Origin of the sequence: Nostoc spongiaeforme FACHB-130, from assembly GCF_014698475.1 — a bacterium.
GTDB lineage: Bacteria > Cyanobacteriota > Cyanobacteriia > Cyanobacteriales > Nostocaceae > Nostoc_B > Nostoc_B spongiaeforme.
In genome coordinates, this window is record NZ_JACJTB010000023.1 from 1 (window position 1) to 57,671 (window position 57,671).

53 protein-coding genes (1 of these 53 running past the window's edge) are annotated in these 57,671 nt (G+C 41.6%); 30 read left to right on the forward strand and 23 right to left on the reverse strand.

Annotated elements, in window-relative coordinates; genetic code table 11:
* Positions 1-165 precede the first annotated feature (165 nt).
* The 8 genes from recG to H6G74_RS17230 form a co-directional block, all read right to left on the reverse strand.
* Complete coding sequence (recG, locus tag H6G74_RS17195) at positions 166-2,640, reverse strand: ATP-dependent DNA helicase RecG (RefSeq protein WP_190968827.1); 2,475 nt, start codon at positions 2,638-2,640, stop codon at positions 166-168.
* A 109-nt stretch (positions 2,641-2,749) separates the two neighbouring features.
* Positions 2,750-3,565: a hypothetical protein gene (locus H6G74_RS17200; RefSeq protein WP_190968828.1), complete on the reverse strand. Its 816-nt coding sequence runs from the start codon at positions 3,563-3,565 to the stop codon at positions 2,750-2,752.
* A 382-nt stretch (positions 3,566-3,947) separates the two neighbouring features.
* Positions 3,948-4,892, reverse strand: coding sequence for a translation elongation factor Ts (gene tsf, locus H6G74_RS17205; protein WP_190968829.1), 945 nt, complete (start codon positions 4,890-4,892; stop codon positions 3,948-3,950).
* 245 nt (positions 4,893-5,137) lie between these two features.
* On the reverse strand, positions 5,138-5,935 hold the full coding sequence (gene rpsB / locus H6G74_RS17210; protein ID WP_190968830.1) for a 30S ribosomal protein S2: 798 nt from the start codon (positions 5,933-5,935) through the stop codon (positions 5,138-5,140).
* Positions 5,936-6,249: 314 nt separating this feature from the next.
* A complete protein-coding gene (locus H6G74_RS17215; protein WP_190968831.1) occupies positions 6,250-7,047 on the reverse strand; it encodes an FkbM family methyltransferase in 798 nt (265 codons plus the stop codon).
* 364 nt (positions 7,048-7,411) lie between these two features.
* Complete coding sequence (locus tag H6G74_RS17220; protein WP_190968832.1) at positions 7,412-8,293, reverse strand: hypothetical protein; 882 nt, start codon at positions 8,291-8,293, stop codon at positions 7,412-7,414.
* A 68-nt stretch (positions 8,294-8,361) separates the two neighbouring features.
* Positions 8,362-8,955 (reverse strand): DUF1517 domain-containing protein, encoded by a 594-nt coding sequence (locus H6G74_RS17225; RefSeq protein WP_190968833.1) that lies wholly within the window; start codon positions 8,953-8,955, stop codon positions 8,362-8,364.
* Between the two features lie 218 nt (positions 8,956-9,173).
* Entirely contained in the window at positions 9,174-10,739 is a 1,566-nt protein-coding gene (locus H6G74_RS17230) for a pentapeptide repeat-containing protein (protein ID WP_190968834.1), read from the reverse strand.
* Between the two features lie 121 nt (positions 10,740-10,860).
* On the opposite strand from H6G74_RS17230, the gene H6G74_RS17235 reads away from it, so the two are divergent.
* From H6G74_RS17235 to H6G74_RS17245, 3 genes are all read left to right on the forward strand, one after another.
* The gene (locus H6G74_RS17235; protein WP_190968835.1) at positions 10,861-11,700 is read left to right on the forward strand and encodes a prephenate/arogenate dehydrogenase; all 840 of its coding nucleotides are present in this window, start codon (positions 10,861-10,863) and stop codon (positions 11,698-11,700) included.
* A gap of 379 nt (positions 11,701-12,079) precedes the next feature.
* The gene (locus tag H6G74_RS17240; protein ID WP_190968836.1) at positions 12,080-12,889 is read left to right on the forward strand and encodes a TPM domain-containing protein; all 810 of its coding nucleotides are present in this window, start codon (positions 12,080-12,082) and stop codon (positions 12,887-12,889) included.
* Between the two features lie 120 nt (positions 12,890-13,009).
* Entirely contained in the window at positions 13,010-13,639 is a 630-nt protein-coding gene (locus tag H6G74_RS17245; protein ID WP_190968837.1) for a precorrin-8X methylmutase, read from the forward strand.
* A gap of 63 nt (positions 13,640-13,702) precedes the next feature.
* On the opposite strand, the gene H6G74_RS17250 is transcribed toward H6G74_RS17245, so the two are convergent.
* Complete coding sequence (locus tag H6G74_RS17250) at positions 13,703-14,389, reverse strand: phosphate ABC transporter permease (RefSeq protein ID WP_190968838.1); 687 nt, start codon at positions 14,387-14,389, stop codon at positions 13,703-13,705.
* 95 nt (positions 14,390-14,484) lie between these two features.
* Complete coding sequence (gene dapB, locus H6G74_RS17255; RefSeq protein WP_190968839.1) at positions 14,485-15,321, reverse strand: 4-hydroxy-tetrahydrodipicolinate reductase; 837 nt, start codon at positions 15,319-15,321, stop codon at positions 14,485-14,487.
* A 334-nt stretch (positions 15,322-15,655) separates the two neighbouring features.
* Between dapB and H6G74_RS17260 the strand changes: the two genes are divergently transcribed.
* Positions 15,656-15,865 (forward strand): capsule biosynthesis protein, encoded by a 210-nt coding sequence (locus H6G74_RS17260; RefSeq protein ID WP_190589614.1) that lies wholly within the window; start codon positions 15,656-15,658, stop codon positions 15,863-15,865.
* Between the two features lie 41 nt (positions 15,866-15,906).
* On the opposite strand, the gene H6G74_RS17265 is transcribed toward H6G74_RS17260, so the two are convergent.
* Together H6G74_RS17265 and argS are read right to left on the reverse strand one after the other, a co-directional pair.
* Complete coding sequence (locus H6G74_RS17265; RefSeq protein ID WP_190968840.1) at positions 15,907-17,553, reverse strand: serine/threonine protein kinase; 1,647 nt, start codon at positions 17,551-17,553, stop codon at positions 15,907-15,909.
* A 245-nt stretch (positions 17,554-17,798) separates the two neighbouring features.
* Entirely contained in the window at positions 17,799-19,565 is a 1,767-nt protein-coding gene (gene argS, locus H6G74_RS17270; RefSeq protein ID WP_190968841.1) for an arginine--tRNA ligase, read from the reverse strand.
* Between the two features lie 248 nt (positions 19,566-19,813).
* Between argS and H6G74_RS17275 the strand changes: the two genes are divergently transcribed.
* Positions 19,814-20,500: a Uma2 family endonuclease gene (locus H6G74_RS17275; RefSeq protein WP_190968842.1), complete on the forward strand. Its 687-nt coding sequence runs from the start codon at positions 19,814-19,816 to the stop codon at positions 20,498-20,500.
* 131 nt (positions 20,501-20,631) lie between these two features.
* Here H6G74_RS17275 and H6G74_RS17280 read toward each other — a convergent pair whose 3' ends face one another.
* Complete coding sequence (locus H6G74_RS17280; RefSeq protein ID WP_190968843.1) at positions 20,632-20,838, reverse strand: glycogen debranching protein; 207 nt, start codon at positions 20,836-20,838, stop codon at positions 20,632-20,634.
* 622 nt (positions 20,839-21,460) lie between these two features.
* Here H6G74_RS17280 and H6G74_RS31550 point away from each other — a divergent pair.
* The 3 genes from H6G74_RS31550 to H6G74_RS17295 all read left to right on the forward strand — a co-directional run bounded on the left by H6G74_RS31550 (position 21,461) and on the right by H6G74_RS17295 (position 25,987).
* On the forward strand, positions 21,461-21,682 hold the full coding sequence (locus tag H6G74_RS31550; RefSeq protein WP_190968844.1) for a peptidoglycan-binding domain-containing protein: 222 nt from the start codon (positions 21,461-21,463) through the stop codon (positions 21,680-21,682).
* A gap of 250 nt (positions 21,683-21,932) precedes the next feature.
* Entirely contained in the window at positions 21,933-24,449 is a 2,517-nt protein-coding gene (locus tag H6G74_RS17290; RefSeq protein WP_190968845.1) for a hypothetical protein, read from the forward strand.
* Positions 24,450-25,525: 1,076 nt separating this feature from the next.
* On the forward strand, positions 25,526-25,987 hold the full coding sequence (locus H6G74_RS17295) for a response regulator (RefSeq protein ID WP_190968846.1): 462 nt from the start codon (positions 25,526-25,528) through the stop codon (positions 25,985-25,987).
* 90 nt (positions 25,988-26,077) lie between these two features.
* On the opposite strand, the gene H6G74_RS17300 is transcribed toward H6G74_RS17295, so the two are convergent.
* From H6G74_RS17300 to H6G74_RS17310, 3 genes are all read right to left on the reverse strand, one after another.
* Positions 26,078-27,208 carry an ATP-binding response regulator gene (locus H6G74_RS17300; protein WP_190968847.1) on the reverse strand — a complete coding sequence of 377 codons (1,131 nt, stop codon included), beginning with the start codon at positions 27,206-27,208 and terminating at the stop codon, positions 26,078-26,080.
* Between the two features lie 26 nt (positions 27,209-27,234).
* Positions 27,235-28,569 (reverse strand): ATP-binding response regulator, encoded by a 1,335-nt coding sequence (locus tag H6G74_RS17305; RefSeq protein WP_190968848.1) that lies wholly within the window; start codon positions 28,567-28,569, stop codon positions 27,235-27,237.
* A 248-nt stretch (positions 28,570-28,817) separates the two neighbouring features.
* Entirely contained in the window at positions 28,818-29,249 is a 432-nt protein-coding gene (locus tag H6G74_RS17310) for a response regulator (RefSeq protein ID WP_190968849.1), read from the reverse strand.
* Positions 29,250-30,321: 1,072 nt separating this feature from the next.
* Here H6G74_RS17310 and H6G74_RS17315 point away from each other — a divergent pair.
* Complete coding sequence (locus tag H6G74_RS17315; protein ID WP_062295850.1) at positions 30,322-31,044, forward strand: response regulator transcription factor; 723 nt, start codon at positions 30,322-30,324, stop codon at positions 31,042-31,044.
* A gap of 138 nt (positions 31,045-31,182) precedes the next feature.
* On the opposite strand, the gene H6G74_RS17320 is transcribed toward H6G74_RS17315, so the two are convergent.
* Positions 31,183-32,523 (reverse strand): lipid-A-disaccharide synthase-related protein, encoded by a 1,341-nt coding sequence (locus H6G74_RS17320; protein WP_190968906.1) that lies wholly within the window; start codon positions 32,521-32,523, stop codon positions 31,183-31,185.
* 208 nt (positions 32,524-32,731) lie between these two features.
* On the opposite strand from H6G74_RS17320, the gene H6G74_RS17325 reads away from it, so the two are divergent.
* From H6G74_RS17325 to H6G74_RS17340, 4 genes are all read left to right on the forward strand, one after another.
* Complete coding sequence (locus H6G74_RS17325; protein WP_190968850.1) at positions 32,732-34,741, forward strand: BamA/OMP85 family outer membrane protein; 2,010 nt, start codon at positions 32,732-32,734, stop codon at positions 34,739-34,741.
* A 71-nt stretch (positions 34,742-34,812) separates the two neighbouring features.
* A complete protein-coding gene (locus tag H6G74_RS17330; RefSeq protein ID WP_190968851.1) occupies positions 34,813-35,232 on the forward strand; it encodes an ester cyclase in 420 nt (139 codons plus the stop codon).
* Positions 35,233-35,394: 162 nt separating this feature from the next.
* A complete protein-coding gene (locus tag H6G74_RS17335; protein WP_190968852.1) occupies positions 35,395-35,610 on the forward strand; it encodes a hypothetical protein in 216 nt (71 codons plus the stop codon).
* A 2-nt stretch (positions 35,611-35,612) separates the two neighbouring features.
* Positions 35,613-36,017, forward strand: a complete 405-nt coding sequence (locus H6G74_RS17340) for a type II toxin-antitoxin system VapC family toxin (protein WP_190968853.1) — start codon at positions 35,613-35,615, stop codon at positions 36,015-36,017.
* A 33-nt stretch (positions 36,018-36,050) separates the two neighbouring features.
* Here H6G74_RS17340 and tftA read toward each other — a convergent pair whose 3' ends face one another.
* Positions 36,051-37,403 (reverse strand): hormogonium tapered terminus morphoprotein TftA, encoded by a 1,353-nt coding sequence (gene tftA / locus H6G74_RS17345; protein WP_190968854.1) that lies wholly within the window; start codon positions 37,401-37,403, stop codon positions 36,051-36,053.
* 285 nt (positions 37,404-37,688) lie between these two features.
* Here tftA and dnaG point away from each other — a divergent pair, with 285 nt between their 5' ends.
* Entirely contained in the window at positions 37,689-39,608 is a 1,920-nt protein-coding gene (dnaG, locus tag H6G74_RS17350) for a DNA primase (protein ID WP_190968855.1), read from the forward strand.
* Positions 39,609-40,019: 411 nt separating this feature from the next.
* Positions 40,020-40,304 carry a hypothetical protein gene (locus tag H6G74_RS17355; protein ID WP_190968856.1) on the forward strand — a complete coding sequence of 95 codons (285 nt, stop codon included), beginning with the start codon at positions 40,020-40,022 and terminating at the stop codon, positions 40,302-40,304.
* A gap of 152 nt (positions 40,305-40,456) precedes the next feature.
* Here the strand turns inward: H6G74_RS17355 and H6G74_RS17360 are convergent, their stop codons facing one another.
* A complete protein-coding gene (locus H6G74_RS17360; protein WP_190968857.1) occupies positions 40,457-40,654 on the reverse strand; it encodes a hypothetical protein in 198 nt (65 codons plus the stop codon).
* A 414-nt stretch (positions 40,655-41,068) separates the two neighbouring features.
* Here H6G74_RS17360 and H6G74_RS17365 point away from each other — a divergent pair, with 414 nt between their 5' ends.
* From H6G74_RS17365 to phnE, 3 genes are all read left to right on the forward strand, one after another.
* Positions 41,069-42,055, forward strand: coding sequence for a phosphate/phosphite/phosphonate ABC transporter substrate-binding protein (locus H6G74_RS17365; protein WP_190968858.1), 987 nt, complete (start codon positions 41,069-41,071; stop codon positions 42,053-42,055).
* A gap of 199 nt (positions 42,056-42,254) precedes the next feature.
* A complete protein-coding gene (locus H6G74_RS17370; RefSeq protein WP_190968859.1) occupies positions 42,255-42,974 on the forward strand; it encodes a phosphonate ABC transporter ATP-binding protein in 720 nt (239 codons plus the stop codon).
* Positions 42,974-43,759, forward strand: coding sequence for a phosphonate ABC transporter, permease protein PhnE (gene phnE, locus H6G74_RS17375; RefSeq protein WP_190968860.1), 786 nt, complete (start codon positions 42,974-42,976; stop codon positions 43,757-43,759). The genes H6G74_RS17370 and phnE overlap by 1 nt, the downstream gene beginning before the upstream one ends.
* A 16-nt stretch (positions 43,760-43,775) precedes the next feature.
* Here phnE and H6G74_RS17380 read toward each other — a convergent pair whose 3' ends face one another.
* Positions 43,776-44,261 (reverse strand): SMI1/KNR4 family protein, encoded by a 486-nt coding sequence (locus tag H6G74_RS17380; protein ID WP_190968861.1) that lies wholly within the window; start codon positions 44,259-44,261, stop codon positions 43,776-43,778.
* 127 nt (positions 44,262-44,388) lie between these two features.
* Here H6G74_RS17380 and H6G74_RS17385 point away from each other — a divergent pair, with 127 nt between their 5' ends.
* The gene (locus H6G74_RS17385) at positions 44,389-44,661 is read left to right on the forward strand and encodes a DUF433 domain-containing protein (protein WP_190968862.1); all 273 of its coding nucleotides are present in this window, start codon (positions 44,389-44,391) and stop codon (positions 44,659-44,661) included.
* Positions 44,662-45,021: 360 nt separating this feature from the next.
* Here the strand turns inward: H6G74_RS17385 and H6G74_RS17390 are convergent, their stop codons facing one another.
* Together H6G74_RS17390 and H6G74_RS17395 are read right to left on the reverse strand one after the other, a co-directional pair.
* On the reverse strand, positions 45,022-45,693 hold the full coding sequence (locus H6G74_RS17390; protein ID WP_190968863.1) for a (2Fe-2S) ferredoxin domain-containing protein: 672 nt from the start codon (positions 45,691-45,693) through the stop codon (positions 45,022-45,024).
* An 81-nt stretch (positions 45,694-45,774) separates the two neighbouring features.
* Positions 45,775-46,029, reverse strand: coding sequence for an Asr1405/Asl0597 family protein (locus H6G74_RS17395; protein WP_190591236.1), 255 nt, complete (start codon positions 46,027-46,029; stop codon positions 45,775-45,777).
* Between the two features lie 252 nt (positions 46,030-46,281).
* Here H6G74_RS17395 and H6G74_RS17400 point away from each other — a divergent pair, with 252 nt between their 5' ends.
* The 11 genes from H6G74_RS17400 (at position 46,282) to H6G74_RS17450 (ending at position 57,192) form a co-directional block, all read left to right on the forward strand.
* On the forward strand, positions 46,282-46,434 hold the full coding sequence (locus H6G74_RS17400) for a hypothetical protein (protein ID WP_190968864.1): 153 nt from the start codon (positions 46,282-46,284) through the stop codon (positions 46,432-46,434).
* Positions 46,435-46,878: 444 nt separating this feature from the next.
* Positions 46,879-47,433, forward strand: a complete 555-nt coding sequence (locus tag H6G74_RS17405) for a DNA starvation/stress protection protein DpsA (protein WP_062294090.1) — start codon at positions 46,879-46,881, stop codon at positions 47,431-47,433.
* 588 nt (positions 47,434-48,021) lie between these two features.
* A complete protein-coding gene (carB, locus tag H6G74_RS17410) occupies positions 48,022-51,288 on the forward strand; it encodes a carbamoyl-phosphate synthase large subunit (protein ID WP_190968865.1) in 3,267 nt (1,088 codons plus the stop codon).
* 748 nt (positions 51,289-52,036) lie between these two features.
* The gene (locus H6G74_RS17415) at positions 52,037-52,993 is read left to right on the forward strand and encodes an RNA polymerase sigma factor, RpoD/SigA family (protein WP_313888491.1); all 957 of its coding nucleotides are present in this window, start codon (positions 52,037-52,039) and stop codon (positions 52,991-52,993) included.
* 323 nt (positions 52,994-53,316) lie between these two features.
* Positions 53,317-53,661, forward strand: coding sequence for a DUF760 domain-containing protein (locus tag H6G74_RS17420; protein ID WP_190591240.1), 345 nt, complete (start codon positions 53,317-53,319; stop codon positions 53,659-53,661).
* A 285-nt stretch (positions 53,662-53,946) separates the two neighbouring features.
* Complete coding sequence (mutT, locus tag H6G74_RS17425) at positions 53,947-54,369, forward strand: 8-oxo-dGTP diphosphatase MutT (RefSeq protein ID WP_190968867.1); 423 nt, start codon at positions 53,947-53,949, stop codon at positions 54,367-54,369.
* A gap of 141 nt (positions 54,370-54,510) precedes the next feature.
* Positions 54,511-55,293 (forward strand): DUF4058 family protein, encoded by a 783-nt coding sequence (locus tag H6G74_RS17430; protein WP_190968868.1) that lies wholly within the window; start codon positions 54,511-54,513, stop codon positions 55,291-55,293.
* Between the two features lie 136 nt (positions 55,294-55,429).
* Entirely contained in the window at positions 55,430-55,888 is a 459-nt protein-coding gene (locus tag H6G74_RS17435) for a CBS domain-containing protein (RefSeq protein WP_190968869.1), read from the forward strand.
* A 127-nt stretch (positions 55,889-56,015) separates the two neighbouring features.
* Complete coding sequence (gene nblB, locus H6G74_RS17440) at positions 56,016-56,681, forward strand: phycobilisome degradation protein NblB (RefSeq protein WP_190968870.1); 666 nt, start codon at positions 56,016-56,018, stop codon at positions 56,679-56,681.
* A 105-nt stretch (positions 56,682-56,786) separates the two neighbouring features.
* Entirely contained in the window at positions 56,787-56,972 is a 186-nt protein-coding gene (locus tag H6G74_RS17445; RefSeq protein ID WP_190672297.1) for a DUF6888 family protein, read from the forward strand.
* On the forward strand, positions 56,962-57,192 hold the full coding sequence (locus H6G74_RS17450; RefSeq protein WP_190968871.1) for a DUF6887 family protein: 231 nt from the start codon (positions 56,962-56,964) through the stop codon (positions 57,190-57,192). The genes H6G74_RS17445 and H6G74_RS17450 overlap by 11 nt, the downstream gene beginning before the upstream one ends.
* Here H6G74_RS17450 and H6G74_RS17455 read toward each other — a convergent pair.
* Positions 57,189-57,671, reverse strand: partial view of a Uma2 family endonuclease gene (locus H6G74_RS17455; RefSeq protein ID WP_190968872.1) — the 3' portion only. 114 nt of this gene lie beyond the right edge of the window; 483 of the gene's 597 nt are visible here — the last part of the coding sequence; its start codon lies off the right edge, out of view; its stop codon occupies positions 57,189-57,191. The two genes, H6G74_RS17450 and H6G74_RS17455, sit on opposite strands and share 4 nt — an antisense overlap.

Below are 57,671 nucleotides of genomic sequence, written 5' to 3' on the forward strand. Positions count from 1 at the left end.
CCCCTGGCGACTGTTCGAGTTCTGTCAAAGAGATTTTTGTAGTGACCCGTGCTACATAGCGGTCTATTGTGACCAAGGTTGGGACGGTCTACTACTTCCCTCAATATACAAGGTTGGGTGGAGGAACGGAACCCAACAAAGTTTTGAGGATGTTGGGGTAGGTAGTTAAGTTAAAATAGCGCCTCCCATTAATCTGTCATACCGATATTTCAACTCTTCTTTCATCAAATACCAGCGTTCTAAGGTAACATCAATCTCGATAACTTTCTCTGCTGCTTGCCGCGCTAGTAGTAATACTTCTTCATCTTCAACTAAACTTGCTAAAGTAAAATCTGGCACACCCGATTGTCTAGTTCCCAACACTTCACCAGGGCCACGAAAACGCATATCCATTTCCGAAATGAAGAAGCCATCCTGTGATTGTTCCAAGACCTTCAATCGTTGTTGAGCATCAGGGCTTCTAGAACTACTCATCAACAAACAATAAGACTGAGCCGCACCCCGTCCTACACGCCCCCGTAGTTGGTGTAGTTGAGATAAACCAAATCGCTCTGCATTTTCTATGAGCATTACAGTAGCATTGGGTACGTCTACACCAACTTCAACTACTGTGGTAGACACCAAAATTTGGGTTTTGTTATCTCTAAATTTGGTAATTGCTTCGTCTTTCTCGGCGGAACTCATACGCCCGTGGAGTAACCCGACTTGAAATTCGGGAAAGACGGTTTCTTGTAACTTTTGATGCTCATCTACTGCCGATCGCAAGTCTAATTTCTCAGATTCTTCCACTAAAGGCAACACCACATAAGTTTGCCGACCTTGGGCAACTTCCCGGCGGATGAGGTCGTAAGCATGAGAACGCTGCTGGCTTGTCAAGGCTGTGGTTTGAATTTTCTGCCGTCCTGGTGGTAATTCATCAATTTGGCTGACATCCAAATCTCCGTGAATTGTCAAGGCTAATGTCCGGGGAATGGGAGTCGCAGTCATTGTTAAGACATGGGGTTGTTCGCCTTTTTGTTGTAGTAACGCCCGTTGTTTGACCCCAAAGCGATGTTGTTCATCAATGACTACCAAACCCAAGCGGTGAAAGTTTACCGGGTCTTGAATTAAGGCGTGAGTTCCCACTAACAAGGGTAATTGCCCTGTGGCTAACAATGAATGAATTTCTCGGCGTTTGGCAGTTTTGGTGGAACCTGTGAGCAGTTCCACAGGCAAATGTAATAAATTAAACCAGCTAACTAATTTACGATAATGCTGTTCTGCCAAAACTTCTGTCGGAGCCATCAAGGCGGCTTGGTAGCCAGATTGAATCGCCGCTAAAATTGCTACCACAGCCACGACGGTTTTACCAGAACCAACATCGCCCTGTACTAGACGATTCATGGGTGTGGTTTTTTGCAAATCATTCAAAATATCATTCAGGACTCGTTGTTGTGCGCCAGTGAGGTGAAAGGGTAAGATTTCGTAGAATTTGGCAATTAATTGCCCTTTAGGCGCAAGTACGGCACTGGTTTGAATGGCTTTGGCTTGTTGCTGACGTTGGAGTAAGCCGAGTTGCAGGTAGAAAAACTCATCAAAAACCAGACGACGACGGGCAGCTTGTAAAGTATCACTATCAGAGGGAAAGTGAATATTAGCGATCGCATCTTTCAATTCCATCAAATTATACTTTTCTCGCAAACCCTTGGGCAGTGGGTCTTTGAGAGCAGCCGCAGCAGGTAAAGCCGCAATCACGGCTTGGCGCATCATATTCGCCATTATCCCTTCAGTTAAGGCATAAATTGGCACTACCCGCCCAATAGTCAAGGACTCGATGGTGTCTCCTGGATTTGCCAAAACTTCTAGTTCTGGGTTATCCAACGTCAAGCCGTATTTACTTTCTTTTACCAATCCACAAGCCGCCACCACACTACCAACTGGGTAACGGCGTTTCATACTTTCTTGCCAACCACGGCTAGTAAACCGCGCCCCCGCCGAAAAGCGACCGACTTTAATTTGTCCGGTATTATCTTTGAGTACCAGTTCTAAAATTGATAATTTTTGATTTTTCGGGCTAGTGAAACAATTGCAACGCTTCACACTAGCCACAATAGTGACTGTTTCACCCGCCTGTAACTCGCGGATATTGACTTGACGCGCATAGTCAATGTGGTCACGGGGATAGTAAAACAGCAAGTCTCGCACCGTATACAAACGCAAAGCCTCTAATTTATCAGCTTTGCGAATACCTATTTCTGGCAAGTCGCTGAGTTTTTGGTCAATTCTGGGTGCTAGTCTGCGACTAACTTCATTCACCACAGGCGTAGAATTAGGAATTTTCGCTTTATAATTTCTTCCCTGCTTCTCTAATTCTTCTGGGTCTTCTAGTTGTTTTTGCAGTTGGTCAAGATACCTGCGAGTGGTAGCAATTAAGTTTTGTCTGTCTTTGACTGCCAAATTAGGATAGTCGGCAAATTTTGTTGCTAATTCTTGCCAACGGCGACGCTCAATAGCAGGCAAAGCCGCCGGAAATTTCCCAAAAGTCAAGCTGAGAAATTCACTAAAGCGGTATTGTCTGCCCATCAAGTCTGTAAAGTTATGTTCTGCTTCTACAGCCAAGGCTTTATGTAAGCGTATCCAATCTGGTGTGTCATTAGTCATTGGTTATTTGTCATTAGTCATTGGTCATTGGTCATTGGTCATTGGTTATTTGTCATTGGTCATTAATATTTATACAAATGACAAATGACGAAGAACACATGACAAATCACTAATCCTCATACCAACTTGAGCGCCAAGCGGCTTCGGCTTCAGCAATTGAACGTTCCCGTTGCTTCTTTTGATATTCTCGGCCGAGTTTTTGGAGTTGTACTAAGATATTCCGAATTTGTTTGCGGCTGGATGCTAGGGTTGCGTCGGCAAATTCAATTTCTCCGAGTCGCAGATTAATTGTCATAATCTGTGTCAAACTCGATTCTTCCTCATCTTGCTCGTTGTCAATTTCAATGACCAAGTTGAGAAGATTTGGCGGCCCTGGCATAACTTCGGCGGCGGCTTCTGAGGCGGCGGCTGCTGCTTCTAAAATTGGTTCTGGGACTTTTTTGGGCAGAATATCAGCTTGTTGCAACAATACATTTGTATCATGAGAAACTTTTTTGAGCGTCTGTTGTGTTAATTCTTCCAAGCGATTTTGCCATTTGGCTATTTCTAAAGGGTTAGAAGAATCAGGAGGATTGAGTTTTGGGTTCTCAGTCACCACCTCTTTTTCTGCCTCGTTTCCCTCATTTTCATCTTCTGTAACTATTTCACCATTCATATAGGTGATTAATTCTTCAGATAACTGTTTTCCGAGTTTGCGGATGGCTTGTTGCAATTTCTGACGTTGATTCAACGACAACTTTAAAAAGTTTTCGGGATACCCCTGAGTACACAGATGGTAACTTGCCAGAATCAACTGCTTCCGCACAGCTTCACCTAAGAGGGTGAGATAAACAGTATAAGCACTTTGGAGTTCTGCTGCGATCGCACGTATCGCTTCTTCCAGCATTGCCAAATCCCGTTCAATTCGCTCAATTGCTCTCGCCATATCTTTTCTTAATTGCCCATCATCCAATTTTAGATTTGAGATTTGAGATTTTGGATTGAGAATTGCTCTATGTATCTAGCTTCTATCAATCATTTTCTAAATTGGTAAGCTAAACCACATCTAGTTTGCCTAACGAAAATGCCAATAACTCTTGTGGGGTGGGCATACTTCGACAAGCTCAGTACAAGTCTTGCCGCCCTAAATTATGCAATTTAAATGTGTAACAGCTTATTAGCATTATCATGGTACAAATGTACGCAGTTATCTTCTAATAATAAAATACAGGTCAGCTTAGTGTAAAACTGACCTGTCTTAAAAAAGTTATTGGTCATTGGTTATGAACAAATGACCAATGACCAATAACTAATGACTAAAAATCAAATTACTTCGCCCCGATTTGAGCAGCAACTTCATCCGCAAAGTTAGTTTCTTGTTTTTCAATACCTTCGCCGAGGATGTAGCGCACAAAACGGCTAACTTGAACTTCTGCGCCGACTTTAGCCTTAACTTGCTTGACCAATTCTTCTACAGAAATACTTTGGTCGCGGATATAAGGCTGATCGAGCAAAGTCATTTCTTTTAGACGTTTTTCAATTCGTCCTTGAACAATCTTTTCTCGAATGTTCTCTGGTTTGTTTGCCAAATCATCCTTGCCCATTTCGATGTCTTTTTCTTTTTGGACAACATCAGCAGGGATTTGGTCTACGCTGACATACTCAACGTTGGGACAAGCTGCAACTTGCATAGCAGCATTCCGTGCCAAGGCTTGGAACTCTTCGTTAGCTGCTGCTGACTCAGAGGCAGATTCTAGCTCAACTAATACACCAACACGACCGCCAGTGTGAATATAGCTATCTACTAGCCCGGTTTTACCATCTGCTACTGCAAAGTTGACAAAACGACGTACTTGGATATTTTCACCTAGTGTAGCAATGCTTTGCTTGATGAATTCATCTACAGTAACGCTGTTATTTTCAATGTAAGGTTGAGCCAGTAAAGACTCAACACTCTCAGCAGTGGCGGCTTGCTGTGCTAGGCTCTTAACCAAAGATTTAAAAGCTTCATTGCGAGCAACGAAATCTGTTTGGCAGTTAACTTCTATTAGTACACCTACTTTGCCATCAGCCTGAATGTAGGTGTCTACTAGACCTTCAGCTGCAATGCGATCGCTTTTTTTGCCTGCAGAAGTGATTCCTTTTTTACGTAGCCAATCTATCGCTTGTTCGATGTCGCCGTCAGTTTCTTTCAGCGCCTTCTTACAGTCCATCATGCCGGCACCAGTTTTTTGGCGTAGCTCTTGGACGAGTTTTGCAGATATTTCCGCCATGTTGCCTCAATTCCTAACTTGACCTAGAGTTTTTATCGCTTACGGGCGTTGAGTATTTCTATCTTACTCAGAAAGTGAAGACACTCTGAAGTCTGAAAATTTATTCAATAGAATTCAGGAGTCAGTACTCAGAATTCAGAATAAATGCTGTGAACAGTAGGATATGAATAACTCGAACTGAATTCCAGCCTTTGTTATTCTGGCTCCTGAATTCTGACTTCTGAAGTCTATTCCATTTTCATACTTTATTCGTCTTCGTCTTCGTCATCAGGAATCAACGAGTCTGAGTAATCACTTTCGTCGTAATCGTAATCTTCCTCAGCGCCTTCGTAATCGTCGTATTCTTCTTCTACATCCAGTTGGCCATGACGACCTTCATAAATTGCATCTGCCAACTTGCCAACTATTAGCTTAATGGATCTAATAGCATCATCATTTGCAGGGATAGGAATATCAACTACATCTGGGTCGCAGTTGGTATCCAACATAGACACAATGGGAATTGACAGTTTTTGACATTCTTGAACTGCGTTATATTCCCGGCGTTGGTCTACAATTATCACCACATCAGGGACTTTCCGCATGGTTTTAATCCCACCCAGGTATTTTTGTAGCTTCGCCATTTCCCGACGCAGCATCGAAGCTTCTTTTTTTGGCAACAAATCTAAAGCACCGTTTTCTTCCCGGCGTTCTAAATCCTTCAGCCTTTCTACCCGTGTTTTAATAGTTGACCAGTTGGTGAGCATTCCACCCAACCAACGCTGGTTAATATAGTGAGCGCCACAACGAGATGCTTCTTGAGCAATGATTCCTGCTGCTTGACGCTTAGTACCAACAAACAAGAATTTCTTACCTTGCTCCGCTTGGGTTCTCATGTAGCTATAAGCATCTTCCATCAACTGGGCTGTTTGCACCAAGTCGATGATATGTACACCATTGCGGGCAGTATAAATGTACGGAGACATTTTTGGGTTCCAGCGACGGGTTTGATGCCCAAAGTGAACCCCTGACTCCATCATTTGAGCCAATGAAACGACTGGCATATATTCTTAACTCCTATTCGGGTTAAACCTCCACCCAGGTGTATTTTCCCAAGAGAAAACACCCGAACTCCTGGATGTGCGGAATTTAGACAACTCTACTAGGGTAACACATCTTTTGATGCGATCGTGCAACATCAAAAAGCTCTGATAACCCAGATTCTCAATTGCCTCAACCATGAACCCAGCCTAATTCCAAAATTCAGCCAAAAGATGGCAGAAACGTAACCACCAAAGGACTAGTGGGCTAACGTAGGGTTCAGCAGTTTGCGAAGTATAGCTCCTTGGTAGTCCCGCAAATCCACTGGAATAATTTGTTAGGGCTTGCTTTTAGCAATACTAAGCCTTTGACAATATTTACTAGCAACAACAATACCATCAGGTTGCTCCTTAGTATCAGAGTTACTATATTCGATAACGTAATTTTCTTGTGTCAATATATTTACACATTCATCATGAAGTTTTGCCCCATGAGTGCCAATCAAGAAAGTTTTGATATTTCCTGTTTTTAAGCTATGTCGCGCACCGTGCAAGACATCTACTTCTAAGCCTTGAACGTCCATTTGACAAAAGTCAACAGGCCTTCTAATCTCCTTGCATAAACCATCTAAAGTTTTTGTCTTTATTGTCTGTGTGGTATTAGATGTTTCCCTATCAACTTGAGCTACAAAAGCTTTTAAAAAGCCCCTTACCAGAGAATACAAATTTTGTGGTTGTTTGTTCGTGCAAATCATGCTTCCATATCCACTGTCGAGAAATTCAGCCTTACCCTTTGATGAAGCTATGCCTTCTGTATGGATTATGAAATCACTTTGTTTTAGTCCGTTAAGGACTATGTTCTCATTAAAAAACAATCTATGCCGTTCTAAGGGTTCTATTGCATGAATAGTGAGGTCTGGAGCTAATTTTTTAGCCAAAAGTGAATAGTATCCTATTGCACATCCAATGTTGACAAAACAGCCATCTGCGGGAATGGATTTAATAATTTCGATAAAAATATCTTCTTCTTCAGCCTCATGGACGTTACGTTTCTTGTAACGTTCTCGCTGAACTGAAATCAGATGGTCGTCGTACACTTTAATTTTATTGTCAAATGTATGGATATTTCTGGTCATATTGTTGTAACTCTTCTACTCTCTCTAAAGGCTGCTCGCAGCAATTAAGATAATTTCTTCTGTCGCTAACCCGATTGGGACACGACCACTTATCTCATACAATGCAAGCATAGATAATCGTGATTAAATACGTTGGTACACAAAAATTGTCATCGTAGCAACATCATGATTTAGAAAAACTCACCCTTCTTGGGCTGCCCATGTTAAAACGGTTAGTCATAGACTTCATCTGGTTTTTACTTTATAGAGTGGCAAAAGCCTTGCGATCGCCTAGTTTTAAATGCAAAAGTGTATTATGAGTAATATTAAGCCTTAAAAATATAGGGGCATGTAATTGCCCCCAAGCTACTGAACTTAAAATTAATTAACGCCGTCTACTACCAAAACCACCACTACGGCTGGGAGTCCGACTGCGGCCACCACTACCAAAACTACTACCGGAATTACGTCTAGTAGTACTCGATTTACCTGATGGTTGCAGTTCACTAGCGCCATAACCAGAACCACTAGGACGATTTGTGGTTCTTGTTGGGGTGGTAGTGCGGACGTTAGAACCACTAGGATAGGTGTTTCTAATATTGCCAGTGGTACGGAAGGCTGTACGGTTTCTTACTGCTGCGGGTGGTGCATTATAGCGGCTGCGGTAACTACTAACTGCTTGGTCATAGCTAGAACCATAACCACCAAAACCAGTTAATCCGCCTGGTTGATAAACAGGAGGTACATAATATTGGGGTCTAAATAACAGACTACCAATTGCTTGACCTGCTATACTCCCAGCCAGAGAACCAGCAAAGGGCGACCAAAAACTGTTTTCCTGTCGAACGACAACTGTTTCTTGTCGTCCCGTTTGGGGGTTAGTTTGGGTTTGAGTTACGTTGTGGACGTACTCAATTTTGAAGTCTTCTGTAAGGTATAAAGCTGGCTGGCCTTTTTCTACTTTCAGGTAAGATTTTTTACCTGCTTTAATTTCGTCATCGGTCAACCTGGCCATTTGCAAGTTTTCGGTTGTAAAGGTGGGAGGTGTGCTGTTTAGTAAAAACAGTGTATATTCTCCCGTTCCATCGTCATAAGTAGCCTGTTGTACTTGATACTGTCCATCACTTAATTTGGTGGCAGTAGAAGTTTGGCTAACATTCCGGCCCGTAGGAGTAGTTTGCTCTCCACCGCCGCAGGCAACAGTTGTTATACACAAACTCAAGGCTAAAACAACAACTGTAAATTTACGTAATATGGTCATGATCATTGCAGTATTGTCTTATCTCCGAGCTTAACAACTTCTTAAAATGGTTGGTGTGTGGACAACCCAACAACTTACAAAGGTATCAATTCTGGGTAATATTGCAACAATTCATCGTTGTTCAATTCATCACCTAACTGCGCTGGCGAAAAATGTACTTGAATGGCTCTGAATTTGTGTTTGTAGTGCAGATTGATGAGGGCTTTTAACCCTTCTTTGAGGGCGTGAATATTCGATAGGTCGGCTTCTAACTCTGGAACTTCGCCTTCAAAGGCTACGGTAATCATCACCACAACATTGCGTGTCACTGGAATAGATAAAGGTTCATCAAAGCCAGAAGGAGAATCCCAATCAATATCAGCACCGTATCTTTCGGCCGAGTCAGTAAATAACTCGTTGATATAATCACCTGCTTCGCCTTCACTCCAAAATACATCGCCTTCGTTGGCAGCAGACATCCAATCTTGATCGTAGCGCAGAAGCGTTTCGCTCAGTTCGACTAATGATTCGCCTAAAACCTGCATATCGCCTTCAGAATCGATCGCATCTCTCGCACCACGATTTAACACGCCTAAAATTGGCGCAACATCTGACCCACCCAAGTGAATAAATAACCGACAGACTACATATCTAGTCCGACCAACCATTTTGTTAAAGGTATCACGCATTTGCTACCTCCAAAAATTCGTTTCTGGTAAAACCTGAGATTTTCTGATCAAAACAGAATTCAGGAGCCAGGAGTCAGAAGTCAGTATAAGTTCAGCAGTACCGTCTTGATGATGTCCTTGATGAGTGGCTGCATCCAGCCGCAGAACAGATGAATAAATAAATTTAAACCACCCACTTTCTGATTCTGACTTCTAAATTCTGATTCCTGAATTTTCCTTTAATCATTGATATAGTGAAAGCTTTTGAGGAAATCTACAACTATATTTAACGAAAGTGATGCAATTGTGGCAGTATCAGAGGATTTATCTGCTAAAAATGCGGCATCGAGTTGCGAGGTATGAATAAATTTTTTCCCAAAGTAGGGGTTATCATATACTGTCAGGGTTTGGGCGCTGGTATTGGTTAAGATTGTTTGCGTAGGCGCTCGAAAGAAATTTAATTTTGCTGCTAGTTCCAGATTTTTTTTCATTTGCCGAATTGTCTGCGCCTGACTAATAGCTTCTTCGATGAGTGTGGTCAGTGGCTTCACCCGATGGGATATTTTGATGTCTAATTCAGGTACATCTTTTTTATGCAAAATCTCTACCACTTGATAAATGCTTTTGTGCGTATTAGTAGCATCTCTAAAGGGGAGAATTGCCAAACAGGCTGTAGGTAATAAAGCTTCATCGCTATCTACTCGGAAGGTGAATACAGTCCGGCGACGGCCAATTTCCATACTGGGGGGTTGTTTGATGATGCGATATTCTTGAGCAATGTGGAAATAAGCACCCGCAAGGGCAAAGTTAGCTTCTGGTTCTAAGGCTGCATCGACGATAATTCTAATGGTTGGGGGGGTTTCGTTAAAAAATTCCCGTGGGTCGTCGGCTTCAAATTTTTGGATGATCGAGCGATCGCCTTTTGGACTAAGATCAACCCATTCACAAATCATTCCTTCTGTTTTTAACCCAAACCGAGAGGCAGAATGCAGTTTTGCCCCGGTTAAGGTTGCGCCTGTTAAATCAGCACCAACCCATTCGGCTTTAATTAATGTCGCCTCTGTTAAGTTGGCATGGACAAAACTTGTATTGGTTAAATTAGCATTGCTCAAGTTTGCCCCCATCAAAGTCGCCCCACTCAATTTTGCACCACTTAAATCAGCCCAACTGAGGTTTGCGCCACTCAAATCAGCCCAACGCAGGTTTGCGCCACTTAAATCAGCCCCACTGAGGTTAGCATGGGTGAGATTTGCCTGTTTAAATTCTGCATCACGTAAGTTAGCACCACTGAGGTCGCTACGGTGTAAGTCGGCGGCGTTTAAGTTCGCCATTTCTAAGTTCGCCCCAGCTAAGGTACAACCTTTTAAAATTGTTTCATGCAAGTTAGCACGACGAAGGTTGGCTTTACGCAGGGTGGCTTCACGTAAGTCAGCATTACTGAGATTAGCTTCAAATAAGTCAGCGCGACTCAGGTCTGCCCGAATTAACTCCGCACGTACTAAAGAAGCACCACGCAATTGAGCGCGGCTGAGGTCAGAACGAATCAAGTTTGCCACATTCAAACTAGCGTGATTCATGATTGTACCCACGAAATTCACGCCACTCAGTCGGGCGACATTCAACTTAGCATGGCTCAAATTAGCCTCGCTGAGATTTGCCCCACTGAGATTAACGACACTCAAATTAGCATGACTCAGGTTGATACCATTGAGTTTGACACCACTCAGGTTCGCTTCGCCAAGTTCGACTCCGCTAAAATCTGTAACCCCTGCTGCGTATTGTTCGAGTAATTCCTCTACAGTCATTGATGCTACCCATAAATATTAAGTAAAAAGTTAAAAGTCAAAAGGCAAAAGAATTAAAGTTATTTCCTTAGTTGGTAAAGTATGCAGAATATACGTAAAAAATACGCAGTCTAAATCAAGTATGAATATTGGTATTTTGGGTTTGGGATTGATAGGCGGTTCTTTGGGTTATGATTTGCGATCGCAAGGTCATCATCTCTTGGGGGTCAGTCGCCGGGAATCTACCTGTCAAACAGCTGTAGCCCTTGGCAGTGTGGATGAGGCATCTGTGGAAATGAGTTTGTTAACAGCCGCAGACGTAATTTTTATTTGTACGCCTATCGCCCTTATTGTTCCCCAAGTTGAACAGTTAATTACACATCTTTCTCCCGCTACGATTATTACTGATGTGGGTTCGGTGAAAGCACCTATAGTCGAGGCAATTTCACCGATGTGGGAACGGTTTGTGGGCGGTCATCCAATGGCGGGAACGGCAGATAGTGGTATAGAAGCGGCGCAAAAAAATTTATTTGTTGATAGACCTTACGTACTCACACCAGATACCCATACACCCCAAGATGCGATCGCTATTTTAGAGGAGATTGTGCGATCGCTGGGCGCAAAAATTTACCACTGTCAACCAGCCCAACATGACCACGCTGTTAGTTGGATTTCCCATTTACCTGTAATGGTGAGTGCTGCTTTAATTACTGCTTGTATGGGTGAAACTGACCCCGCAGTTTTACAATTAGCGCAAAATTTAGCTAGTTCTGGGTTCCGCGATACCAGCAGAGTCGGTGGTGGAAACCCTGAGTTGGGAGTGATGATGGCAAAATATAATCGCCAAGCCTTGTTGAGTTCATTACAACAATATCGCCACAACATTGATGAAGTTATTAACTTGATTGAACAAGAAGATTGGAACACCTTAGAAGCAAAGTTGCAGTCAACCCAACAAGCAAGACCTTTGTTTACCGAGTAAGCAGGAACTTGAATTTTCGCATTCCAAAGCACTGAACCAACAAACAGCGATCGCTATCATGGTCTATGAGGAGAAGGACTAAATTAAACCTAACTGAAGATTACCGGGTTTCGACACCTCGGCAAGCTCAGTGCATCGCTTCGCTCAACCCTCGTCTAGTCGAGTATTTTTCTTTTTCCCCCCGCCCCCTGCACCCTGCACCCCTGCCTCATTTCCTACTCCCCACTCCCCACTCCCTACTCCCCACCCCTGACTTCCCACTTTTCCTCGACCCTAATATTAGAGTAAAGTAAACAAGTGTAAAGAAGTATCACTTTTCTCTCCTACTTTTTAAAACAACTTGTTCACTTTTAGTGTTGATATTTGTATAAGAGCATCCATGCAGTCTTGTTTTTGGCGACGAATTCTAGTATCTATTGGCATATTTTTAGTGGCTGGGTCAATTTGGTTAACAAATCCTTCCGCAGCACTGGCTTATGACAATCCTGATTTATTACCGAACTTCCAAACTCCGGTTATTGACTTAGCGAAAACGCTTACTGATATTCAAGAAGACAAGCTAGTTTCAGATATCAAGCAATTTGAAACCGATACTGGCTGGAAACTGCGAGTATTAACTCAGTACGATCGCACCCCTGGTCGAGCAGTGATCAATTATTGGGGTTTAGATGATAAAAGTATCCTGCTAGTTGCTGATTCGCGTGGCGGTAACATTCTCAGCTTTAGTGTGGGCGATGCCGTTTATGAGCTTTTACCCCGGACATTTTGGATAGAATTACAAACTCGTTTTGGTAACTTGTACTTTGTGCGGGAACAAGGCGAAGACCAAGCAATTTTACAAGCCCTAGACTCAGTTAAAGGCTGCTTACTCAAAGGCGGTTGTAACGTTGTACCTGGACTACCTAGAGAACAGTGGATTCTCACCCTAGTGACCTCAGTCATTGGTGGGATAATTTGTGGATTTGCCGCCCAACCCCGCAATGACAAACAAATTGTTGCTTGGCAATGGGCGTTAATTTTCTCGCCATTATGGGGAATTTTGTTTATCGCCTTCGGTATTGGGCCAGTAGTAACGCGCACTAGTGATTGGCTACCCCTAGTCCGAAATATTTCTGGCTTTTTCATTGGTGCTTTAGTGGCTTACCTGTCCCCTGTGTTCAGTCGTCCTTCTTCGAGTGCGGAGTTGTGATTGCTGAATGAGTGCTGAGTATTGAATTCAGACTTTAAACTTCAGACTTCAAACTTCAAATGACTCAGCACTCACTCTTAGCTGATAAGCTGAAAGCTGGTATATCGGCGCTGAATAGTGATGGAATGGCACGTAACTGATGCTCAAAGTTTAGCAATCATCGATAGTGAAATTGGCGATCATGTCTTTTCACCCGCAGAGTATGAAATTGTGCGGCGGGTGATATACGCCACTGCTGACTTTGAATATAAATCTTTAATTCGGTTTTCGGAACATGCTTTACAAGCTGGTGCAGCAGCATTAGCAGCACGCACCACAATTGTAGTAGATGTCCCAATGGTACAGGTAGGTATTGCTTCCGACATCCAAAGCACGTTCGCTAACCCAGTCTATTGCAGCATGGAAACTGTCACACGTCCGCAAAAGGAAAAAACACTGGCAGCATGGGGAATTGAAACTCTTGCCAAGCGTTATCCAGAGGGCATTTTTGTAGTTGGTCAGGCGCAAACAGCACTAACAGCACTAATAGATTTGATTGAAGCGGAAGAAATTCGCCCAGCTTTAATCATTGCGACTCCAGTCGGATTTATTGATGTAGATACTGATAAAAGCCGCCTGCAAGATTCTTTAGTTCCTTATATTACTATTGAAAGTCGCAAAGGAAATGCCGTTGTTGCTGCTGCTGTTGTTGATGGACTGGTGGATTTGGCTTGGCAAGCTTACGGACAGAATGCGAGTCGGGGAAATTAGGTAAGTTAAAAGTAAAAATGCAAAAGGAAAAAAACAGTTTTTGACTTTTAATTTTTAACTTTTTTAATCTTCATACTTCCGCCGCCGTCGCCGTGGTCTATCTTGTTGGTCTTCGCGGATGCGGCGGCTGGTTTCTGAAAAGAAGTCTCGGCGGAGATAGGGATAATCGTTAACCCAGATGTCGCGGTTGGGAATGTAAACATCGCTGAAATCTTCAATGGTGCCTAAATCGGCACGATTGGACATAACAATCATTTCTGCTATTTGACCACGGGCGATCGCTTTATGATAAGGCCGCAGAGGTGCATCTAACTCAACACTAAACCCTGTATCATCACCAACCTCTAGATTTATGCGTTTCTCGCGGTTTTCAACAATTACCAATTCGCCTTTGCTGTTGACAGTTTCTTGTTTACCAATCAATCTATCTGTAATCCACCAATCTAATATTCGTCCCCGGAAAAAGCCACTGTACTTATAACGACGACATTTGGCATTTCGCACACTGGCTTGAAACACTGGGTACCACAGCCAAAACATCGCCCCAAGAACCCCCAAGAAAAATAGGATGGGGCCAAAATCCAGCCCAAACAGGGCTTTTACTAGTAAAATCACAACTACAGAAACTACCGAAACTAATAGTCGCTGTAAAAAATTAGAAAATTTCCCCCAGTAGTACTTGTACTGCTGACCAGTAGCAATGAGGGGGATAATTTGTTCAAATTTCTGGCGAGTCAGTGGAACAAGCATGGGTGCTGGGTGTTGAGTGCTAGTTTTTAACAAGGAGTCAGAATTCAGGAGTCAGAATATTCTGCATTCTGAATTCTGCATTCTGAATTCTTCTTTTAAAGTATCTTTTCTAAACCATACACTAACGACTTTAACTGTGAGACTTTGCGAATTGCCAGTAATACACCGGGCATATAGCAGGCGCGATCGCTTGTATCATGGCGTAAGGTATAAATTTGACCAGCCGCACCAAAAATTACTTCTTGATGAGCGATTAATCCTGGCAAGCGTACACTATGAATTCTAATCCCTTCATCAGCGAGGCTACCTCTAGCTCCTGGTATTTTCTCGGTTTCATGGACAATTGCCGGGTTAAAAGTTTTACCCATCTCTGCTAGTAACTGAGCAGTTTGAATTGCTGTACCACTGGGTGCATCAGCTTTTTGGTTGTGGTGCAACTCGATAATTTCTACATGGTCAAAATATTGCGATGCGGTGACGGCGGCTTGTTGGAGTAACACCATCCCAATTGAGAAATTAGGAATAATCAAGCAACCAGTACTAGCTTTTTCGGCAAAGTCGGCTAAATCTTGAATTTGTTCGGGGCTTAAGCCTGTAGTTCCGACAACCGGACGAATCCCATAGGCGATCGCACTCCGTACATTGTCATACACTGAATCAGGGTGGGTAAAGTCTACTATGACTCCTGGTGGTAGCTGTCGCTCACCCGCCACGTACCCCAACATCGGTTCTAATTGGTCAGTAATTGGTACTTCTAAAGGTTCACTTAAACCAGCAAGTTCCCCAGCATCTTTACCTTGAAGTTCGGGGTTACGGTCAATTGCACCCATCAGAGTTAAATCAGGTGCTTGGGCGACTGCTTTGACTACCTCACGACCCATTTTGCCAGCAGCACCGTTAATAATCACCGGAATCGGAGTTTGATTTGTCATAAGTCAATGGTCAATGGTCAATTATTCATTGTCCATAGTGACATGAAAGCAGTACTCATATAGCAGTACTCATATAGCAGAAGGCAGGAGGTAAAAGTTTTATTATTTCTGCTATTCAAGCTTTCAAGGACTTATGCACAAAGGTTATCTGTGAAGAATGGGTGTAGGGTTTTGAGGGTTTTGAACACCTGCACCCCTATGGGGAAGTCAAAATTCAATAGTCAGAGAATTTTTGACTTTGAACTTTTTACTTTTGACTTGATTTTGCCCTTACACTCTTGCCAAGTTTCGGTTTTGTTGCAGTAAACTAATACCATCTTTTGAGGAGTGCATTATGGCAAACCAAAAATTGATGCAATTACTTTCTTTTGGTTTTATTAGTTTTTGCTTTTGTTTTGGCTTGGGAATTGGTGTTTTCATTCGTTTTGGACAGTTGCAACCATCTAACGCTGCGACTACATCTGAACCCCCCCAGATATTACCCTTTGTTATCCCTGCCCCTACACCGTCACCAGATGATAGCGTTTTTACCTTAAACCCTTAAGTAGAGTGCTGAGTCAAAATCCTTGTGTTCACAACTGGTACTTAGTTACTAGTGTTACTTTCTGTTGTTGACTTTTCATCTTTTGGGGATGGGCTGTCAGGAGCAGAATTTTGCTTATTTTCTACAGTTGGGACAACTACAGCCGAAGAATCTGGGCTTTTTGATTCTGTGGTAGGTGGTGGTACTGGTATCACCACAGGATTCGATCGCTTGCCTGATGGATTGGGTGTAGTTGGATTGGTGGTGGCAGGTGGGGTATTATTTGGCGATCGCTTGCCTGCACTTTCCCGATTAACTTCTCGATTAGAACGATAAGCTCTCAGTTTATCTACTAATGATGGTGTCGGTGAAGTATTTGGTGTAACAGATGCTTGTTCGGGATTTTGCTGAGACGAAGTTTCGGAGTTGGTGGCAGCAGTATTTTCGGCGCTGGGGTTGCTGTTGGTTGTGGTTTGTGGTTTAGGTTCTGTGCGGTTTTGTCGGCGACGTTTGGGAATATAGGCTGATTCGGTTGCCGTGGTTGTTTGAGTATTTTTGTTAGTGTTATTTGCTTCCGCCGTTGACTGTGAACCCTCGGTATTAGAATTATTGTCTCTTGATTGTGTGACTGGGTTAGTAAACAGTGGTGTGGCAGATGAATTTGGCTTGGTATGGGAGGACAATAAATTAGTGATGCCAAACCCCGCACTTGCGGCAAATAAAGCCACAGTTACACCAACTAAGGCTTTAGAATCTGCGAGTGTTTTGGTCAAGGCGGCGATTGGATTTTTGAAGCGATATTCCTTGTGTTTCTTACCAAAAACCCCCCGTCCTGGCTGCATTGATAAATCAACGGTAGCAACTGTATTAGTTGCCACACTTTGCAGAACACCATTGCTCACACTACTTGGTAATAGTTGTAACCATTCTGCCACGGTTGACGGACGAAAACGGGAATCAACCGCCATACCGCGCATCACAGCTTGATTGACGGCTGCACTCAGATGGGGTTGTAATTCTTTGGGAGATGCCATTTTTTCGCGATCGCGCAATAATGCTGGCATGGGAACCTGTGCTGTTAACAAAGCATACAAGGTTGCTGCCAAACCATAAACATCTGTAGCCGGGGTGCGCGGCGCTTGTGTCAAGTATTGTTCAATGGGTGCGTAGCCTTCGGAAACTATGCCGGTGTGAGTTTGTTTCACACCGCTATTAAATTCTCGTGAAATCCCAAAATCAATTAATATGACTTCTTGAGTGCCTTGGCGGAGAATGATATTATCTGGTTTGATGTCGCGGTGTAGCAAACCATTATTGTGGACTACTTGTAAAGCTGCCCCAATTTGGCGGATGTAGTGAATGGCTGTGGCTTCCGGTAAGGGTATCCCTGGTAGGACAAAAGCATTGCCCAAAGTTTCCCCAGGAATGTATTCCATCACCATGTAGGGTAGACCATCTTCAATAAAAAAGTCACTTACCCGCACAATATTGGGATGGATACAAGTAGCTAGTCTTCTAGCTTCATCTTGGAATTGGCGCTCGAACTTGGCAAAATCTGGATGTTGCCGCAAGCGTTCGTTAATAGTTTTCACCACTACATCTTGACCTAAGTAGTGATGTGTAGCTTTAAAGGTAATACCAAAGCCACCATGTCCGATTTCTTGGGTGAGGGTATATTTTCCACCCTGCAAAATTTTGCCTGCTAACATAGATGTTCTGCGTTTTGAGTCCTAAATCCTGAATGAGCAGATATATGCCACCCGAAATTGAACAGCCTCCACCTCATTGCCACCGCTTAATCTTTTTCATGATACAGTAGGCTCACACATTGCATCTTGAAAATTAGGTGAAGGAAAGCAAGTTGGTAAGAAAAACACTGACTTGTCAAGGTAGTTATTTGTCACTTGTCCTTAGTCATTCGTTGTTCTTTCCTACTCAACACTTCCTTTTTAACTTACATTCTTTCTAAGACTTGAATTCCCAACAGAGATAATCCGAGTTTTAAGGTTCTGGCGGTTAAATCGCACAATACTAAACGGGATGTACGCTGTGGTTCTTCCGCATCTAATACCCTAACTCCATGATTGCGATCGTAGAACACATTAAACTTTTTACTCAACTCGTACAGATATTCACATAAACGATTTGGTAACAAGTCTTGTTCCACAGTACTAATCACTTCGCCCAATTGCAGTAAATACTTGGCAAGGGCAAATTCCGTTTCATGCTCTAATACAAGTTTTGCTTGATATCCTAATTCTTCAAAGTTAATTCCACCCTTACGACTAATACCTTGAATCCGAGCGTAGGCGTAAAGCATATAAGGCGCGGTATTACCTTTGAGATCCAGCATTTTGTCATAGCTGAAGATGTAGTTACTGGTGCGGTTTTGGCTTAAGTCGGCATACTTAACGGCGCTAATACCAATAATTTGGGCAACATGAGCAATAAATTCTGTTGTTTCTGTACGCTCATCTGCTTGTAATCTCTTTTCTAAGTCAGCACGAGCGCGGATGATTGCTTCATCCAGTAAATCTCGTAACCGGACAGTATCTCCAGAACGGGTTTTGAATTTTTTGCCATCTTCCCCTAACACTAAACCAAAGGGAACATGCACTAGTTCAACATCATCAGGAATCCAGCCGGCTTTGCGTGCGACTTGGAAAAATTGAGCAAAGTGGTTGCTTTGTCCCGCATCGGTTACATAAATGATGCGTTTGGCTGCATCTTGTTGAATGCGGTAGCGCAATGCAGCTAAATCTGTGGTGGCGTAGTTATAACCACCATCAGTTTTCTGCACAATTAAAGGTAACGGTTCACCTTCTCTGTTGGTATAGCCTTCTAAGAAAACAACTTTTGCGCCTTGGTCTTCTACAAGTAAGCCAGAGTCGGCTAAATCTTCCACAATTTTGGGTAATAAGGGGTTGTAAAAAGATTCGCCGCGTTCATTTAAATGGATATCCAGCAAGTCATAAATAACTTGAAATTCTTTGCGGGATTGTTCACACAGCAGTTTCCACGCATGAATTGTATCTTCTGCGCCTGCTTGTAATCTCACGACTTCTTGGCGTGCTGTTTCTTGGAAGGTTTCATCAGCATCAAAACGCTGTTTTGCTTGGCGGTAAAAGCTGACTAAATCGCCGATATCTAAGGCGTTGGCGGTGGTTAACGCTTGGGGGTAAACTTCTCGCAGGTAAGTGATGAGCATTCCGAATTGCGTACCCCAATCACCCACATGATTTAACCGCAAAACATCATGTCCGCGAAATTCCAAAATCCGGGCGATAGAATCACCAATAATGGTGGAACGCAAATGTCCGACGTGCATTTCTTTAGCAATATTCGGACTGGAAAAATCAACAATTTCTCGCTGTGGCGTTTTCGCTGGGGGAACACCTAACCGGGAGTCGGCGTGAATTGCTTTGAGTTGTGCTTCTAGGTAAGCTGTTTTAAGTCTGAGATTGATAAAACCGGGGCCAGCAATTTCTGGTGGTTCGCAGATTTGGGCAACATCTAACTTGTCAACTATAGCAGCAGCGATCGCTCTTGGTTGCTGTCCTAATTTTTTACTCAGGGATAAAGCCACATTCGCTTGATAATCACCAAATTTCGGATTACCCGCAGGTACTAAAATTGGGTCTACTGTGGCGTATTCATCGCCAAAAGCAGCTACCATTGCCTGCTCAAATTTGATTTTTAATTGTTCTTGTGTAGCATTCATATATAAATGTTATCTGTGACAGGCAAGACGCGACTGCGGAGACCTGGATTTCTCTCTTGTGAGAAATCCAGGGGTGTGGGAAGGGTGGGAGGATAGTGAAGAAATCTTTCCCCCCACACTCCCCACACTCCCCTCTCTCCCCACACCCGCTACCCATACGTGAGAAATTCGGGTGAGAGTGAGGTATTCTCAAAGGCTTGATTATTTTAACCTTAAAATATAATCACCTAATTTAACTGAGGATTTTCATGGTACAGTACAACCCCCTCAGCTGCCTTCCGTCCTCGGCAGAATTACCCGACTCTGATGATACGCCAGTGGATAACGAACTACAAAACCTGATTCCCAATTTACTAGAAGCTATTTTAGCTTTAGTCTGGAGTCAACGCACCGATTGGTTTTTCGGCGTTGATATGGGGATTTATTATGCACCCGACACTCCGCAATTAGTACCTGATGGGTTTCTCAGCATAGGTGTAGAACGTTTTATTGGTGAAGAGGGACGTTTAAGCTATGTTCTCTGGGAAGAAGATGGTATTGTTCCTATTTTTGCCTTAGAAGTTGTTTCACAAACCTACGGCGGCGAATACGAAAAGAAAAAAATCGACTACGCGAAGTTAGGCATTTTATATTATGCAATTTACGTCCCCAACCGGAGATATCGGCGTAAACGAGAACCTTTAGAAGTTTATCGTTTAGAAAATAGTGAATACATCTTACAACCAGGTTCACGGGTGTGGATGCCAGAAATTAATTTAGCACTTGGCAGAGAACGCGGTACTTATCTGGGAAGGACGCGCGAGTGGTTATATTGGTATGACGAAGTTGGACAGAGATTACCTACACCAGAGGAGTTATTGCAGCAAGAAAAGGAACGTGCTGAGAGACTAGCACAAAGGTTGCGGGAGTTGGGCATTAATCCAGATGAGATTTAAAGATGGTTCAGGGATGTAGGGGTATAAGTGTATAAATGAGCAAAACCCTTACCCCCTGTCTCAACAAGCAGACTTTCTGCGTCAGCCGTGATTCTCACTAGCCTCTAGCTCCTAACCTCTAACCTCTCGCCTCAATTGAGTTTCAAAGCATTAACTGGTACTTCATCCCAAGAATCAACTATCCGTAATCTAGCTATCCAACCATCTGCTTTTTGTTGCTCTGTCAAATTTTTTTCAAACGAATCATGACAATCTTTGGCTTGAGACTCATTACAACAAGCAATGCAGGCATATATCATACCCGATGGATCAATTTGCTCATTTACCCAAATAGTCATGGCGTATCCTCTCGAAAGCTATACATCAACAAGGCATTTGGTCATTTTAGAATACTAGCAAAGCTAAAAACTCATTCATTATGGGGCTGATGCCAAAAATTTATCCATCTTAAGTTTTTTAACCTAGTTTTTTATTCTGATCGCTGAGTTAGCTTTAAAGTCTGCTACTAGTGGTTCGTCTAATTAGTTGTAAGAAGTCGGGGATCTAGCAACACATCAAAAATTAAGCATAAATAAACAGACTATCTGGAATTGCTAAAAGGCTTGTGGTATCAATATTTTTTCTTTTTACTTTTGACTTTTGACTTTTGCCTTGTTGTATTAGCTTCATCAATTGCAATATGTTACACCATACATTTCTTGCGTAATTTAACTGATGACATTCGCTGATTAGCGAACAAAAATATACTTAATTTCTTGAGATGAAATTCCAAATCAATTCACAATATCAAATCTATATCGAGTAATTTTGATGAGATTTGATGGGTGGATTTGGAATTGGACATCAGTCAAAATTTGTGATTAATAAATTATTTTTTCAATTTCTGGAATAGGGAGATAAAAAATATCATTAGTCATAAATATTTGACAAAAACTTCAGATTTGAAACTTAGGAGAGAAAATGTCTTATCCAGGTTATTTTTTGCAACAAGGCTGTGAAACCGCAGATGTATATATGGTGCAACAAACTTTGCAAGCATTAGGTTATTCGATAGCGGCTGATGGTTCATTTGGCCCGATGACAGAAAATGCTGTCCGACACTTTCAAATGTCTAATGGTCTGGTGGCTGATGGTGTTGTTGGCCCTAATACTTGGTATGCGTTAATGAACCAAGGCTGCTAAATAACTAGGATTTTTTCACAAAGAACTAGAGAGGTGATGTACCTTTATTCTGATTTTGGCAGCACAATAAAAAATAAAAGGTAAAGCATTTACTGTGGCAAATATAGATATTAGTGTCATCGTTGCGGTGGCACTAATATTTGTGATGTTTTGAAGACGGATGCTTGTGATGAAGTAGAAGAAATGCAGAGTATATAAAAACATAAAAATCGCTCATACAAATATAGCTTAGTCAAGGAATATCCAAATAATGGTTCATACAAATGGACAACCTTCAGTATCAGCAAAATCGCAATTAGATATAGCACTTGATGTTTATGAGGAAGCTTTAATTGCATTAGAAGAAGCGCCTTTACAAGCAACATTTGACCAAAAAGTGACTGTATTAGTAGCGCGTGATGGGGTAGAGAAGAAGAGGCAAATTGATCAAAACCCTACTGGTAGTAGTTACGCAAGATTATTAAGTTTAGATGAGCGCCTGAAAGCACAAGCCAAAGTGCTGAGTGAAGATGATGAATTAGCACAATGGAAAGATAGCTTAAATGCACCGCCGAATATGTGGTGGTGGCATTTAAAATATCCGTTAGCGATGTCACCAATCCAAGTGGCAAAACGCTATCAACAAGCTATCTCTGCATTGTCAGCGTCGCTTCCCCATCCGACTCAAGAACAAATTTTAGAAGTATTACTAGCACGGGACGCAATTGAAACTTCCCGTGATAATCAACCTTTACCAGAGCATATCGCTAAAATTGTCATTGATTTAGATGAGAGTTTGCGATCGCTCGCCGATGTAATTACTAAAGATGGTAAATTAGAGTACTGGAAAAAAAGCTTAAGTAAAACTACACCTAATACTTGGTGGTGGGAACTTAGCGACACTGAACCACTACCAGCACAAGCAATTCAACGTTACGAAGCTGCTTTGCAAGTGATGGAATCTCCCCCACATGCGAATTCGGAAGAACTCTTAGAAGTACTACTAGCAAGAGACGCAGTGGAAAAAGCTTGGAATAAGCAACAACAACCACCACGTCATTTAACCGAAAAAATCATTGAATTAGACAAGCGGTTAAAAGCGCAATCTTGGTCTTTTGCTAACGATGATATTGTTGATGAATGGAAAAATAACCTGAAACCACCCGAAATGAGTTGGTGGTGGTCTTTTACCCGTTCTGTTCCGTTACCGAATGAAGCGATCGCACGTTACGAGAAAACAGTTGAGATCGTTGAAACTAGTAAACCGCCTTCTTCTGATCAACTTTTAGAAACGCTCTTGGCGCGTGATGGAGTAGAAGAAGCTCTAGAACAAGCATATCGAAATAAACCCGTTCCTGAAAAACTAGCAAGACAACTCATTGCTTTAGACAACAAATTAAAACAATATCGCCTTGATTTCAACAAAGATAACCAAATCAGGCAATGGAAAGATAGCTTAAAACGCCAAAATCGCTGGTGGTGGGAACTCAAACCTGCGATCGTCGGTTCGGAAGAAGAACCAGGGACACGCCGTGACTGGTTACTCAATACTTTGGCTGTACTTTGTCTAGGTGTTGGCGCGGCGTTTACAGCCTATAGCAGCCAAGTATTTTTCCAGAAAGTCGAAGGACAAGAAACTCAACAAGCCGACTTATCACAAAATATGGCGGCGGTATTGCAAGTTATTGGTTTAGGCGCAGGTGGCGCAGCAGCTTTGACTAGTGGTGGTCGAAAAACCCTCGAAAAACTCTTTACTAACTTACAGTTACCTCCCACCAAACAAGCACCTACAGCCTTAGCGATCGCGGCTGGTATGACAGCTATTACAGGTTCTGTGGCTGCATCATTACCCGCCTGGGGAAAAATTTATATCGCTCAAGGACAAGGATACTTACAAAATACTAATTGGCTGAAAGCTCAAGATAGTTTTCTTCAGGCCAAAAAATTCATCAATAGTGACGAAGACAAAGCAAAAGTAGAAATTGGTTTAGGAGATTCTGCGGAACATTTAGGAGATATAGTAAAAGCGAAAGAATATTACAAAAAAGCAGCAGCTCTGGACAATATTGAAGGTATGACTCGTTATGCGCGACTCAGTATGGTTGATTTCTTTCTCAAAAATCCACCTGATTCCAGGATTCAACCTTCAATCACGGATGAAAACCTCAGACAAGCTCATCTGTTTAACCAACGTGCTTCGCTAAAAATCTTCAAATTGTTGGCTAAAAATGAGCAAACCCCCGAAAAAATCAACAAAGAGTTATTGAATTTGACGCAACTAGCTCGCACAAATGGCGCAATCATCGCCGCAGTTAAAGATTTAATGGTATCACCAAAAGACAACGCTGTTTTTCAAGATGAAGAATATCGTCAGCGTTATTGGACTGAAGGTGTAGCAGGTTTATTCAAGTCCAATTTAGATGAGTTAAACTATCTGAAAATTTCTGACAAGGATGCTCTGAAGATTCGAGCTTTGTGTTTTGCACACATCACAACCGAGCAGATGAAATATACAGAAAATATTCAGAATGTTCCCGAAGCACTCACAAGTCTAGTACCGGAGATGATGACTACATCTCCCGATGCTCCTAATTGCTATGATGATAAAGCTTTGAGTGTCTATGATTTTTCGTTGATTGAAGCTTTGGCAAAAATATATAAGATGCCGAAATTCAAAGTTGCTGTGACAAATAATAATCAGCCACCGCAGACAAATACTGCGCCAACCCCAGAAGCAGAAGCTTATAATCAAAATCCGCCAACTCCTGAGACTCAGCCGCAATATTAAATGTAGGGGTGTAAGGGTTTTGAAGAAATAGACCTTTGCACCCTTTAAACTTTAAGGGACAAGGCGGACAAGGGAGACAAGGAAGATAGAGCTAAAGAATGACGAACTATAGGACTCATATTTGATTTATGAAAAAAACCAGTACACCCAGGTCAGGCTTTTTTCCTACTCCCTACTCCCCATTCCCTACTCCCAGCCTACACAACTAGATTCGGAAATCAAATCGGATTCCTATATGAATCCAACATAGTGTCAAAGTTTCATGATAGCCACGGTTAGATGTACTCTGGATATTCACCACTGTGTTGTAGTTCTCAATACCTTGGTGAATTAGATTGATGGCTGAGTGTTATTCATACTGAGTGAGATAACATATTGCTACTGTTAAGTGTGCTGAATGATTCCATTGTGAATTTATTGAACTACATTGATAGAATCTGGGAATTAAGTTTTCAATTGCTTTCATGGGTTGTTATATCTGATTTATCCGGTTCATTATGTATTAATAGTCAAATTTTTCTTTTATCAATGAAATTAAATTGTGAGATGCAGGTATGAGTGAACTTATGCGAACTCACAAATCGAGATTTTGAGTTTTTCTACTGTGAATATTGAATAAACAATATTTGATAATTTCTGGAGATCAGGTACAAAATATTCTTTGACTAACTCGGATAGCCGTAAGAGTATGATTGATGTTTTGTAGCGAATTAATAGCGATCGCTCCCAACATTACCGAGTAACTATACTTATGAGTTTGTATCTTTAACTGTGATAGCGATCGCCTCAAGATAGACCATAATCTAAATTAGATTTTTTTATATCAAATTATGATAAGCTTTTCCCAAAAAATTATGTAATTTTGCGTATAATCGAGAAGTGTCTGCTCAACCTATAAAAGTCTGTCAATTTGAGATTTTAGATTTGAGATTGTAGATAGACTGTACTCATAACTCAACTTGCAAAAAATCATCTAAACACTAATTCTCAATTCCCTCCATCCTATCCCTTGTGGGATGGCTCGTCTGCAAAATCACAAGAGACGATAAATCCCCATTGATTTTTCTGGAGAAAAGATGTATCTAGCACATTCATTAATCAGTGATAGCAAGCAGCAGCACTCTCAGCAGCCTTTAATTTTGGCAGTGGAAGATAATGATGATAATCTTTTGCTGATTAGTTATGCTCTTGAGTCACTTGGCTGTCAATTCATCTGTCAATCAGACAGTTCCTCAACATTTTTGGTAGCTAAAGAGTATCAGCCAGACTTGATCATGTTAGATATTTTGTTACCTAGCCTCAGTGGAATTGAAGTTATACATTATCTCAAGGAAGATCCCCTAACTTGTAAAATTCCCGTACTCGCAGTGACGGCTTTAGCCACTAGAGAAGACAAAGAACGCATTCTCAAGGCTGGATTTGATGACTACATTAGCAAGCCATTTTTGATTGAAGATTTAGAAACTGTAGTTCGCCGTCTTTTGAGGGGAAAACTAGAGCCTTGTTCCAATGATGAGCGACTAGAGGCGAGGGAATAGGAAAACAAGGCTGAAGGAAGGCTAAATCATAACTCAGCACTTACACTTCGACTCCGCTCAGTGTAAGCCACTCAGCACTCAGCACTTAACTTAGATACTTTTTGGTAGTCGCACTGTAAACACGCTGCCTTTACTTAGTTCGGAAGCAACGGTAATATTACCACCGTGGGCTTCAGCAATTCTGTAGGAAAGATGCAACCCTAAACCGCTACCAGAGCGTTTATTTCTCCCTTGACGAAATCGCTCGAATATACCTGCTTGGTCTTCGGGGGCGATACCATAGCCTGTATCTTCCACGGCGATGATTACCCAGGTTTTGCCTGTGGCGCTGTCTGCATTTTCTGACATCCGAATTGTAATTCCGCCTGTATCAGTAAATTTGATGGCGTTACCCAGGAGGTTGTTGAACACACGGCGCAGTTCTAAAGGATCACCCATCACCACACCGGGATTTGTGGGATTGTTGGCTAAACCACTGGTGTCTACTGTGACATTTAAATTTTTCTCACTCGTCAGGGGTGCTAATTCGCTGACTACTTCTTGAATGATTTCGGGTAAATTGCAAACGTCATCGTTAAAGGTCTTTTTCCCTGCATCCATACGAGACACTTCTAGCAAGGTATTGACCATTTGCATTAGATTTTTGTTGCTGCGAATCATGACGGAGATGGCTTGTTTCATTTCCGGCGAAATTTTGCAGAATGTTTCTTCCAGAAACAAACCCAGCATCCGATCTGCTGCTACTAAGGGGGTACGCAAATCATGGGTAAGACGTGATACAAAGTCTTCCCGTTGGCGAGCCATTTTATCTTGTTCGTCTAAACTGCGCTTGAGTCGCAAAAGCGATCGCACTCTTGCCAGTAGTTCATCTGTATCAAAAGGTTTGCGAATAAAATCATCTGCACCTGCATCTAGTCCCTCCACTACACTAGATTCATGAAAGGCTGTAATCAGCAGAATGGGAATATAAATTTTAATCGCCGGATTCTTACGAATGCGATCTGTCACTTCATAACCATCCATCCCTGGCATCATCACATCCAGCAGAATCAAGTCTGGTGGAGACTTTTCTACATATTCTAAAGCTGATTTCCCGTCGGTTGCTAAATCGATTTGATAGCCTTCACTTTCTAAAATTGTTTGCACTAAGATTAGGTTATCTTTAGTGTCATCAACGGCAAGAATGCGATCAACTTTTTGAGACTTTTCCACAACAGACATGATTAATTTACTTTTGTGCTAGGGATTTATAGTTTTAAATTGGGATACCTCATCGATGAACGACGAGATGGGGGAGAAGATTTATGGGGATTATGAGCCGAGAAAAAAATATGCTCACCATCAACATTTAAAGCCGGGATTTTTCCGGTTATATCTTTGGCTAATATTTGTCTGGGTAGCTCGACTTTAAACATCGAACCGACTCCTAATTGGCTATCGATCAAGATTTTGCCATTCATCATTCGCACTAAGGAATCGACAATTGCCAAACCCAAGCCTGTGCCAGGATATTTGCGTGTGAGGCTTTGATCAACTTGGCGAAAGGCTTCAAAAATGTGTTGAAAATCTTTGGGAGCGATACCAATACCTGTATCACGAACTGCGATCGCTATGCGATTTTCTGGCAGTTCTTCAACTTCTAACCAGATAGAACCTGCTTCGGTAAATTTGATGGCATTCGACAGCAAATTTACTAAAATTTGCCGCACACGTACTGAGTCATTAAATACCCAAGGGTTTTCTAAATCTATCTGGACTTGCAAAGCTAATTTTTTAGCTTCTGCTAGAGATTGCATTTCTTTGACAGTGCCATTTATGACTGTCGTTACATCAAATAATTCGGCTTTTAGTTCCAGTCTACCTGCTTCTAATTTAGAAAAATCTAGAACTTCATTTAATAACATTAATAAATGCTTGCCATTATTGAGAATGCGCTCGACCATATCGGTTTGTTGAGGCGATAATTGCCCGAATTTTGGTCGCAATAAAATTTGTGAAAACCCAATAATTGCATTCATCGGTGTTCGCAATTCATGGGACATTGTAGCTAAAAATTGTGTTTTTAGCCTTGATGCTTCGATTAATTTTAAATTTTGGATTTGAATTTGTTGTCTTTGTCTTTCGAGTTCTTGATTTTTGCGGATCAGTTGTTCGTGACTTTCTTTTAACTGTTGCAGTGCTAAATTTGCTTGCATTTCAGCACGGTATACCCGCATAGCATTGCGTAAAATTTGCGCTAATGTATCGGAAGATACTCTTGATTTAGCCAAGTAATCTGTCGCGCCAGCTTTCATCAATTCAACAGCAATTTGTTCATCACCTTGTGCAGTCAAAACCACTAAAGGAACTTTGATTTCTGATGCTTGTACCCGGCGAATCAGTGTTAAACCATCTTGATCTGGCAAGCGATAATCCAGGAAAACACAATCAAAGGTGATACTTGCCAACGCTAATAGTGCTTCATGGCCATTACCAGCCTCTGACAGTTCCATTTTGACACCTGCTTGCATCAAAGCACGGCGTACTGCCATCCGGTCTACTTCATCATCATCTACAACCAAAATTCTCAGCGTTTCTTCCATTTGTTTTTATTTTCGCTGTCCAATGCGGTTTAATGTCTATCATTTTTATTTTGTGTCTATCCAAATAAAAATTTTGAGATGTGAGTTACAAGTTTGGATATACGAATTCAAGTAGCATTTTTTAAATGGACATTATTATATTGATTAACAAAATAATATCTCAATTCGGTAATTATCTTGACTCTGATTATTAGTCTTTGTTTAAAGAAAATATAGTTTATACATATTTCCTATCAATTTTTAGTTATTTAAGGTATTTCGCACAATATCCAGTATTTATTCAATGTGGTCATTGTCTCGACGAATTTATTGAATGTAAGTGGTTTGAGGATATAGCCAGCAACGTTTAAGTTGTAGGCTTGTACCCTATCTTGATCCTGATTTGAGGTAGTCATTACTACTACAGGCGTGGTACATAATTTTGGATCAGAACGTAATTCTTGCAGAAATTCGATGCCGCTCATTTTTGGCATATTTAAATCTAATAAAATCAAGCGCCGCTCTGTTGGTACACTTGGGTTTTGACCATACTCGTTCCGCAACATTTCGAGAGCTTCTAAACCATTACTGGCTAGATACAATGGATTAGTAATATTAACTTTTTTAAAGGCACGCTTGACATTCATCACATCAACTTCATCATCCTCCACTAGTAATATATTAATCACTCTTTCCAGCATGTTTTTTGGCAACCACTCAACTTTTTGTGATTATGAGTTAAATCACTTATGAAAATAAACTTGATTATTAATAATTAATTAATTACAATATTTTTATTATTAGTAATTAATAACTTAATAATCATAAGCGAAAAAGCCTGATTTAAGCTCACTATCATTGTAAATGAGCCTGTTAATGCCTGTCCTCAGCCATTAGTGAGAGTTGTAAACAAATGTTTTGCACCATCAGCTTGAACTGTTTGACTCTCTTACGTCTATCTTGGTTAATCAACAATCCTGGCAAATGACCTGCTAATTCACACTATTATTCATTCAGAGGCTATTTATAAAGGGAATATTAAGTAGGGTGTGTTACGGCTATATCAGGATTGTGGTGCTTAAGAACTTGAGAACTAGCCTTAACGCACCATCTTTCTCGGTGCATTCAGTGTTGCTACAACGCAGCCTAAAATTTAAGGTTTACTATAGCAATCCTATTTGATATGTGAATAACAGAGGCAAGGGCGACAAGGTAGAGAAGGGAGAGATGTTTGTAATTCATTTAGGATTGCGATATTGTTCATTCAGAATCAAGGTCGTGAGTGGAAGAGTAAAATTTAATCAGCCGCTTGTTTCTCAATATTTCCACTTGATGATCTACAGATTTACTGGTGGTAGCAAGGGTGAGCTAGCAGTCCTATTTGATATGTGAACAAAAGAGACAAGAGAGAGATGTTTGTAAATCATTGAGGATAGCTATACCAATTCTAGAATAAACTGCACTCTGTAGATGATGTAGAAATGTTGTATACAACCTCTCTACAAGAACTATCAATGATTATGCTAAATATTACAAAAGGTTATTAAAGGCGAGAAATTGAGATAAATATTTCATATTTGGTTGTAAAATATCCATACATCTCTGGCTAGATATTTGTATCTATCCATTTTAAAAACTGGGAAAATCATACTTCTATCGGTGGATGCAAAGGCATTGGCATATCATCTATCTTTGGTTTGGAAAAACATAGATTAATTTATTGACAAAAGCGTACTTCAAAAGACGCGAATCATAGGAAGAGTGAGTTTAGTGATGAACGAAATCAGCATTATTTTAATTGAGGATCACGATTTAACCAGAATGGGGCTAAAGGCTGCATTACAGTCGCAAAGCGGGTTAAAAGTAATTGGAGAAGCTGCTAACGCCACCCAAGGAATGAAACTGTTAGAAACGGCAAAGCCAGATGTCGCAGTGGTAGATATTGGCTTACCTGATATGGATGGGATTGAACTTACCCGTAAATATAGACGTTATCAAGCTGAAACTGGACAAACAGCTACCAAAATCCTGATTTTGACAATGGATCATACAGAGGATGCGGTATTGGCGGCGTTTGCGGCTGGTGCAGACTCTTACTATATGAAAGAAACTAGTATTAGCAAGTTAACAGAAGCCATCCAAGCAACTTACAGTGGTAACTCTTGGATTGATCCGGCGATCGCTAATGTAGTCTTACGTAAAATGCGCCAAGGTATTCCCGGTGAAGCCCAAAATGGTGACAAACCCAAGACCGTGAAAATTGAAGCCTTAGCCACAGAATACGAACAAGTTCTTGAAACCTATCCCCTAACTCAGCGAGAATTAGAAATTTTAGAATTAATTGTTGCAGGTTGCAGTAACGGTCAAATTGCCGAAAAACTCTACATTACAGTTGGTACAGTTAAAACCCACGTCCGCAACATCTTAAACAAACTCTGCGCTGATGACCGTACTCAAGCCGCCGTGCGGGCGTTACGTTCTGGGTTAGTTGCTTAGAGAAATTAAAAGTTAAAAGGCAAAAGGCAAAAGTTATAGCGTTTCTTATTCTAGTGAAGTACAAGCAAGAATAATTAACCGCAGATGGACGCAGATAAATTTGTACCTCAGCAGACTAGGAAAGGCTATATACTACCGCTATAAAACTAATCTTTCGGCTAAACAATCAGCGATTCGCCTAGCTGCGCCTGGTTGACCCATTCGCCGCAAACCATTTTCGGCGATGATTTGTAACCTGTCAGGATGTTGTAGCAGCGATCGCAACACCTTCGCTGCTTGGGATGGTTTGTCAATTAAAATCAAAGAAGATCCTAAAAGACGGCTTTGGGCTTCGGCAAAGGCATAATTATATTGTGGCCCCTGTCCGGGAATTGCGATCGCAGGCTTGCCTAGACCAACAAATTGTTCTGTAGCAGTCCCCGCCATTGCGATCGCCACATCTCCCAAATGTATACAATCGTTATAAGCTTGTTGAGAGATGAGCAAATAAGCATTGCGTTGCTGATAAATTAAAGTATTGGTATCCGGTAGAGAAATTGGTGATGTTGTGTGGGGTCGCCAACCTTGGACTTGTAAGTTAGAGGTGAGTTGGCTAGTATCTAGACTGGGTGCGATCGCTGCTAAAAACACCACATTACCAGAAGTATGTCCTGCTGCATCTCGTTCTTGAAAACTAGCCAGCAGTGCAGATACCGCTTCCATAATTAATTGCCAATTTTGATAAGCTTCTGGTGGACGAGAACCGGGAAGCAGCGTCACAACCAATGGTCTGGCTAATTCTTGTTGTTGGATATCAGCAGTGTAAAATCGTTGCAAGGGAAAACTCGGTTCTAAATTATCCATCATCGGATTCCCCACATCAACAGCCGGAATCGGCCATTGTTTTAAAATTTCCGTAGTCAAACTATCTCTGGGAAACACCGCCCGACAACGGCGACGACTCATTAACCAACGTTCCCACGGATGGTAAATTGAACCAGAAAAATTTTCCCAACGTGCAGACTTAGATTGGCGTGGTAACAATCCTGTTTCATCCTGCACATAATACTCAGATTTCGCTGTGCCGACAAAAGCATAATTCGCGCCACTAAAATAAGCAAACAATAACGGGACAATATCTCCCACCGCTAAAATTGCTGTTTGTTTACCTGATTTTGGTTGCGAACTCACCCACCGCCGCATTGCTTGGATTTGGCTGAGTGTCAACTGTACTAAACCGCCGCGCACATCCCGCATCAGTTGGCGGTTATCCATATATATAAAACCACCAGAAGGCATTGTTTGTACTGCACCAATCAAAGGAATGCCCAAATTTTGATAAGCATGTCCTTCACCCACCAAAGGTAAAGCAAACATCTCTGGTGGGTTTGATAGTTGCTGGAATGCTTGCACAATGCGGACTGCGATGATATCTTCGCCATGACCGTTACTTAAAAATAGTAAGCGTAACCGAGAACTTGCAGATGGTGAATGACTCATAAGAAACAAAACATCAAGATTAACTGTCAAAATAACTTGTAATTGATAATTCGTAATTAACCCATAGAAGTTAGCTAGGGGTTTGAAGCTTATAACTTCCGTCAATAAATTGAGGGAACTGCTGTGGTTTTGGGTAAACCCAATCAACACAGTGGTGGCTTAAGCTTGCATACTTCAATTACGAATTACGAATTAGTAATTATTTGTTATGCAAATTTCTAAAACCGCAATTTTAACTTTAGCTACTTTAGCGGCTAGTAATGTCACTCAACAAGCACTAGCTGTACCAACTACCCCAGCCAACGAAACTAAAAAAGATGTCATAGTTCCGGTAATTGAAGAAACTCCCATCCGCACCGAAGCTGTTTCAGCACCAGAAACTGTGGTTACGCCGCAATTTACCCAAAAATCCACAGTTATTAACAAAAAATCTCCTGTAGTACTCACTCCCATTAATCAAAGCAAGACTACTTTACCAACAGATAATAACTTAGTTGTTACAGCAATAGATGTCCAGGTAGTAGGCGCAACTCCCGAATTGCAAGAAATTGTCCGCCGCGTGATTAAAACCCAGCCTGGGGGAGACACCAGCCAAAACCAGCTACAAAAAGATGTCGCCGCAATTTTAGAGACTGGTTTATTTACCACCGCCAATGTTAATAGCCGCACCACAGCCGCAGGGTTGAGTGTAACTTATCAAGTGCAACCAGTAATAGTGCGATCGCTGCAACTTTCTGGTGCAAAAGTACTAACTTATCAAGTAGCCCTGGAACAATTTCAACCCCAATTCAATAGCGCCATCAGTCCCGCCGGATTGCAAAAAGCTGTGGAACAGGTCAATCAATGGTACGCCGATAACGGTTATAACTTGGCGCGAGTCCTATCAATTAAACCCAGTCGGGAGGGAATACTTAACATCAACGTCGCCGAAGGTGTAGTAGGTGATATTAAATTCCGCTTTGTCAACGATGAAGGTCAAACTGTTGATAGTAAAGGAAATCCTGTTACAGGACGCACTAAGCCAGAGTTTTTACGGCAGCAAATTAAACTGCAAACTGGGCAAGTATTTCAAGAAAAATTAGTACAGCAAGATATTCAACAACTATATCGCACAGGCTTATTTTCCAGTGTGAATGTGGCTTTAGAAGGCGATGCTAATAAATTAGATTTAGTTTATGAAATCAAGGAAAATGGCGCACGAGCAATTAATTTGGGCGGAAGTTATAACGCTAATCAAGGCATCATAGGTACTGTTAATTATCAAGACCAAAACGTTGCCGGGAAGAACAATATTTTAAATTTAAATGTAGGTGTTAGTAGTCGTGACTTGCAATTTGATGGGAAATTAATTAATCCTTATCGTCCCAACAATCCTGATAGCTTGGGTTACACTATTAACGGCTTCCGTCGCCAAGAACTTTCTGAAACCTTTGATGACACCATTAAATTAGCCAACGGTGATAAAGTGCGAGAAGGGCAAATTGGCGGGAGTGTCAGCTTGCAAAGACCGATTGATGGTTGGGATGCTTCTTTAGGATTGAATTATACTCGGACAACAATCCGCGATCGCCAAGGTAATATTAATTCAACCGATGCCCAAGGTAATCCCTTATCTGCCAGTGGTACAGGTATTGATGACTTAACCACCGTATCTTTCACCGCCGCTAAAGACAAACGCGATAACCCACTCAACCCAACTCAAGGTTCCTTACTCAAATTAAGTACAGAACAATCTATACCCATCGGTCAAGGTAATATTTCCCTCAACCGCGTCACCGCCAATTTCAGCCAATATGTACCAGTCAAAGTATTCGACAGTAAACAACCGCAAGTATTCGCTTTAAATGTTCAAGCCGGGACAGTCATTGGTGATTTACCACCTTACGAAGCCTTTAATTTGGGCGGTTCCAACTCTGTGCGCGGTTATGATGCAGGTAAAGTCGGCAGTGGCCGCAGTTACGTTTTAGCTTCCGCAGAATACCGCTTCCCCATCTTACCCATCGTTGGCGGCGTGTTATTTGCTGACTTTGGCTCAGATTTAGGTTCTGGTAGCACCGTGTTAGGAGACCCTGCGGGTGCGCGTGATAAACCCGGTTACGGTTTTGGTTATGGTGCAGGTGTGCGCTTAGATTCCCCACTGGGGTTAATTCGGGCTGACTACGGCATTAACGACCAAGGTGAAAGTAAAGTGCATTTGGGCATAGGTCAGCGATTTTAACACTGTTTACTCTTGACGCTGGTTGGATATGAGGGTATTTAAATGCTTAATACCCTGTAATAACTCCAACCATGTCTACCGCACAAAACAAAGCCATTGCCCTGGAATTTTACCAAGCCTTTGACAATGGCAGTGTTGAACAAGCCAAAAAAATTATCGCTGCAAACTTTATCGCTCATACAACAGGCGCATCGGAACCTCTCGATTTAAATGGTTTTATCGAGTATGGGTTGATGATGCGTAATGCTTTTCCTGATGGGAAGCATACATTTGCAGATGTGATTGTTGAGAATGATAAAGTCGTGACCCGTGGAACATTTAGCGGTACTCATGAGGGAGAATTACTAGGTTTTCCGCCCACAGGTCAGCCAGTGGAATTTGCCGTGATGCACATAGACCAAATTGTTGACGGCAAAGTGGTAGAACATTGGGGACAGGCAGATATTATGGCTTTGATGCAGCAACTTGGTATTCTTCCCCCATTAATGTAAGTCATAGGACTTAAGCACAGTCCACGGAAAATCGTAGACGCGCAAGCAGTTTCCCGTTTGCCCATCCTGACTGTTTTTCATAAAGTTACAGGGATATCTTGAAGCTCATACCCATTAGGGGGTAAAGCTTTCAGGCTAAAATTTATGTAGGAGGTAATTTATATGTTAAAAACCATTCAAGGAACTTATAAAGACGGCAAAATCGAATTAGATGAAATACCATTGGGCATCACTGAAAGCAAAGTTTTCGTTACTTTCTTAGAAAGCGAACCCACAAATTGGCCAGAAATAATTATGGAATATCAAGGTTTAGAAGAAAGTATCATCTTTGAATCATATCGGGAGGAACTGTTACCGCCGAAGGAAATAGAAATTTAATTATGGGTTATCTACTAGACACTTGCGTAATTAGTGACTTTGTTAAAGGAGAAGCAAACACCCTCAAACAATTAAAATCAACATCTCGTGCTGATATTTTTGTGTCATCGATAACAATTATGGAAGTGAAATATGGATTAGCTATTAATCTACAACGCGCTGTTAAAATTCACTCTATTATTGAAACTTTATTAAGCTCAATTACAATTTTACCTTTTGACTCTAAAGAAGCCGAACAAGCTGCTCAAATTAGAAGCTTGCTCAAATTAGCAGGTTTACCTATAGGTGCTTATGATGTACTGATTGCAGCCACCGCAGTCATCAATAATCACGTTTTAGTAACATCTAATGTCCGAGAGTTTCAAAGAGTGCCTAATTTACAGATTGAAAATTGGCGTTCTAATTAAATAGCGATCGCCTCCTCAAAAGAGATAAATTAATTACATAAATCCGGCTGACTCGTATAATCTTTGCACCATTGCCGTAATTTTAGCCCCATAATCTAAATCTGCTGACCAACGCCCAGAAAGTTGAGTAACTAAAGGGGCGATTCCTCTTGTGACAAAGCGAAATCTAGGGTCAACCACTTCATTTACCAACGGTTCTAAACTGGCGTAAGCTTTTAAATGTTGAATATGCGCCCTGACTCCAATTCTGGCACTTTCAAACGCCGCCGCATCAGAACCACCGCCAATACTGCCAAGTCCAGCAAAGTTGTTTTGTTCTGGTCGAATATCACCTCCAAACCGTAAAAATCCCGTTTCAACACACATTTGGCAAAAGGCAATATCGTAATTCACACCTTCAATTGTGGCTTCTTCTCGATAGAGTTTGGGAATATCAGGAAACTTGGCTAAAGCAGTTTCATTATTATTTCGCAGAAAGAGTTGTAGCTGCACTTCGGAAGTATTACCACGGGAGATAATTTGATCAATTTGACCAGGGCAAATTACTAAAATTGAACGTAGTTTAACAGTACGTGTGGCGCTATCCCAACCAACAGAAATATTAAAATCTCGAAGTTCTACAGCTTTGACATATACAACTCGGCGGTAGGTAATTCGGTTGACATTTTGGGCTGTTGTTAAATCAATTCGCAAGCGGTCTACTAAATCAATGGGAATATAAGCATTACCATTAACTAATATTCCTTGTTCTGGGTAGTTCTGACCGTTGATGTTGATATTAATAGATGGATAGGTTTGTTCCGTGGGAGTTCCGGGGGTGGGGTCAATAACACGACTCCAAGAAGCCAAACCATCAGCAATACCCAAAGCAAAATCACGGCGGCGGTTTTGCAGCAAGGCGCGGTCATCGGGGCTGCTGAGAAATCCCACTTGCATTAATAATGAAGGCAATGTTGTTTGACGACAAAATGCTAAACGTCCCAAGCCGCTATCGGTATCTGGTTTGACTCCTCGATTCGGTAATTGGGGAACACGGCGTAACAAACCGACTAACAGCAGTTCACCATTACTTTTACGCTCATTATTACTGGCAATATAAAATACACTAGCTCCACGCACCGTTGGACTACTGGCGGAATCAGCATGAATTTCCAGGGCGACATCTCCGCGACGACCACGAGAATTAATCCAAGTGATGGTGTCGGCGGCGCTTAAATCATCAGGAACAGCCAAAACTTCAAATGTCCGCGCCCGCAGTTCGGTAACAATTAAATCCCGCAGCAGAATCATTTCTCTGGCTTCTGTAGTTCCCCCAGCAATTGAACCGGGATCGATTCCTCCTGCTTCTTTGCCTCCGTGCGCCGCCGAAATAAAAATACGCCCCATCTTCAGTATTTCCTCTTAAAAAATTAAGCGTAAGCAATTCTATACATAATTCTTCGTCTAGCAACAAGAATATAATAGCTATCAGAAGTATTTTGTCATTAGTCATTTGTCCTTAGTCCTTGGTAATGACCAATGACTAATCCTGGATTTCTCTCAAGAGAGAAATCCAGGGGTGTGGGAGGTTTGGGAGGTGTGGGAAGATGGTGAAGAAATCTTTCTCCCCACACTCCCCTCTCTCCCCACACTTCCCACACCCACTACCCATACGTGAGAAATTCGGGTAATATGTACATTCCCCGCTTGCATCCAGACACAATTGAGGAAATTAAACAACGTGCTGATATTGTGGATGTGGTATCAGAACACGTAGTTTTACGCAAGCGTGGTAAAGATTTTATCGGTTTGTGTCCCTTCCATAGTGAGAAGAGTCCTAGCTTTACAGTCAGTCAAAGTAAGCAAATGTATTATTGCTTTGGCTGTAATGCTGGCGGAAATGCAATTAAGTTTTTGATGGATTTGGGTAAGCAGTCGTTTACGGAAGTGGTGCTGGATTTGGCGCGGCGCTATCAAGTGAATGTCCAAACCCTGGAACCTGAACAAAGACAAGAATTACAGCGTCAATTATCGTTGCGGGAACAATTATATGAAGTTCTCGCAACCACAGCCAATTTTTATCAACACGCTCTCCGCCAAACCCAGGCGCAAAAGGCGTTGCAGTATTTACTAGTAAACCGCAAATTAAAAGAAGCAACTATTCAGCAGTTTGGCTTGGGTTACGCCCCTGCTGGTTGGGAAACGCTGTATAGGTATTTGGTGGAGAATAAACATTATCCTGTGCAGTTGCTAGAAAAAGCGGGATTGATTAAGCCGCGCAAAGAAGGGGGCGGTTATTATGATGTGTTCCGCGATCGCCTAATGATTCCCATCCGCGATATTCAAGGGCGAGTGATTGCGTTTGGGGGGCGCACATTGACTGACGAACAACCAAAATATCTCAATTCCCCGGAAACCGAACTATTTAACAAAGGTAAAACGTTATTCGCCATTGACTTAGCCAAAACCGGAATTGCTCAAGTTGACCAAGCTGTGGTAGTAGAAGGGTATTTTGATGCGATCGCCCTTCATGCGGCGGGGATTAACAATGCTGTCGCTTCTTTGGGTACAGCCCTGAGTTTAGAACAAGTCCGGTTAATATTACGTTACACCGACTCAAAACAGTTAGTTCTCAACTTTGATGCTGATAAAGCCGGGACTAACGCCGCAGAAAGAGCGATCGGTGAAATTGCAGATTTAGCCTACAAAGGTGAAGTCCAACTCAAGATTCTCAATATTCCCGATGGTAAAGATGCTGATGAATACTTACATACTCATACCACAGAAGATTATCAAAGCTTGTTGCAAAATGCGCCACTGTGGTTAGATTGGCAGATTCAACAAATTACTAAAGGTCGGGACTTGCGACAGGCATTTGATTATCAGCAAGTAACTCAGAATATGGTCAAGTTGTTGGAACGAATTGGGAGTAGTGAAACACGTAAATACTATGTCGCCCACTGCGCTCAAATACTGAGCTTAGGAGATGCTGGACTTGTAAGATTGCGAGAAGAAAATCTAGAAACTTTACTAGGTGGCATTGCACCCGCTAGTAGACAGCAAAAACCAGTCACAGCTACTGTAAAAAAATATCTCTCTCGTCAATCTCCCGCGCCGCTTCCTGATCGGAGTCTTTTAGAACAAGCCGAGGCTTTATTGCTGCGAATTTATTTACATTGTCCCGAACAGCGACAAGCAATTATTAGCGAACTGGAAGAAAGAAATTTAGATTTTAGCTTGTCTCATCATCGGTTTTTGTGGGGGCAAATTTTAGAATTAACCAATGAGCAAATTAATTTAATCTCTAGTTTGCAAGATATATATTTAGAATTAGGTGAAGAAATAGAATTAATTTCACATTTGTTTCATTTAAATGAAAAGAGTAAAAAAGAGATACTCCGCACTCCGCAAGTTGTCCAAGCGGCAACTGCTTGTATGGAAAGAGTATTGCGCGAAAAACGTTATCGTCACTTTTTAGAACTTTGGCAAGAAACAGATGCAGAAACAGAACCAGAACGAGAGAAATTGTATTATCAAGCATTCTACGCCGATAAAATCAAACTGCAAGAACTCGATCGCCAGCGCCAATTTTCCATCACTGATTTGTTATAAAGCCATCCTCAATTATTCACCAATATACCTCTCCCTTGTCTTTTTTACTCATATCAAATAAAACTGCGATCGCACGAGGTTTAATTCTAGTTTCTCACGATTTTGATTTGCAGCGAATACAAGGATTAAAACTAGAAAACTGGCTAGTACAGGTCGGCGGAAATAAACAGACCATAATACCAATTCACAATTCGCAAGTCGCAATTCGCAATTAAAAAACTTAGATACAGTAAACCTTTCAGGGTTTACATCTGTATCAGATTTTTCGTGAAATGGTATAAGGAATTGCTAAAAGGCTTGTGTTATCGTTATTATTTCTTTTTCCTTTTGCCTTTTTCCTTTTGCCTTGTTGTACTAGTAAGTTTTACTGTTTAAGTATAAAATAGTGATGTATTCAATTGCTATAAACTCATGACACCGGTATCAGTTAAACCCTCATCTTGGCTAGAAAAAGGGATTAAAATTGAAAAAGTCAATAGTCTGAATCTGTTTAAATTGACAGATGAATTACAAGACCGAATGCAAGAACTTGTCGATAAAAAATTAGCTGATTCTCTGACACCAAAGGAAGCCTCTGAACTAGAAGCAATTGGAGATTTAATTTTTATTGTTACTTATATTAACGGGCAGATTGTTTCTGCGGCACAACAATCTCAAGATACTGAAACTTGGGAACAAAAACTAGACAAAAACTAGGCATTTTCAAAGCATTGTTTCTGAGGTAAATGCTATCAAGTTAACTTTATGCAATATCCTGCAAATATTGATTAAATCAACCCCTCAGACTGGAAGTCTGGGGCTATACAAACAAAGCCTGCCTCCGCAGGCTAGTTATATGCCAATACGGTTCAGTTAAGAGAATAGTAAGGTTGGATGTAGCGATAGCGCAACCCAACAAAGTATGCGTGAATGTTGGGTTCCGTTCCTCCACCCAACCTACACCAGTCTGGGGGTTGAGTTGGTTGGCTGCGGATGGTTTGATTTAAGTTTTCGTCACGCAGATATTGTTCTAGTGTTGACTGGGCAGACTGTTGTAATTGTGTCATGATGAATTTGTAATCGTAGTAGGGTTACATAAAGGCGATCGCAAACTCTGGCCGGAGAAAGATCGCCTTTATTCTTTAGTAGGCTTTAGATAAGAGCGATCGCAAACTCTGTTTGGAGGGCGATCGCTTTTATCATGTTTTTATGTTAGAGCATAATTTTATACTTATTAGATATAAGTGAAAAAATTTTTAGCTAATCAAATACCAATATAAAACCGCTTCTTTCTGACTGCTGAATTTCTTTTGAAGAGTAAATTAAAAACCTGTTGGTTGCTATATTTATGATTCATCTTTATAAGTAGTCACACATAGTTCATATTGACTTTTATTCCTAAAAGTCTTAGATTCTTTTCTTGGAGTATTTGAAACTTTTTATCAAAAATACTGCTAATAGTTCCTAACGGAGAGTTAGAAATGAGTGTGAGTAAAAAGGGTGTGTTGGGTGCTGGTGTTGCCTTTGCGGCGCTAACAGGTTTGGTTGTTGGCAGTTTTGGGGCGATGCGGACGAGTGATGCTAATGCTAATGTTATGCCTCATCAACAAACGCCTCACTTACTTGCCCAAGCTAAAAGATTAAATAATTTAACAATAATTTTTCCTAGTCGTTCTGACTCTACAGATTTACAAAACAGAGCCAATGCTGTAGCCAGATTTCTCTCGAACGAGTTAAAAATTCCCGTGAAAGCCCAAATTGGTGATGATACGGCTGCGGTGGAAGCTTTGAGAGCAAATCGCGCTGATGTGGCGTTTCTGAGCAGTCGTCCGGCGTTGAAAGCGGAACAGTTAGCAAATGCAAAGTTGTACCTCGCAGAAGTCCGCGACAATTACTCTGGAAGATACACCTATAATTCAATATTTGTTGTTCCCAACAATAGCTCTTTAAAAACTAGAAATACGGCTCAAGCAACTCTGGGACAATTGCGGGGTAAGCGCATCGCCTTTACTTCCCCAACTTCTGGTTCAGGGTTTGTTTTCCCGGTGAGTGAATTAGTGAAACAGGGATTTGTCCCCAACCGCGATCGCCTGGATGGTTTCTTCGGTCAAGTAGCTTATGGTGGTAATTACAGCAAAGCCTTACAAGCCGTTGTGCGTGGTCAAGCTGATGTAGCGGTTGTTTCTGAGTATGCCATGTTCCCTCCGTACATCACCGCCCAAGAAAGAAGTCAGTTGCGCGTACTGTATAAAATCTCCGGCGTTCCCGCCCACGGTATCGCCATTGATGATGATGTCCCAGTTCAAGACAGAGAAAGATTAATCAACGCCTTACTGAAGTTGAATCAATCACAAAATAACCAACTTCTGCGTAACTTATACAATTCCACCGAATTGGTGAGAGTTGATCATAACCGTCACTTGTCCCCAGTCCGCACCGCCCTTTCTCGCATTGGAATTGCACCTTAAGAGTGCTGAGTATTGAGTGCTGAGTGCTGAGTTAAGAAAAGTACTTAGGGACTTTTGAAAAATACATCCAGAAGGAGGACAAGGAAGACAAGGAAGACAAGGGAGATAGACATATATATTGCATCTAGCCCCTACGAACTCTATTCTTTGGGGCTAGATGAGAACATCCCTTAAATCCTTACAGCCCTTAAAAAAATCGATGAATGATTTTGTAATTGAATGTCATAACTTAGAAACAGCCTACACTGCGTCTTTGAATCGTCCTATTTTGAATGGCATTAATTGTCAGATAAAACAGGGGGAGTTTGTGGTTTTACTGGGACTGAATGGTGCAGGTAAATCAACATTATTGCGATCGCTAATTGGGTTAATTCCTTACAGCAAGGGAGAAATTAAAATCAATGGTGTAACAATGACACCCCGCACACTGGTGCAGATTCGCCGTCATGTTGGGATGATATTTCAGGGCGGTGGGTTAATTCGGCAGTTGTCCGCCATTGATAATGTATTGTGTGGCAGACTGGGTGTGAGGACAACTTGGCAGACATTGTTTGGTTTCCCCCAACGCGATCGCAACTTAGCAATGGATTTACTTGCTCAGTTGGGTTTAAAAGAACAAGCCTATCAAAAAACCAGTCAACTCAGTGGGGGACAACAACAACGAGTTGCGATCGCCCGTGCATTAATTCAATCACCGCAGATACTCTTAGCTGATGAACCAATTACAGGTTTGGATGTTGTTGCCTGTCAACAGGTGATGGAAACTTTATCAGAATTACACCAGCAAGGGATGACGATTGTCACAGTTTTACATGATTTAGGTATAGCTGCAAAATACGGACAACGTGCGATCGTCTTAGATGCTGGACGTATTGTTTACGACGGAATTTGTGAAAACCTGCAAGCCCAATTTGCCTAATGTTAAATTTCAAGACTCTTCGCCGTTATCCTTGGATTAGTCCCTTACTCATCCTGTTAATTATAGTCGTAGTTTATACATGGGCTTTGCAAGGCATCAAAGTTGATTTTGAATTGCTAACCTCTAGCTGGCCGTATATCACAGACTTTATATCTCGCCTATTTCCCCCAGATACCACGGTTATAGATATAGCAATTAAAGCACTCATAGAAACAGTACAGATGTCTTTGTGGGGAACTACCGTTGGTGCAATTTTATCTTTACCCATTGCGGTAGCGAGTGCTAGTAACGTTGCGCCTCGTTGGTTGCAATGGTTAGCTAACTTACTCCAAAATGCTGTACGTTCCGTTCCTTCCATCATTTTAGGTTTGATTTTCGTCGCCGCCACTGGCTTAGGCGCACCCGCCGGAACTTTAGCCTTAGCTATTTACACCATTGGCTATTTAGCAAAGTTCTATCAACAAGCCATTGAAGCCGTCAACGCCAAATCTTTAGAATCATTGGAAGTCATGGGTGCATCAAGATTTCAGATTGTGCAGTATGGCATTTTACCCCAAGTGTTACCCTTGGGTTTAGGCTACACCTTATGGATGTTTGAATATAATATCCGCGCCGCTTCAGTATTAGGTGTGGTTGGTGCTGGGGGAATTGGCTTTCAATTAAAGAGTTATATTGATGGTTTTGAATACAACAAAGCCACAACTATGATGTTAGTGCTGTTGGTAGTTGTAACGGTAATTGATACCTTTAGTAGTAAATTACGTCAGCATCTAGATTCGATGTAGCAGTAATTACTAAGGATTATTCTTGCAATCTTTTACGGACTCCAACTTCTTCTTCTAATAATTCAGCCAGAAATTTGCTAAAGCTAGAGGAGAGCTTTTTGAAAGGAACTGACGTATATGGAATTGGTGCTGCCCCTTCCTCGTAACCATAAACTGGCGGGTCATCTCCTTCAGAAGTTCTAAAAAACCAAAATATATAGCCTTGATGTATTAAAAATACGAATGCGTCTTCTGGGAGCAGTTCAGGGAACTCATCTCTATTTAATAGTTCTTCTGCGCCTTGTCGCAGTTCTGGAAGAGACTTATAAAAACAGTTAGAACCTTCAAAAAGTCCACCAGCACAAATACCACCCCATAAGAGAAATTCTTGATAAGCCACTGGAAAAGTTAATCCAAATCGTTGTTCAAGGCAACAGACTTGCTCTTGTGTACAAGGCAACAGTTTTTTGGTAAACAAATGGCTGCATTCTGTAAAACGTGATTTTACTGTTTCAAGATACATATTTCTCTTCAGATTTCTATCAATATCAAATATTGTAGTTAATGCCTTTGTAGAAACTTCGTTCTACTTTTAGCGATCGCACTAACTGTTGATTTATGATCAAGGTTAAAATAGAGGACTTGAGTGAATGCAAACTTTTACAGACATTGGTACATTGATTGTTCGCACACCAGGAACACTTGGTGGTCGTCCTCACATCGCAGGAACCAGAGTATCTGTACAAAGAGTTGCAGCTTGGTACAAAATGGGGCTAAATGCTGAGGAAATAGTTGAAAGAATGGGAAACTTGACTTTAGCACAAGTATATGCTGCATTGACTTATTATCATGCTAATCGAGAAGAAATTGAAGCTTACCTCACGACTGAAAAGCTCGTCTTTTTAAAGTCATCTAACAACTAACCAATAAAATATTAAAAATTGGCGTTGTTAATTAGTGGGATGATGGTTAACTCACGCAGAGACGCAGAGGCGCGGAGCATAAGAGTTTGAGAGATTGGGCATTGCTGAATGAGGGGATGAATTTGATGTATTGGAAATTTTTAACTCCTTATTCTCTCTGCGTCTTTGCGCCTCTGCGTGAAATAAATCATCCTGCAATTATGCAACGCCAGTTTGAGAGATTGAATTTTTAATTTTCATCCTCATATTCAGCAACGCCAAAAATTAAATAACCCAGCTATAACTCTTGCATCTTCTTTGTCAAAGTTATAGCCAAGTTTAAAGGAAACACACTAATCTGCCAACTTTATGATTTTCTCATTAAATGGCAGAAAATTTTGCAGAAACTTTATTGAAATTAGATATATTTATTGGTAATAATTCTGAACTTTCGCTTTGCTTATCTTCTGGCTGTGGTGCAAAGTGCTTATCCATCACAGAAGCAACTTCAGATGGTTGAATCCGGTTATAGCGGGTTTTATCAGGCATCACTACATTGGGGCCTGCTTTGCAGTTTTTCATACAGCCTGTACCTTTGATGGTAACTTGGTCTTCTAGTCCGCGATCGCTCAATGCAGCCTCAAATGCTTGACAAACTGCTTTACCGCCACGTTTCCAACAGTCTGACTTTTGACACATTAAAATTGTCTGCTTTGTCTTTGCAGATTTAACCTGAGCAGCAGTATTCGTTGGCGGTTCCTGTAACGCAACTCTACCTAAATCAGAACGCGCCGCCATTACCCGTTCAGCTTTGAGTGTAAACTCACTTTTTTTATCATCATATTTCTTGGTACCGACGACTTGCAGCCAAGTACCTTTGGGCAAGCGCCAATCAAAAGCAGCCCTCAAAGGTTTCGCCAGCTTGACATAGCATTCACCCTCAGAAGTCTCTAATTTTAAACCTTTGAGCTTATAACCATCTTTAATAACAAAATCTATAAATCTGCCTTCTAAGCAAAATTCCTTAATTGATTGACTGTAGATTATACCCATATTTTTCACCCTAATTTTTTACCGACTAAGTTTGTTCTAACCACGTAACAGCTTTCAGAAATCTGTCTTTAGCTATGAATTTCAATAGTGACTTTGCCAGCTATTCTCAAGAATCTGAATTAGTTCTGGGCGACAAGCGAAAAACCGTTGCATCACACACCAAAACTGCACCATTGCCAAAGGATGAGCAATTTCCACTTGCAATGGCTGGTTAGCCTCACAAAAACAGGGAATATCTAGCTCATTTAGACGTTGATAGACTTGCCAACGGTCTGCCCAATTAATCTCTACTACGTACTTTTGGTCTATTTCTGAACCGGAACTAAACGATTTCAAGAGACGAACCCTCAAAGCGCGACGAATTTGCAGTAACTAGCCTGCCTTGGCTCCCCGATTTTGCAAATCTTGGGATCACAGCTTCTTTAAATAAGAATAACCTAAGTGCGAACAATTCTCAGTTATTTTCAGTTAAAAATATGAAAATTTCTCATTAACAGAAGGTTAAAAAGTAGCTCAAACGCTTATGTCATCAAGCTTTGACCTGATTGTAAATTTGTAAAAATTTAATAATCTTTTAGGAATTACGTAGTGGGAGGTGTGGGGAGTGTGAGGAGTGTGGGAAGTGTGGGAGGTGTGGGGAGTGTGGGGGGAAAGATTTCTTCAGCATCCTTACACCGTTCGGCTGACGCTCACGGCGAAGCCTTAAACCCTTTCACCCTTACACCCAATCTCTACAGATAATCTTTGTGCGTGAAGCTTATTTATTGATACCCAGTCATAATCAACTGGGTATTAAGTAAGAGCAATAGTAAATAGTCTGCTTTAACTCAGTGTTGCTACTGGGAAAGACTGAACAATGTGCAGGGAAATTAGGCTCAAACCCTCTTCAGTTCTGCTTCTGGGCTTTTGAGTTCTACCTTTTCCTGAATGTCTTTCTTGTTTCCTTTACTGCATGAATTTCTTAATTGGTAATTAATCCTATTAGTAAATATTTCTACAATCGCTAGATATACGCCTTAAGAAATAGTTCAAGATTGATAGACCAAAAAGCAAAAATTTGCAATTATCGCCACAAAAAATTTTAGAAATTTATGATATTCTTTGGGCTTGCTTTTATTTTCAGAATGTTAATATGTAAAAACTAAGCGGTTAAAAACTATAACTGCAAAAATAGCGAGGAGAACCATGTCTGATACACAAACTTTGTTACAAAATTTCGGTCAAGTTTACGACAATCCTGTATTGTTAGACCGCAGTGTTACGGCTCCAGTTACAGAAGGACTAAACGTTGTCTTAGCTAGTTTTCAGGCACTCTACTTGCAGTACCAAAAACATCATTTTGTTGTAGAAGGTGCAGAGTTTTACTCTTTGCATGAGTTTTTTAACGATAGTTACAACGAAGTCCAAGACCATGTTCATGAAATTGGCGAAAGACTTAACGGTTTGGGTGGTGTACCGGCTGCATCTTTCAGCAAATTAGCAGAATTAACTTGTTTTGAGCAAGAATCTGATGGCGTATATTCTTCCCGCAAAATGGTAGAAAATGACCTAGCTGCCGAACAAGCTATTATTAATGTGATTCGCCGCCAAGCCGCACAAGCAGAGAGTTTGGGCGACCGTGGTACACGCTATATGTACGAAAAGATTCTGTTGAAGACCGAAGAAAGAGCTTATCATTTAGCTCATTTCTTGGCAAAAGACAGCTTAACTTTAGGTTTTGTTCAACCTGCTCAAAACTAGAAATATCATTATCTAGCTCAGTCTTTATACGGTTGCAGCAAAATCTGATAGTTCAGAATATTAAGAGAAAGTAAAAAATGACAGAGAGGCATTCAGTATCTCTGTCATTTTTTAGTTAAATACACAAAAAATCACAAGATAAAATAATTCTTTATTTAGATATTAAAAATTATTGGCAATTGAGTAAATGATAAATATTTTTGTTTAAGAAATATTTTGTGTCTTGTAAAATATTTATATCAGATGGAAACTCATACTTAAATAATTAGAGTATGTAGCAGCTTAGATAAAAATTATTTGCGGGTAATTGCGAATTTGTGCTTTGAGAATTACTTCAAACTGTCAACACAGAAAAACGGGATACCGCGTTAGTCAAGACAAGTAAGATACATAAGATAGTAAAAGAGATATATTCTTCAATAGTCATTCGTCGATAGTCATTTGTTCTCTGTATATCCTGGTTTTCTTACTTTCTTTTCTCTAGCGGCAAAGATTTAACCCGGAAAACTTGATAATAAACAAGATGACTGAGGGCAAAGACCCTTAAAATAATCAGGATTTGTATTTTCTTACTCCAACCCCAAGACTATGCCCCGCCGTCAAGACCTGAAAAAAATACTACTGTTAGGATCTGGCCCAATTGTGATTGGGCAAGCCTGTGAGTTTGACTACTCTGGAACCCAAGCCTGTAAAGCATTACGAGAAGAAGGCTATGAGGTGGTGTTGGTCAACTCCAATCCTGCCACAATTATGACTGACCCGGAAACGGCCGATCGCACTTATATTGAGCCGTTAACACCAGAATTAGTCGCTAAAGTCATCGCTAAAGAACGCCCAGATGCTTTACTCCCGACAATGGGGGGACAAACTGCCCTCAATCTCGCCGTTGCCTTAGCTAAAAACGGTGTCTTAGATCAATATAATGTGGAATTGATCGGCGCAAAGTTAGACGCGATCGAAAAAGCGGAAGACCGCAAGCTATTTAATGAGGCGATGGCGAAAATCGGTGTGCAAGTATGTCCCAGTGGTACAGCCTCATCCTTAGACGAAGCCAAAGCGATCGCTCGTAAAATTGGTTCATATCCTCTAATTATCCGCCCCGCCTTTACAATGGGGGGGACTGGTGGCGGTATTTCCTACAACCAAGAAGAATTTGAAGAAATGGCACAGGTGGGAATTGATGCGAGTCCGGTATCGCAAATTCTCATTGATCAATCCCTCCTCGGCTGGAAAGAATATGAATTAGAAGTAATGCGCGATTTGGCAGATAACGTGGTGATTATCTGTTCTATCGAAAACCTCGACCCGATGGGGATTCATACAGGCGACTCCATCACCGTTGCACCCGCCCAAACCCTCACCGATAAAGAATATCAACGGTTGCGGGATATGTCGATTAAAATTATCCGCGAGATTGGGGTAGAAACTGGCGGTTCTAATATTCAGTTCGCCGTTAACCCGGTGACTGGGGATGTTGTAGTAATTGAAATGAACCCCCGCGTGTCTCGCAGTTCGGCCTTGGCTTCTAAAGCTACAGGTTTCCCGATTGCTAAGATGGCGGCGAAGTTAGCCGTCGGTTACACCTTAGATGAAATTAACAACGACATCACCAAAAAAACCCCCGCCTCTTTTGAACCGACAATAGATTATGTAGTTACCAAAATTCCCCGCTTCGCCTTTGAAAAATTCCCCGGTTCGGAACCAGTGCTAACTACACAGATGAAATCAGTCGGGGAAGCAATGGCGATAGGACGCACTTTTAATGAATCTTTCCAAAAGGCGCTGCGTTCTTTAGAAACCGGACGCGCGGGTTGGGGTTGTGACAAAGCCGAAAAATTACCCAGTGGCGAACAAATCCGCGCTTTGTTGCGGACACCGAATCCCGATCGCATTTTTGCTGTGCGTCACGCTATGCAAGTCGGGCTAACTATTGAAGAAATCTATGAACTTACAGGGATTGACCCTTGGTTTTTAGATAAAATGCAGCAGTTGTTGGAGACAGAAAAATTTATCAAGCGCACCCCGTTAAAGCAATTGACAAAAGAACAAATGTATGCTGTCAAACGGGAAGGTTATAGCGATCGCCAAATTGCTTTCGCCACCAAAACCACAGAAGATGAAGTTAGGGCATACCGTCAAGAGTTGGGAGTCATACCAGTTTATAAAACTGTTGACACCTGCGCGGCTGAGTTTGAAGCGTTTACTCCATACTATTATTCCACCTACGAAGAAGAAACCGAAGTTTTACCTTCCGAGAAACCCAAGGTGATGATTTTGGGTGGCGGGCCGAACCGTATCGGTCAAGGAATTGAGTTTGATTATTGTTGCTGTCACGCTGCTTATGCTTTAAAAGGCGCAGGCTATGAAACCATCATGGTCAACTCCAACCCAGAGACAGTTTCTACTGATTACGATACTAGCGATCGCCTCTACTTTGAGCCGTTAACTAAAGAAGATGTTCTCAACATCATCGAAGCCGAAAACCCCGTGGGTATCATCGTCCAATTCGGCGGACAAACCCCTCTGAAACTATCACTTCCCCTCCAACAAGCACTCAGCACTCAGCACTCAGCACTCAGCACTAAAATCTGGGGAACATCCCCCGATTCCATCGACATCGCCGAAGATAGAGAAAGATTTGAGCAAATTCTCAAGCAATTAAATATCGCTCAACCACCAAATGGAATTGCGCGGAGTTATGAAGATGCGTTGATTGTGGCTAGACGCATTGGTTATCCTGTGGTGGTGCGTCCTAGCTATGTGTTGGGTGGACGAGCAATGGAAATTGTCTACTCGGATACAGAATTAGAACGCTACATGACCTTTGCGGTACAAGTAGAGCCAGAACATCCCATCTTAATTGATAAGTTCTTAGAAAATGCCATCGAAGTCGATGTAGATGCGATCGCTGATCATACCGGACGTGTGGTAATTGGTGGCATCATGGAACACATCGAACAAGCCGGAATCCACTCTGGCGACTCTGCTTGTTCTTTACCTTCAATTTCTCTCCCCCCCGCCGTTCTCCATCAAATTCGTTCTTGGACTGTGCAACTGGCGCAAGCACTTTCGGTTGTGGGGTTGATGAATATTCAGTTTGCGGTGGTGGGTGTTGGTTCCTACTCTCCCCAAATCTACATTCTTGAAGCTAACCCCCGCGCTTCTCGGACTGTACCTTTTGTTTCTAAAGCTACAGGTGTGCAGTTGGCAAAACTGGCATCATTAATTATGTCGGGTAAAACTCTGGAGGAGTTAAACTTCACAGAAGAAGTCATTCCTTCACATATTGCCGTCAAAGAAGCAGTTTTACCCTTTAATAAATTTCCGGGTACAGATACAATATTAGGCCCGGAGATGCGCTCAACCGGTGAAGTGATGGGCATAGACAGCGACTTTGGCCGCGCCTTTGCCAAGGCAGAGTTAGCTGCTGGTGAGCGTTTACCCCTAACTGGTACTGTATTTGTATCCATGAGCGATCGCGACAAAGCCTTAGCCATTCCCGTAGTCAAGGAGTTTATTGACCTGGGCTTTACTGTGATGGCGACTTTCGGCACACGCCAAGTACTTCAAGAAAATAACTTAAAGGTTGAGTTGGTGCTGAAACTCCACGAAGGCCGTCCCCACGTCCTGGACGCAATTAAAAACCAGAAAATTCAACTCATCATCAACACACCTTCCGGTGAAGAAGCGCAAACCGATGCCAAACTCATCCGCCGCACAGCCTTAGCTTACAAAATCCCGATTATTACTACCATTGCTGGTGCTAAAGCCACCGTCGCCGCTATCCGTTCTCTGCAAAATACGACTTTAGACGTAAAAGGCATCCAAGAATATTGTCTGAAGCGAGAGCCGTAATTCTGCCCGGCGTGGCACTTAATTTGACTGGAGTATGAGGGGTTTGGAGGCAGTGTAAAGATTTCGCTTGTCTCCTACCCTTTTTTCATGAATCTGCTTTAAGCAGTATTTACAAGGAAAATTAAGTAATTATTATAGAAGAAACCTTATGGTTAATATTGAGATATTTTAACAAATATGAGTAAACTAATTTTTCTCTCTGCAAATTTTTATTAACTAGCAAGTGCGATCGCCCTCATACTATCTCAAGTAATTATACTCAGTTCAAACACTTGATTCATAGGAGTTTCAGCCTAAAATAACCAGTTAATAACTTTTAACCACCTATTGACCACAGTCTATGGTTCTCATTATTGCTGTATGCGGAATCGAGGTTGATTAACCACTGTGTTGAGACTATTACAACCATTCTCAAATTCAATCGTTTTCAGTCTGTGGGGCTTTGCAATCCTTTTCATAAATGTTACAATTATTAACAAAGTTTAAAGATGTAAGGTGTTGTTCTAGCTACCTTTATCCATCCGTAGATACTTGTACAATCTCAGAAAAAACTGTAACGTCTAGCAGTTAATAGCCTAAATTGATTAATAAAATCTGCCGCCCGTAACGGAAGCGTAAATCGTAAACCATATCATGTGTTCCCAAGTCAATTGGGCAGCACCTCAAAAAGCATCTATTTATCAGTTATCTACTAGTTAGTTGAATGACTCAAGCAATCAACCCCCCAACATCACCAATGAGTAGCGCCATCAAGACGGCCCCGACAGCTACAGACCTCGTGCGGACTTATCTGCGTGAGATTGGCCGTGTACCCCTGTTAACCCATGAAGAAGAAATTCGCTACGGTAAACAGGTGCAGCGTTCAACAGCTTTACAAGAACTTCGAGAATCTTTAGCTGACAAGTTAGGTCATGAACCCACCTTAGAAGAATGGGCGAAGGAAGCCAAGCTTGATACAACCGAATTGAACAAAGCGATCGCCGAGGGTGAAATTGCGAAACGTAAAATGGTCGAAGCCAATTTGCGCTTAGTCGTATCCGTCGCCAAGAAATACATCAAGCGCAACGTAGACTTACTTGACCTGATCCAAGAAGGTAGCATTGGAATGCAACGGGGTGTAGAAAAATTTGACCCTACCAAAGGTTATCGGTTTTCTACATACGCTTACTGGTGGATTCGCCAAGCAATTACGCGGGCGATCGCCGAAAAAGCCCGTACTATCCGCCTACCCATTCACATCACCGAAAAACTCAATAAAATCAAAAAAGCCCAGCGTCAGTTATCGCAAAAACTCGGACGCGCCCCTTCAGTCGGCGAATTAGCCCAAGAACTAGACCTAACTCCCAAACAAGTCAGAGAATATCTCGAAAAAGCCCGTTTACCCCTTTCCTTAGATTTGCGCTTGGGAGACAACTACGACACCGAACTCGGAGAAATGCTAGAAGATCCTGGTGCTTCTCCCGAAGAGTTTGTCATGCAAACCTCCCTCTCATCCGATTTAGAGCGAGTCATGGCCGAACTCACCCCCCAACAGCGAGAAGTCATCACCTTGCGCTTTGGGTTGATTGACGGTCAAGCCTTAACCTTGGCCAGAATCGGTGAAATCTTAAACATCAGCCGTGAACGAGTCCGCCAAATCGAACGGGAAGCCTTAAACAAACTCCGCAAATCCAAAGCCACCATGAATGAGTATTTGGCGAGTTAGTTCTTAGTCATTTGTCATTGGTTATTAGTAGTTCACAGAAGAAGCTGAGGGGCAGGGAGCAGGGAGCGGAGGGGAAAGATTCTCTTCCTTGCGCTCTGCTCCCTTACCTCTTTTCACAAATGACCAATAACCAATGACTAATGACCATTAGGCGAGAAAATACTCCGGTTTTGGTACGGTTACACCGACTTCTATGTGAGAATGTGCCTGTTAAATTATTTAACAGGAACAACAAAACGGCAGCGATCGTTAAAGATAAGACAGGCACATCTCATTTCAGTTGCAAACATAGCCACCAGCAACAGTAGTACAGGAGGTTAAACGTGAGTAACCAATCCAATCGAGTCTCAGAAGAATTTTTCCCCAGCGACGCATCAGAAACCAGTAATTTACTGTGGCAATATGTTAAATCTTTAAGTCCCGAAACAGTAAGCCATTTATCTAAACCAACATCGCCCGAAGTCTTCCAAGTCATGGAACGCAACATTGTGGGTTTGTTAGGTAACTTACCTCCAGAACACTTCAATATGACCATTACAACCAGCCGGGAAAGCCTTGGTCGTCTGCTGGCTTCCGCAATGATTAGCGGTTATTTCCTGCGTAACGCTGAACAACGTATGGACTTTGAAATGGCGCTACAAGGTACAGAAACCGATAATCAAGAATAGGAATAGAGACAAGGGAAGAAGATGTTTAGACATTAGATTTCTCAGAATAGATTAATCAATAGTTCTGAAATCAAAACTTGTAGCTTTGGGCGACTTCTGCGACAATATTTAAGAAATTAACAGAAATTTGACTATCAATCATATAAACTCGGCAGATTCAAAATTATCCTGCCGAGTTTTTTGATCAGTCTGTTAGATACCCGACTTCTTCAAGAATTAGGGAATCTGACCACTCCAGTTGATTAGATAAATCACTAAATCTGTAATCTAAAATCTAAAATTGATATGACTTCTATTCCACATAAAATTATTGGTGTCGCCGTTATTTGGAATGACCAGCAGCAAATTTTAATTGACCGTCGTCGTCCACAAGGTGCAATGGGTGGTTTATGGGAATTTCCTGGGGGCAAAATTGAACCAGGCGAAACCATAGAAGAATGTATCCGGCGAGAAATAGCCGAAGAACTAGGTATAGAAATTGTAGTCAAAGACCATCTCATCACTATCGACCATACTTATACCCAATTGCGTGTAACTTTAACCGTGCATCACTGTCACCTGTTATCAGGTATTCCCCAACCGCTAGAATGTGAGGAAGTTCGCTGGGTAAGCTTAGATGAATTAGAAAATTACGCCTTTCCCGAAGCTAATGGTCAAATTATCGCCGCTTTAAAAAGTGCTGAGTATAAAGTGCTGAGTGCTGAGTAAAGCAGTTCAATTAAGAGAATAGTAGGTTGGGTGTAGCGATCGCGGAACTCAATAAAATCTTGAGAATGTTGGGTTCCGTTCCTCCACCCAACCTACACAAGTCTAAGTTGTTGCTTTTGACTTTTAACTTTTTACTTACTTATGCCTTCTCCATTTCCTGGGATGAATCCCTATCTAGAGCATCCAGCATTATGGTCGGGGATTCATCATCGCTTAATAACTGCGATCGCTAATGATTTATCACCACAAATTCGACCAAAATATATTGTTGCGATTGAAGAGCGTGTTTATCAAAGTAGCGGTGAGGAATCTTTATTAATTGGTGTTCCTGATGTATCAGTGCAACGAGCGAGGGCTAACATCAATCAACCCAATAATATCGCCCTTGTGACTCCCAATGTTGAGCCAATAGAAGTAACAATTCCTTTGCCAGAAGTCATAACAGAAGGTTATTTAGAAATTCGGGCAGTACAAACCAATGAAGTTGTTACAGCCATCAAAGTTCTTTCTCCTAAAAATAAGCAATCTGTGATGGGTCGCTTGCAATATGAAACGAAACGTCAAACAGTTTTAGGCAGTTCTACTCATTTGGTTGAAATTGATTTACTCCGTCAGGGAAAACCAATGCCGATTTTGGGTAAAACCATAGAAAGTGATTATCGAATTTTAGTTAGCCGCAGCGAAGTCCGCCCCAAAGCAGAACTCTATGGTTTTAATCTCAAAGATACTCTTCCTCAGTTTGCCTTACCTTTGCACCCAGAAGACCAAGAACCATTCTTAAATCTCCAAAAGGTCATCAATGATATTTATGACCAAGGTAGTTATGACTTGAGAATTGATTACACTCGTGACCCCATACCAGTAATATCAGCCACAGATACAGCTTGGCTGAGTGACCTGCTGCATCAACAAGGTTTAAGGTAAGGAGTTGTCAAACAAATGACAAATGACAAATGACCAAGTATTGTCCACAAGTAACAATCTATTAATTCAATTCAGTTCATCCCGGCAATTTTCTACAATAATGCCAGAGACTGTAAAAAATGGTGTCAGCAAGCAAATGTCTAGAAATGTTGACGACGTAATGAGCCGCAACCCGATTGTTGTTCGGCCGGAAACTCCTCTAAAGGAAGCTATTCAAATTTTGGCAGAGAAACGCATCAGTGGGCTGCCTGTGGTGGATGGTGTCGGTCAACTGGTGGGGATTATCTCTGAAACAGACTTGATGTGGCAAGAAACTGGTGTAACTCCGCCTGCCTACATTATGTTTTTGGATAGTGTGATTTATTTAAAAAATCCTGCCACTTACGATCGCGATTTACATAAAGCGTTAGGGCAAACCGTGGGAGAAGTGATGAGTAAACATCCGGTCACTATTTCCCCCAACAAAACCTTAAAAGAAGCAGCACAAATCATGCACGATCGCAATGTACATCGCTTACCTGTATTAGATAGTGAAGGTCAAGTGGTTGGCATACTTACCCGTGGCGATGTAATTCGGGCAATGGCTGCAAGTTAATCATGGTCATTGGTCATTAGTCATTTGTCCTTGGTCATTAATTGGGAGTTTCTTGACTATTGACTATGGACATTTGACGATTAACTATGGAGATTTTTTAAAACATTTTAGAAGTTAGGATCATTAAATGAGTATTACTCCTGAGTCGGTAAGACAAATGCTCAGTTCTCAAGATTTGGGCGATCGCTTGCGTGCTGTCAATCAAATCCGCGAATTAGAACCCGCAGTGGGTTTAGAACTTGTGCAGATTGCTATAGGTGATAGCAACTCAAGAGTGCGTTACTCAGCTGTGAGTCAGATGGATACACTCGGTACACAGGATTTGCAATTGTCTTTGGATATTTTACGCGATCGCCTGCACAATGACCCTGAAGCCGATGTGCAAGCCGCCGCCGCCGATTGTTTAGGTGCGCTTAAATTACACGATGCTTTTGTAGATTTACAGCACCTTTACCACTCGACTAATGAGTGGCTAGTTCAATTCAGCATCATTGCAGCATTAGGCGAATTAGGTGATCCGCGTTCTTTTGACTTACTGCAAGAAGCCTTGTCATCCGAAAATGAATTAGTCCAAACTGCTGCGATTAGTTCCTTTGGTGATTTAGGTGATACCGCCGCAATTCCCTTATTAGCACCATACTCTACTAATCCCGATTGGCAAATGCGCTATAGAGTCGCCCAAGCCTTAGCCAGACTGGGTGGCGCAGAAGCCAAAGCGATATTAGAAACTATGGTAAATGATGAAGTCGAAGCCGTCGCCACAGAAGCACAGAAATCTTTGCAGACTTTTTAGTGATTCGTTAATTTAGGCGATCGCACCATTGTGAGTTGCAGGTGCGATCGCTCTCCCCACCCTAAAAGTCTTAAGATTATTTGTGTCACAATTGACGAAAAGAATATCTATCCTACAACCAGGCAAGCACTGATGTGTATGATTATTTGCCAGTATTTGTCCAATTTCTACCGGGAAATTCAGCTATTTCGTTTTAGTGACAAAACTGGCAATGTGTTTATTTTGGCAGGTGATGAACTGCAAATCCTGGTATTTCGTGATGGAACTTGGAGATTTGTCAATGAAGCCTAATTTTGCCCAGATGTCTACAAAAGAATTGAGAGCTTATGTACTGGCTCATCGAGAAGATATAGAAGCATTGGAAATTTTATTTAGCCGTCGGACTCCTGATTCCCAAGCAATTATCTATCCATCAATGTTTGCTGAAGATGGTACGCCAATTGAAGAGAATATTCGGATAATTGAGGAAGCGATCGCCAAAATAGTTCAGAGAGAAAATAATCAGGGTTAACTGATTCTATTTAAAAAGGCTGTATATTCATTGATAGCATCATATTGGTCAGCCATTCGTGCATATTTCGCTAATACATCCAAATTTAAATCGGGTAACAAATTACTCCGATTAGCTTTGATATAGCTGTCACCTTGCAAACAATAAACTGATAATAAACCATCTTCCCAAAACCAAACTTCAGTTACTCCCAAACGTCGATAAATTTCTAACTTATTAATTCCACCACTTGTAACAGTTACTTCTAAAATTAAGTCGGGAATTGGTTTTTTTGTGCCTAAATTATAAGACTCATCCGGTTCTCGCCGTGTATTGTCTTCCTTTTTACCTATAGTTGCACTTCCCCGTCCATAAAACCGGATATTCTTCATCCGCATATAGACTTCTAGTAACATCGCCAGAGTTTTTTTATTATCCTCGTGGTCATCAGACAGGGGTGACATAATTTCGAGAAGACCATCTAAATAACTTAGGCTTGC

Bases quoted from the DNA above. Each gene is read 5' to 3' on its own strand.
- H6G74_RS17380 (WP_190968861.1), bottom strand. From the start codon at position 44,261: ATGTATCTTGAAACAGTAAAATCACGTTTTACAGAATGCAGCCATTTG.
- H6G74_RS31550 (WP_190968844.1), top strand. From the start codon at position 21,461: ATGTCTTATCCAGGTTATTTTTTGCAACAAGGCTGTGAAACCGCAGAT.
- H6G74_RS17250 (WP_190968838.1), bottom strand. From the start codon at position 14,389: ATGCTTGTTCCACTGACTCGCCAGAAATTTGAACAAATTATCCCCCTC.
- H6G74_RS17260 (WP_190589614.1), top strand. From the start codon at position 15,656: ATGGCAAACCAAAAATTGATGCAATTACTTTCTTTTGGTTTTATTAGT.
- H6G74_RS17340 (WP_190968853.1), top strand. From the start codon at position 35,613: ATGGGTTATCTACTAGACACTTGCGTAATTAGTGACTTTGTTAAAGGA.
- H6G74_RS17245 (WP_190968837.1), top strand. From the start codon at position 13,010: ATGGAATGGCACGTAACTGATGCTCAAAGTTTAGCAATCATCGATAGT.
- recG (WP_190968827.1), bottom strand. From the start codon at position 2,640: ATGACTAATGACACACCAGATTGGATACGCTTACATAAAGCCTTGGCT.
- H6G74_RS17390 (WP_190968863.1), bottom strand. From the start codon at position 45,693: ATGGGTATAATCTACAGTCAATCAATTAAGGAATTTTGCTTAGAAGGC.
- tftA (WP_190968854.1), bottom strand. From the start codon at position 37,403: ATGGGGCGTATTTTTATTTCGGCGGCGCACGGAGGCAAAGAAGCAGGA.
- H6G74_RS17335 (WP_190968852.1), top strand. From the start codon at position 35,395: ATGTTAAAAACCATTCAAGGAACTTATAAAGACGGCAAAATCGAATTA.
- H6G74_RS17330 (WP_190968851.1), top strand. From the start codon at position 34,813: ATGTCTACCGCACAAAACAAAGCCATTGCCCTGGAATTTTACCAAGCC.
- H6G74_RS17300 (WP_190968847.1), bottom strand. From the start codon at position 27,208: ATGTCTGTTGTGGAAAAGTCTCAAAAAGTTGATCGCATTCTTGCCGTT.
- carB (WP_190968865.1), top strand. From the start codon at position 48,022: ATGCCCCGCCGTCAAGACCTGAAAAAAATACTACTGTTAGGATCTGGC.
- H6G74_RS17360 (WP_190968857.1), bottom strand. From the start codon at position 40,654: ATGACACAATTACAACAGTCTGCCCAGTCAACACTAGAACAATATCTG.
- mutT (WP_190968867.1), top strand. From the start codon at position 53,947: ATGACTTCTATTCCACATAAAATTATTGGTGTCGCCGTTATTTGGAAT.
- H6G74_RS17365 (WP_190968858.1), top strand. From the start codon at position 41,069: ATGAGTGTGAGTAAAAAGGGTGTGTTGGGTGCTGGTGTTGCCTTTGCG.
- H6G74_RS17370 (WP_190968859.1), top strand. From the start codon at position 42,255: ATGAATGATTTTGTAATTGAATGTCATAACTTAGAAACAGCCTACACT.
- H6G74_RS17315 (WP_062295850.1), top strand. From the start codon at position 30,322: ATGAACGAAATCAGCATTATTTTAATTGAGGATCACGATTTAACCAGA.
- H6G74_RS17200 (WP_190968828.1), bottom strand. From the start codon at position 3,565: ATGGCGAGAGCAATTGAGCGAATTGAACGGGATTTGGCAATGCTGGAA.
- H6G74_RS17225 (WP_190968833.1), bottom strand. From the start codon at position 8,955: ATGCGTGATACCTTTAACAAAATGGTTGGTCGGACTAGATATGTAGTC.
- H6G74_RS17265 (WP_190968840.1), bottom strand. From the start codon at position 17,553: ATGTTAGCAGGCAAAATTTTGCAGGGTGGAAAATATACCCTCACCCAA.
- dapB (WP_190968839.1), bottom strand. From the start codon at position 15,321: ATGACAAATCAAACTCCGATTCCGGTGATTATTAACGGTGCTGCTGGC.
- H6G74_RS17220 (WP_190968832.1), bottom strand. From the start codon at position 8,293: ATGATCATGACCATATTACGTAAATTTACAGTTGTTGTTTTAGCCTTG.
- H6G74_RS17385 (WP_190968862.1), top strand. From the start codon at position 44,389: ATGCAAACTTTTACAGACATTGGTACATTGATTGTTCGCACACCAGGA.
- H6G74_RS17280 (WP_190968843.1), bottom strand. From the start codon at position 20,838: ATGACTATTTGGGTAAATGAGCAAATTGATCCATCGGGTATGATATAT.
- nblB (WP_190968870.1), top strand. From the start codon at position 56,016: ATGAGTATTACTCCTGAGTCGGTAAGACAAATGCTCAGTTCTCAAGAT.
- H6G74_RS17450 (WP_190968871.1), top strand. From the start codon at position 56,962: ATGAAGCCTAATTTTGCCCAGATGTCTACAAAAGAATTGAGAGCTTAT.
- H6G74_RS17325 (WP_190968850.1), top strand. From the start codon at position 32,732: ATGCAAATTTCTAAAACCGCAATTTTAACTTTAGCTACTTTAGCGGCT.
- phnE (WP_190968860.1), top strand. From the start codon at position 42,974: ATGTTAAATTTCAAGACTCTTCGCCGTTATCCTTGGATTAGTCCCTTA.
- dnaG (WP_190968855.1), top strand. From the start codon at position 37,689: ATGTACATTCCCCGCTTGCATCCAGACACAATTGAGGAAATTAAACAA.
- H6G74_RS17310 (WP_190968849.1), bottom strand. From the start codon at position 29,249: ATGCTGGAAAGAGTGATTAATATATTACTAGTGGAGGATGATGAAGTT.
- argS (WP_190968841.1), bottom strand. From the start codon at position 19,565: ATGAATGCTACACAAGAACAATTAAAAATCAAATTTGAGCAGGCAATG.
- H6G74_RS17405 (WP_062294090.1), top strand. From the start codon at position 46,879: ATGTCTGATACACAAACTTTGTTACAAAATTTCGGTCAAGTTTACGAC.
- H6G74_RS17295 (WP_190968846.1), top strand. From the start codon at position 25,526: ATGTATCTAGCACATTCATTAATCAGTGATAGCAAGCAGCAGCACTCT.
- rpsB (WP_190968830.1), bottom strand. From the start codon at position 5,935: ATGCCAGTCGTTTCATTGGCTCAAATGATGGAGTCAGGGGTTCACTTT.
- H6G74_RS17320 (WP_190968906.1), bottom strand. From the start codon at position 32,523: ATGAGTCATTCACCATCTGCAAGTTCTCGGTTACGCTTACTATTTTTA.
- H6G74_RS17230 (WP_190968834.1), bottom strand. From the start codon at position 10,739: ATGACTGTAGAGGAATTACTCGAACAATACGCAGCAGGGGTTACAGAT.
- tsf (WP_190968829.1), bottom strand. From the start codon at position 4,892: ATGGCGGAAATATCTGCAAAACTCGTCCAAGAGCTACGCCAAAAAACT.
- H6G74_RS17215 (WP_190968831.1), bottom strand. From the start codon at position 7,047: ATGACCAGAAATATCCATACATTTGACAATAAAATTAAAGTGTACGAC.
- H6G74_RS17275 (WP_190968842.1), top strand. From the start codon at position 19,814: ATGGTACAGTACAACCCCCTCAGCTGCCTTCCGTCCTCGGCAGAATTA.
- H6G74_RS17430 (WP_190968868.1), top strand. From the start codon at position 54,511: ATGCCTTCTCCATTTCCTGGGATGAATCCCTATCTAGAGCATCCAGCA.
- H6G74_RS17240 (WP_190968836.1), top strand. From the start codon at position 12,080: ATGCAGTCTTGTTTTTGGCGACGAATTCTAGTATCTATTGGCATATTT.
- H6G74_RS17290 (WP_190968845.1), top strand. From the start codon at position 21,933: ATGGTTCATACAAATGGACAACCTTCAGTATCAGCAAAATCGCAATTA.
- H6G74_RS17355 (WP_190968856.1), top strand. From the start codon at position 40,020: ATGACACCGGTATCAGTTAAACCCTCATCTTGGCTAGAAAAAGGGATT.
- H6G74_RS17435 (WP_190968869.1), top strand. From the start codon at position 55,430: ATGTCTAGAAATGTTGACGACGTAATGAGCCGCAACCCGATTGTTGTT.
- H6G74_RS17235 (WP_190968835.1), top strand. From the start codon at position 10,861: ATGAATATTGGTATTTTGGGTTTGGGATTGATAGGCGGTTCTTTGGGT.
- H6G74_RS17305 (WP_190968848.1), bottom strand. From the start codon at position 28,569: ATGGAAGAAACGCTGAGAATTTTGGTTGTAGATGATGATGAAGTAGAC.